46 protein-coding genes (2 of these 46 cut by a window edge) are annotated in these 57,671 nt (G+C 58.5%); 27 read left to right on the top strand and 19 right to left on the bottom strand.

Annotated elements, in window-relative coordinates; all coding sequences use genetic code 11:
• From pilW to AC3ISI_RS23530, 9 genes are all read left to right on the top strand, one after another.
• Positions 1–430: the 3' portion of a type IV pilus biogenesis/stability protein PilW gene (gene pilW, locus AC3ISI_RS23570; RefSeq protein WP_489334048.1), read on the top strand. The gene continues 329 nt to the left of window position 1, outside the view; 430 of the gene's 759 nt are visible here — the last part of the coding sequence; its start codon lies off the left edge, out of view; the stop codon is at positions 428–430.
• A complete protein-coding gene (locus AC3ISI_RS23565; protein ID WP_489334047.1) occupies positions 430–1,446 on the top strand; it encodes a RodZ domain-containing protein in 1,017 nt (338 codons plus the stop codon). The genes pilW and AC3ISI_RS23565 overlap by 1 nt, the downstream gene beginning before the upstream one ends.
• A gap of 3 nt (positions 1,447–1,449) precedes the next feature.
• A complete protein-coding gene (ispG, locus tag AC3ISI_RS23560; RefSeq protein WP_007944259.1) occupies positions 1,450–2,559 on the top strand; it encodes a flavodoxin-dependent (E)-4-hydroxy-3-methylbut-2-enyl-diphosphate synthase in 1,110 nt (369 codons plus the stop codon).
• Positions 2,560–2,596: 37 nt separating this feature from the next.
• Positions 2,597–3,886: a histidine--tRNA ligase gene (gene hisS, locus AC3ISI_RS23555; protein WP_489334046.1), complete on the top strand. Its 1,290-nt coding sequence runs from the start codon at positions 2,597–2,599 to the stop codon at positions 3,884–3,886.
• A gap of 40 nt (positions 3,887–3,926) precedes the next feature.
• The gene (locus AC3ISI_RS23550; RefSeq protein WP_489334045.1) at positions 3,927–4,568 is read left to right on the top strand and encodes a tetratricopeptide repeat protein; all 642 of its coding nucleotides are present in this window, start codon (positions 3,927–3,929) and stop codon (positions 4,566–4,568) included.
• Positions 4,561–5,712 carry an outer membrane protein assembly factor BamB gene (gene bamB / locus AC3ISI_RS23545; protein ID WP_489334044.1) on the top strand — a complete coding sequence of 384 codons (1,152 nt, stop codon included), beginning with the start codon at positions 4,561–4,563 and terminating at the stop codon, positions 5,710–5,712. The genes AC3ISI_RS23550 and bamB overlap by 8 nt, the downstream gene beginning before the upstream one ends.
• Before the next feature lie 234 nt (positions 5,713–5,946).
• Positions 5,947–7,416: a ribosome biogenesis GTPase Der gene (gene der / locus AC3ISI_RS23540; protein WP_150747938.1), complete on the top strand. Its 1,470-nt coding sequence runs from the start codon at positions 5,947–5,949 to the stop codon at positions 7,414–7,416.
• A 145-nt stretch (positions 7,417–7,561) separates the two neighbouring features.
• Positions 7,562–8,710: a pyridoxal phosphate-dependent aminotransferase gene (locus AC3ISI_RS23535; protein WP_489334042.1), complete on the top strand. Its 1,149-nt coding sequence runs from the start codon at positions 7,562–7,564 to the stop codon at positions 8,708–8,710.
• The gene (locus AC3ISI_RS23530; protein ID WP_489334041.1) at positions 8,698–9,489 is read left to right on the top strand and encodes an amidohydrolase; all 792 of its coding nucleotides are present in this window, start codon (positions 8,698–8,700) and stop codon (positions 9,487–9,489) included. The genes AC3ISI_RS23535 and AC3ISI_RS23530 overlap by 13 nt, the downstream gene beginning before the upstream one ends.
• 134 nt (positions 9,490–9,623) lie before the next feature.
• Here AC3ISI_RS23530 and leuA read toward each other — a convergent pair whose 3' ends face one another.
• Entirely contained in the window at positions 9,624–11,303 is a 1,680-nt protein-coding gene (gene leuA, locus AC3ISI_RS23525; RefSeq protein ID WP_489334040.1) for a 2-isopropylmalate synthase, read from the bottom strand.
• Between the two features lie 386 nt (positions 11,304–11,689).
• Here leuA and AC3ISI_RS23520 point away from each other — a divergent pair, with 386 nt between their 5' ends.
• The gene (locus tag AC3ISI_RS23520) at positions 11,690–12,046 is read left to right on the top strand and encodes a hypothetical protein (RefSeq protein ID WP_489334039.1); all 357 of its coding nucleotides are present in this window, start codon (positions 11,690–11,692) and stop codon (positions 12,044–12,046) included.
• Positions 12,047–12,166: 120 nt separating this feature from the next.
• On the opposite strand, the gene AC3ISI_RS23515 is transcribed toward AC3ISI_RS23520, so the two are convergent.
• From AC3ISI_RS23515 to AC3ISI_RS23505, 3 genes are all read right to left on the bottom strand, one after another.
• Positions 12,167–12,988, bottom strand: coding sequence for a peptidoglycan DD-metalloendopeptidase family protein (locus AC3ISI_RS23515; RefSeq protein ID WP_489334038.1), 822 nt, complete (start codon positions 12,986–12,988; stop codon positions 12,167–12,169).
• A gap of 3 nt (positions 12,989–12,991) precedes the next feature.
• Positions 12,992–14,371 (bottom strand): exodeoxyribonuclease VII large subunit, encoded by a 1,380-nt coding sequence (gene xseA, locus AC3ISI_RS23510; RefSeq protein WP_223512169.1) that lies wholly within the window; start codon positions 14,369–14,371, stop codon positions 12,992–12,994.
• A 100-nt stretch (positions 14,372–14,471) separates the two neighbouring features.
• Positions 14,472–15,419 carry a LysR family transcriptional regulator gene (locus AC3ISI_RS23505; RefSeq protein WP_489334037.1) on the bottom strand — a complete coding sequence of 316 codons (948 nt, stop codon included), beginning with the start codon at positions 15,417–15,419 and terminating at the stop codon, positions 14,472–14,474.
• 101 nt (positions 15,420–15,520) lie between these two features.
• Here AC3ISI_RS23505 and AC3ISI_RS23500 point away from each other — a divergent pair, with 101 nt between their 5' ends.
• The 6 genes from AC3ISI_RS23500 to AC3ISI_RS23475 all read left to right on the top strand — a co-directional run bounded on the left by AC3ISI_RS23500 (position 15,521) and on the right by AC3ISI_RS23475 (position 25,066).
• On the top strand, positions 15,521–16,288 hold the full coding sequence (locus tag AC3ISI_RS23500; protein ID WP_489334036.1) for a sulfite exporter TauE/SafE family protein: 768 nt from the start codon (positions 15,521–15,523) through the stop codon (positions 16,286–16,288).
• A gap of 162 nt (positions 16,289–16,450) precedes the next feature.
• The gene (locus tag AC3ISI_RS23495; protein ID WP_223512165.1) at positions 16,451–16,999 is read left to right on the top strand and encodes a sugar ABC transporter ATPase; all 549 of its coding nucleotides are present in this window, start codon (positions 16,451–16,453) and stop codon (positions 16,997–16,999) included.
• Positions 17,000–17,116: 117 nt separating this feature from the next.
• The gene (guaB, locus tag AC3ISI_RS23490; protein WP_489334035.1) at positions 17,117–18,586 is read left to right on the top strand and encodes an IMP dehydrogenase; all 1,470 of its coding nucleotides are present in this window, start codon (positions 17,117–17,119) and stop codon (positions 18,584–18,586) included.
• Between the two features lie 99 nt (positions 18,587–18,685).
• Positions 18,686–20,263 carry a glutamine-hydrolyzing GMP synthase gene (gene guaA, locus AC3ISI_RS23485; protein ID WP_046054681.1) on the top strand — a complete coding sequence of 526 codons (1,578 nt, stop codon included), beginning with the start codon at positions 18,686–18,688 and terminating at the stop codon, positions 20,261–20,263.
• Between the two features lie 686 nt (positions 20,264–20,949).
• Positions 20,950–24,015, top strand: a complete 3,066-nt coding sequence (locus AC3ISI_RS23480) for a multicopper oxidase domain-containing protein (protein ID WP_489334034.1) — start codon at positions 20,950–20,952, stop codon at positions 24,013–24,015.
• 85 nt (positions 24,016–24,100) lie between these two features.
• A complete protein-coding gene (locus AC3ISI_RS23475; RefSeq protein WP_489337776.1) occupies positions 24,101–25,066 on the top strand; it encodes an SCO family protein in 966 nt (321 codons plus the stop codon).
• Here the strand turns inward: AC3ISI_RS23475 and AC3ISI_RS23470 are convergent.
• Positions 25,031–25,273 (bottom strand): DUF6555 family protein, encoded by a 243-nt coding sequence (locus AC3ISI_RS23470; RefSeq protein WP_489334033.1) that lies wholly within the window; start codon positions 25,271–25,273, stop codon positions 25,031–25,033. The genes AC3ISI_RS23475 and AC3ISI_RS23470 overlap by 36 nt on opposite strands.
• A 347-nt stretch (positions 25,274–25,620) precedes the next feature.
• Between AC3ISI_RS23470 and AC3ISI_RS23465 the strand changes: the two genes are divergently transcribed.
• Complete coding sequence (locus tag AC3ISI_RS23465) at positions 25,621–26,997, top strand: multicopper oxidase family protein (RefSeq protein WP_489334032.1); 1,377 nt, start codon at positions 25,621–25,623, stop codon at positions 26,995–26,997.
• On the top strand, positions 26,997–27,494 hold the full coding sequence (gene tadA, locus AC3ISI_RS23460) for a tRNA adenosine(34) deaminase TadA (RefSeq protein WP_489334031.1): 498 nt from the start codon (positions 26,997–26,999) through the stop codon (positions 27,492–27,494). Before AC3ISI_RS23465 ends, tadA begins: the two co-directional genes overlap by 1 nt.
• Positions 27,495–27,650: 156 nt before the next feature.
• On the opposite strand, the gene cmoB is transcribed toward tadA, so the two are convergent.
• The 10 genes from cmoB to AC3ISI_RS23410 form a co-directional block, all read right to left on the bottom strand.
• Positions 27,651–28,607: a tRNA 5-methoxyuridine(34)/uridine 5-oxyacetic acid(34) synthase CmoB gene (cmoB, locus tag AC3ISI_RS23455; protein ID WP_477794700.1), complete on the bottom strand. Its 957-nt coding sequence runs from the start codon at positions 28,605–28,607 to the stop codon at positions 27,651–27,653.
• Complete coding sequence (gene cmoA / locus AC3ISI_RS23450; protein ID WP_452628026.1) at positions 28,604–29,383, bottom strand: carboxy-S-adenosyl-L-methionine synthase CmoA; 780 nt, start codon at positions 29,381–29,383, stop codon at positions 28,604–28,606. The genes cmoB and cmoA overlap by 4 nt, the downstream gene beginning before the upstream one ends.
• A gap of 170 nt (positions 29,384–29,553) precedes the next feature.
• The gene (locus AC3ISI_RS23445) at positions 29,554–30,042 is read right to left on the bottom strand and encodes a hypothetical protein (RefSeq protein WP_489334030.1); all 489 of its coding nucleotides are present in this window, start codon (positions 30,040–30,042) and stop codon (positions 29,554–29,556) included.
• 171 nt (positions 30,043–30,213) lie between these two features.
• The gene (locus tag AC3ISI_RS23440; protein ID WP_489334028.1) at positions 30,214–30,849 is read right to left on the bottom strand and encodes a lysoplasmalogenase; all 636 of its coding nucleotides are present in this window, start codon (positions 30,847–30,849) and stop codon (positions 30,214–30,216) included.
• 2 nt (positions 30,850–30,851) lie between these two features.
• Entirely contained in the window at positions 30,852–31,244 is a 393-nt protein-coding gene (locus AC3ISI_RS23435) for a protease inhibitor I42 family protein (RefSeq protein ID WP_489334026.1), read from the bottom strand.
• Positions 31,245–31,488: 244 nt separating this feature from the next.
• The gene (locus tag AC3ISI_RS23430) at positions 31,489–31,953 is read right to left on the bottom strand and encodes a hypothetical protein (protein WP_489334025.1); all 465 of its coding nucleotides are present in this window, start codon (positions 31,951–31,953) and stop codon (positions 31,489–31,491) included.
• Positions 31,954–32,112: 159 nt separating this feature from the next.
• Positions 32,113–34,530 carry an endopeptidase La gene (lon, locus tag AC3ISI_RS23425; RefSeq protein ID WP_489334024.1) on the bottom strand — a complete coding sequence of 806 codons (2,418 nt, stop codon included), beginning with the start codon at positions 34,528–34,530 and terminating at the stop codon, positions 32,113–32,115.
• Between the two features lie 304 nt (positions 34,531–34,834).
• Positions 34,835–35,212 (bottom strand): DUF6124 family protein, encoded by a 378-nt coding sequence (locus AC3ISI_RS23420; protein ID WP_489334023.1) that lies wholly within the window; start codon positions 35,210–35,212, stop codon positions 34,835–34,837.
• Positions 35,213–35,754: 542 nt separating this feature from the next.
• Entirely contained in the window at positions 35,755–38,163 is a 2,409-nt protein-coding gene (locus tag AC3ISI_RS23415) for a glucose/quinate/shikimate family membrane-bound PQQ-dependent dehydrogenase (protein ID WP_489334022.1), read from the bottom strand.
• A 204-nt stretch (positions 38,164–38,367) separates the two neighbouring features.
• Positions 38,368–39,750, bottom strand: a complete 1,383-nt coding sequence (locus AC3ISI_RS23410; protein WP_489334021.1) for a carbohydrate porin — start codon at positions 39,748–39,750, stop codon at positions 38,368–38,370.
• Between the two features lie 284 nt (positions 39,751–40,034).
• On the opposite strand from AC3ISI_RS23410, the gene AC3ISI_RS23405 reads away from it, so the two are divergent.
• Positions 40,035–40,265 (top strand): VF530 family protein, encoded by a 231-nt coding sequence (locus tag AC3ISI_RS23405; RefSeq protein WP_007944895.1) that lies wholly within the window; start codon positions 40,035–40,037, stop codon positions 40,263–40,265.
• Positions 40,266–40,267: 2 nt separating this feature from the next.
• Positions 40,268–40,924, top strand: a complete 657-nt coding sequence (locus tag AC3ISI_RS23400) for a Pr6Pr family membrane protein (RefSeq protein ID WP_489334020.1) — start codon at positions 40,268–40,270, stop codon at positions 40,922–40,924.
• Positions 40,925–41,020: 96 nt separating this feature from the next.
• Here the strand turns inward: AC3ISI_RS23400 and AC3ISI_RS23395 are convergent, their stop codons facing one another.
• On the bottom strand, positions 41,021–41,806 hold the full coding sequence (locus AC3ISI_RS23395) for a siderophore-interacting protein (protein WP_489334019.1): 786 nt from the start codon (positions 41,804–41,806) through the stop codon (positions 41,021–41,023).
• Complete coding sequence (locus tag AC3ISI_RS23390) at positions 41,803–42,381, bottom strand: PadR family transcriptional regulator (RefSeq protein ID WP_489334018.1); 579 nt, start codon at positions 42,379–42,381, stop codon at positions 41,803–41,805. The genes AC3ISI_RS23395 and AC3ISI_RS23390 overlap by 4 nt, the downstream gene beginning before the upstream one ends.
• Positions 42,382–42,877: 496 nt before the next feature.
• Between AC3ISI_RS23390 and AC3ISI_RS23385 the strand changes: the two genes are divergently transcribed.
• From AC3ISI_RS23385 to AC3ISI_RS23355, 7 genes are all read left to right on the top strand, one after another.
• Positions 42,878–43,366: a CS1 type fimbrial major subunit gene (locus AC3ISI_RS23385; RefSeq protein ID WP_489334016.1), complete on the top strand. Its 489-nt coding sequence runs from the start codon at positions 42,878–42,880 to the stop codon at positions 43,364–43,366.
• A gap of 109 nt (positions 43,367–43,475) precedes the next feature.
• Positions 43,476–45,998 (top strand): TcfC E-set like domain-containing protein, encoded by a 2,523-nt coding sequence (locus AC3ISI_RS23380; RefSeq protein WP_489334015.1) that lies wholly within the window; start codon positions 43,476–43,478, stop codon positions 45,996–45,998.
• A 40-nt stretch (positions 45,999–46,038) separates the two neighbouring features.
• Entirely contained in the window at positions 46,039–46,779 is a 741-nt protein-coding gene (locus AC3ISI_RS23375) for a molecular chaperone (protein ID WP_489334014.1), read from the top strand.
• A gap of 4 nt (positions 46,780–46,783) precedes the next feature.
• Complete coding sequence (locus AC3ISI_RS23370) at positions 46,784–47,284, top strand: CS1 type fimbrial major subunit (RefSeq protein ID WP_489334013.1); 501 nt, start codon at positions 46,784–46,786, stop codon at positions 47,282–47,284.
• A gap of 24 nt (positions 47,285–47,308) precedes the next feature.
• On the top strand, positions 47,309–48,559 hold the full coding sequence (locus AC3ISI_RS23365; RefSeq protein WP_489334012.1) for a hypothetical protein: 1,251 nt from the start codon (positions 47,309–47,311) through the stop codon (positions 48,557–48,559).
• A gap of 53 nt (positions 48,560–48,612) precedes the next feature.
• A complete protein-coding gene (locus AC3ISI_RS23360) occupies positions 48,613–49,863 on the top strand; it encodes a hypothetical protein (protein WP_489334011.1) in 1,251 nt (416 codons plus the stop codon).
• A 38-nt stretch (positions 49,864–49,901) separates the two neighbouring features.
• A complete protein-coding gene (locus AC3ISI_RS23355) occupies positions 49,902–51,119 on the top strand; it encodes a hypothetical protein (RefSeq protein WP_489334010.1) in 1,218 nt (405 codons plus the stop codon).
• Between the two features lie 45 nt (positions 51,120–51,164).
• On the opposite strand, the gene AC3ISI_RS23350 is transcribed toward AC3ISI_RS23355, so the two are convergent.
• The gene (locus AC3ISI_RS23350; RefSeq protein ID WP_489334009.1) at positions 51,165–55,982 is read right to left on the bottom strand and encodes an NEL-type E3 ubiquitin ligase domain-containing protein; all 4,818 of its coding nucleotides are present in this window, start codon (positions 55,980–55,982) and stop codon (positions 51,165–51,167) included.
• Between the two features lie 430 nt (positions 55,983–56,412).
• Positions 56,413–57,671, bottom strand: partial view of a transglycosylase domain-containing protein gene (locus AC3ISI_RS23345; protein WP_489334008.1) — the 3' end only. The gene runs 1,858 nt beyond the window's last position; only the last 1,259 of its 3,117 coding nucleotides appear in the window; the start codon falls outside the window, past its right edge; its stop codon occupies positions 56,413–56,415.

The following is a 57,671-nucleotide window of genomic DNA, read 5'->3' as shown; positions in this document are numbered from 1 at the left end:
CTACGGCAGCTTTCTGTTCGAGGAAAGACGTTACAAAGAGGCGTACGAGCGCTTTGAACAGGCCGCCGCCGATACGCTGTATCCTGAGCGTTCGCGAGTATTCGAGAACCTGGGCATGACCGCATCAAAGCTGGGTGAGCGCGATCTCGCGCAGCAGCAATTGGAAAAAGCCCTGCGTTTGAATCGCCAACAGCCACGTGCATTACTCGAAATGGCTGAGTTGTCCTTCGAAGACAGGCATTATGTGCCCGCGCGTGACTATTACGATCGTTTTAGTCTGCTGGCCGAGCAAAATGCACGTAGTCTATTGCTCGGCGTTCGGCTGGCAACAGTGTTCGATGATCGCGACAAGGCCGCCAGTGCGAGCCTGCAACTAAAACGACTCTATCCCGGTACCCCGGAATATCAGCAATACCTGTCGGAGCAATGATGAAAGCGGCGCATCCCGAAGTTGTAGCAGCGAATCGCGTTAACCCCGGTGAGACTTTGCGCCAGGCCCGCGAAAGCAATGGCTGGTCGCTGGCCGAAGTGGCCCTCAAGCTCAACCTCACTGTCACCTCCTTGAGCAATCTGGAAGCCGGCGCATTCGACAAGCTGCCTGGGCATACCTTTGCTCGCGGTTATATCCGTGCTTACGCCAAATTGCTGGGCATGGACCAGGCCGTTCTTGTCCAGCAGTTCGACCAATCGACGGGCACCGATTCCCACGGCAGCAGCGTGCACAGCCTGGGTCGTATCGAAGAGCCGGTGCGGGTTTCCCATACTATTTTGCGAATTGTCAGCCTGTTGTTGCTGATCGCCGTGATTGGTGGCGGTTTTGTCTGGTGGCAGGATCAAACCTCGCTGCGTACCAAGGACTTGATCGGCCTCACTCCGGAGCACGTTGAAGTGGAAGGCGCCGACGGCACCACCCAGATTCATCCGCTGGACGAGCCGGAAGACCAGGCCGTCGCGCAAGGTCAGGCTGAAAGCGCTACTCCGCTGGCGTTACCGCAAGCTGAAACCTCCTCCGAAGCGCCGGCTGAAGCCGAAGGCGCCGCACCTGCTGTTGTTCCGACAGCGCCGACGCCGGTTACCCCGACACACAACGTCGCTCCAGTTGTTGCAGCACCGGCCGCTCCGGCTCCGGCTGTTCCAGCCGTCCCAGCACCGGTGGTGACCGCTCCGAGCGCTCCCGCTCCAGCCACGACAGCTCCAGTGGCCGGCCAAGGCCAGGTTCAGCTGAAGTTCACCGCAGACTGCTGGGCGCAAGTGACCGATGGCGCTGGCAAGGTATTGTTGAGTGGTCTCAAGCGTAAAGGCGACAGCGTTTCCGTCAGCGGCAAGCCGCCGTTTTCTGTGCGTCTGGGCTTCGCCCGTGGCGCGCAGGTCAGCTACAACGGTCAGGCGGTTGATGTCGCTCCGTTCACCAGTGGCGAGACTGCTCGCCTGAAGTTGGGTCAATAAGTCATGCACGGCGAATCTCCAATCAAACGTCGCGAATCCCGCAAGATCTGGGTCGGTAACGTGCCTGTTGGCGGCGATGCGCCTATCGCTGTGCAGAGCATGACCAACAGCGACACCAATGACGTTGCCGCCACCGTAGCCCAGATCAATCGTCTGGAAGCTGCTGGCGTCGATATCGTGCGCATTTCCGTGCCGGACATGGATGCCGCTGAAGCCTTCGGCAAGATCAAGCAACTGGTCAAAGTGCCCTTGGTCGCTGACATCCACTTCGACTACCGGATTGCATTGCGCGTGGCCGAGTTGGGTGTTGACTGCCTGCGGATCAACCCGGGCAATATCGGTCGTGAAGACCGTGTACGTGCGGTGGTCGATGCGGCCCGTGATCGCGGGATTCCGATCCGCATCGGTGTCAATGCCGGCTCCCTGGAAAAAGACCTGCAAAAGAAGTACGGCGAGCCCACCCCGGCTGCGCTGGTCGAGTCAGCCCTGCGTCACGTCGAGCACCTCGAGCGCCTGAATTTCCAGGACTTCAAGGTCAGCGTGAAGGCCTCCGACGTGTTCATGGCCGTCGAAGCCTACCGCCTGTTGGCCAAGGAAATCGTCCAGCCGCTGCACCTGGGTATCACTGAAGCGGGTGGTTTGCGTTCAGGCACAGTGAAATCCGCCGTGGGCCTCGGTATGCTGCTCGCCGAAGGGATTGGCGATACTATTCGCATCTCGTTGGCGGCTGACCCGGTCGAGGAAGTGAAAGTCGGCTACGACATTCTCAAATCCCTGCATCTGCGTTCCCGTGGCATCAACTTCATCGCCTGCCCGAGCTGCTCGCGGCAGAACTTCGATGTTGTCAAAACCATGAACGAGCTGGAAGGGCGTCTCGAAGACCTGCTGGTGCCGCTGGATGTCGCGGTCATCGGATGCGTGGTCAACGGGCCCGGTGAAGCCAAAGAAGCCCATATCGGCTTGACCGGCGGCACACCAAACCTGATTTACATCGACGGCAAGCCGTCGCAGAAACTGACGAATGACAATCTGGTGGATGAGCTTGAACGCTTGATCCGCCAGAAAGCGGCCGAAAAGGTCGAAGCTGACGCTGCCGTTATTGCGCGTGGCTGAGCCTGACTAACGAGCCGAACGAATTTAAGGATTTATTGTGAGCAAGTCTCTGCAAGCCATTCGCGGCATGAACGATATCCTGCCCGAACAGACTCCCCTGTGGCGTCATTTCGAGGGCACTGTTTCGCGTCTGCTGGATAACTACGGTTACAAGCAGATCCGCATGCCGATCGTCGAGTTCACTGAGCTGTTCAAACGCTCCATCGGTGAAGTGACTGACATCGTCGAAAAAGAGATGTACACCTTCGACGACCGTAACGGTGACTCCCTGACCCTGCGTCCTGAAGGCACGGCCGCCTGCGTGCGTGCAGTGCTTGAGCACGGCATCACTGGCGGTGGCCAGGTGCAGAAACTGTGGTACATCGGCCCGATGTTCCGTCACGAGCGTCCACAGAAAGGCCGTTATCGCCAGTTCCATCAGATCGGTGTCGAGGTGTTCAATCTCGACGGTCCGGACATCGATGCTGAGCTGATCGTGCTGACCTGGCGCCTGTGGGGCGAGCTGGGCATCCGTGATGCGGTCAAGCTCGAACTCAACAGCCTGGGCACTGCCGAGTCGCGCGGTCGTTATCGTGAAGCGCTGGTCGAGTTTCTCTCCGCGCATCTGGACAAGCTGGACGAAGACAGCCAGCGCCGTCTGAAGACCAACCCGTTGCGGGTTCTGGATACCAAGAACGCCGAAACGCAAGCCATCCTGGTAGACGCGCCGAAAATGGCCGACTACCTCGATGATGAGTCCCGCGTGCACTTCGAGGGCCTCAAGGCTCGTCTGGACGCCGCCGGCATTCCTTATGTGATCAACCCGAAGCTGGTTCGCGGGCTGGATTACTACAGCAAGACCGTTTTCGAATGGGTCACCGACAAGTTGGGCGCCCAGGGCACCGTGTGTGCCGGTGGTCGTTACGACGGTCTGGTCGAGCAGATGGGCGGCAAGCCGACCGCAGGCGTTGGTTTCGCCATGGGTATCGAGCGCTTGGTGCTGTTGCTTGAAACCCTGGAGCAGATCCCGGAAGAAATCTCCCGTCAGGTCGACGTCTATCTCTGCGCCTTCGGTGAAGCGGCGGAGCTAGCGGGCCTGGCCCTGAGCGAACGTGTTCGTGATCAATTGCCCAACCTGCGCCTGCAAGTCAATGCCGGCGCCGGCAGCTTCAAAAGCCAATTCAAGAAGGCCGACAAGAGCGGTGCGCTGTATGCGCTGATCCTCGGTGACGATGAGATGGCCCAGCAAGTGGTAGGTTTCAAACCCCTGCGTGGCCAGGGCGAACAACAAAGTATTGCCTGGGATGCGCTTGCTGCACACCTGGCCACCTGCGTCGTGCAGGGTTGAAGCTGTCAAACAGCCGATTTAGCGATTAAGGAGTATTGGGGTGTCGAGTACCGAAGAGGAACATCTGGCGGATTTGAAGGACTGGTGGTCACGCAACGGCAAGCCCTTGGTCACTGGCGGCCTGTTGGCGCTGGTCATCGTGTTCGGCTGGCAAGCCTTTCACAAGTATCAGAGCAATCAGTCGCAAGGCGCCTCGATGCTCTATCAGCAATTGCTCGAAACCACGCTGACGCCTGACGGCAAGCCTGACGCGGCCCGTGTTGCCGACCTGGCCGGCAAGCTCAACAGCGAGTTTGGCGGTAGCGCCTACGCGCAGTACGGCAGCCTGTTCGTGGCGAAAGTCGCGGTCGACAGCGCCAAGCTGGACGACGCAGCCACCGAGCTGAAAGCCATTGTCGCCAAACCGGCCAACCCGGCGCTGGGTGAAATTGCCCGTCAGCGCCTGGCGCAGGTACTGGCCGCGCAGAACAAGGCCGATGAAGCCCTGAAACTGCTCGAAGGCGATACCGACAAAGCATTCCTGGCCACTCGCGAAGAACTCAAAGGCGACCTGCTGGTGCAGTTGGGTCGTACCGACGAAGCGAACAAGGCGTATCAAAAAGCCAAGGCCGCCCTGTCGGATGAAGCAGCGGTCGGTGGCCTGCAAATCAAGCTGGACGATCTGGCCAAAGGGGATGCGTGACGTGATTCGTTGGAAACATGCAGCATTGCTGGCCCTGGCCATTTTGGCCGCGGGTTGCAGCAGCAACAGCAAAAAGGAATTGCCACCTGCCGAGCTGGTCGACTTCAAAGAAGAAGTAGTTCTGCAAAAGCAGTGGAGTCGTTCGATCGGTGACGGTCAGGGCGAATCCTACAACATGCTGGTACCGGCGATTGATGGCGATACCATCTATGCTGGCGACGTCACTGGCGTGGTGATGGCGATGGATCGCAGCAATGGCGACGTCAAGTGGAAGAAAGATCTCGACCTGCCTGTTTCCGGTGCTGTTGGCGTGGGTTACGGCCTGGTCATGATCGGTACGCTCCAAGGCGTAGTCGTTGCCATGGACGCGATCAACGGTGAAGAGAAATGGCGCGCTCGCGTGAACAGTGAAGTTCTCGCACCGCCGGCCACCAACGGTGACGTGGTAGTGGTTCAGACTCAGGACGACCGTCTGATCGGCCTGGATGCCGCGACCGGCAACCAGCGCTGGTTGTATGACAGCACCCCTGCGGTCCTGACGCTGCGCGGCACCAGTGCGCCAATCGTGACCAACCGTTTTGCGGTAGCAGGTCTGTCGACCGGTAAGGTGGTCGCTCTCAATATCTCCAACGGCGTGCCGGTGTGGGAACAACGTGTAGCGATCCCACAGGGTCGTTCGGAGCTGGAACGTGTGGTCGACATCGACGGCGGCTTGCTGCTGTCCGGCGGTACGCTGTACGTCGCCAGCTATCAGGGCCGCGTTGCGGCACTGGACCTGGAAAGCGGTCGTCAGCTCTGGCAGCGTGATGCTTCCAGCTATGCTGGCGTCGCCCAGGGGTTTGGCAACGTTTACGTGAGCCTGGCTTCGGGCACCGTTGAAGGCGTCGACGAACGTTCCACCACCGCGTTGTGGAGCAACGATTCGCTGGCCCGCCGCCAACTGTCGGCTCCGGAAGTGTTCTCCAGCTACGTTGCAGTCGGCGATATGGAAGGCTACCTGCACCTGCTGAGTCAGGTGGACGGTCGTTTCGTCGGCCGCGAAAAGATCGACAGCGACGGCCTGCGTGCCCGTCCGCTGGTGGTGGGTGACACGATTTATGTATATGGCAACAGCGGCAAACTGGAAGCCCTGACCATTAAGTAACAACTATGCTTGGGGTTAACGCCCCAGGCTGCTTCACTTATGGGTATGAATGTGGAACGAGCCTGCTCGCGATGGACGTCAACGATTACGTTTGCGGCCTGAATGAATGCGGTGCCTTTGCGTTTATCGCGAGCAGGCTCGCTCCCACAAAAACAGCCATGGTGATGCCCCGAGCACCAGCCGCTGCCTCGCAGCGGCTTTTGTATTTTCTGAAATAACGAAGTGGAGAGCCGCATGGTTCCCGTAATCGCCCTGGTGGGCCGACCGAACGTCGGCAAGTCCACCTTGTTCAACCGCCTGACCAGGACTCGCGACGCCATCGTCGGCGACTTGTCCGGTCTGACCCGTGATCGCCAATACGGTGAGGCCAAGTGGCAAGGGCGTTCCTACATTCTGGTCGACACCGGCGGTATCTCCGGTGACGAGCATGGTATGGACGAAAAAATGGCCGAGCAGTCGCTGCTGGCCATTGAAGAAGCCGATGTCGTTCTGTTCCTGGTAGATGCCAAGGCTGGCTTCACTGCCGCCGACCAGATGATCGCCGAGCATTTGCGCAAACGTAACAAGCGTTCTTACGTGGTTGCCAACAAGGTCGACAACATCGACCCTGAAATGGCCCGCGCGGAATTCGCCCCGTTGGGCATGGGCCACGCGATCCCTATCGCTGGTGCTCATGGTCGTGGCATCACCCAGATGCTGGAAATCGCCCTGAGCGATTTCCCGAAAGATGACGAAGAGCCGGAAGACGGCGAAGAAGAGATCGTTGCCGAAGGTGAGGAAGCCAAGCGCATTCCTGGCCCAAGCGAAAAAGACGGTATCAAGATCGCCATCATCGGTCGCCCGAACGTCGGCAAGTCGACCCTGGTCAACCGCATGCTCGGTGAAGACCGGGTCATCGTGTATGACCAACCGGGTACGACCCGCGACAGTATCTACATTCCGTTCGAGCGTAACGACGAGAAGTACACGCTGATCGACACCGCTGGTGTGCGCAAGCGCGGCAAGATCCACGAAGAAGTTGAAAAATTCTCCGTGGTCAAAACCCTGCAAGCGATCAAAGACGCCAACGTGGTGATCTTTGTGATGGACGCCCGCGAAGGCGTGGTGGACCACGACCTCAACCTGCTGGGCTTCGCCATTGAGTCGGGTCGCGCGCTGGTTATCGCGATCAACAAGTGGGACGGCATGACGCCGAGCGAGCGTGACTTCGTGAAGGTCGAACTGCAACGTCGACTGTTCTTCGTTGACTACGCCGACATCCACTTCATCTCGGCGCTGCACGGTACCGGCGTGGGCAACCTCTACGCCTCGGTACAGAACTCGTTCAAGTCCGCCGTGACCCGTTGGCCAACCAACCGCCTGACCCAGATTCTGGAAGACGCGGTCGGTGAGCACGCGCCACCAATGGTCAACAACCGTCGTATCAAACTGCGTTACGCCCACTTGGGTGGCGCGAACCCGCCAATTATCGTGATTCACGGTAACCAGATCGAGAAGGTGCCGAAGTCTTACGTTCGTTACCTGGAAAATACTTACCGTCGTGTCTTGAAGCTGGTCGGTACGCCGATCCGCATCGAATTCAAGGGCGGCGAGAACCCGTACGAAGGCAACAAGAACTCGCTCACAGACCGTCAGGTCAACAAGAAGCGTCGCATGATGTCGCACCACAAAAAGGCCGACAAGAAGCGCCGCGATAAGAGATAGACGCAGCTTTAAGTTTCAAGCGGCAAGCTTCAAGTAAAAGCGAAAAGGGTCCTTTGCAGGGCCCTTTTTTGCGTCTGGAGGTTTGACGCTTGACCACTTGCAGCTTGCAGCTAGAAACTTGTAGCTCACCTGCAAGGGGCTACCGATGATCACCAGTAAGCTGCCGAATGTCGGCATCACTATCTTCACTCAGATGTCTCAACTCGCGACGCAGACCGGGGCGATCAACCTGTCCCAGGGTTTTCCCGATTTCGATGCCCCGCAGGCCCTCTGTGATGCGGTTGGCCGGCACATCGCCAATGGCCATAACCAGTATTCGCCGATGACCGGCCTGCCTGCTTTACGCCAGCAAGTGGCGGCGAAAGTCGCTCGCAGTTATGGCGTCAACGTCGATGCCGACCACGAAGTGACCATCACGCCTGGCGCCACCCTGGCGATCTTTTGCGCGATTCAGGCCGTTATCCACAGCGGCGATGAAGTCATCGTGTTCGACCCTTGCTACGACAGTTATGAGCCGTCGGTGGAATTGGCCGGGGGACGTTGCGTGCATGTGCAACTCGGGCTGAATGATTTCTCCATCGACTTTCAGATGCTGGCCGAAGCCATAACGCCGCGCACGCGGATGATTGTTCTCAACTCGCCACACAACCCGAGCGGCGCGTTGATCAGCCGTGCAGAGCTGGATCAGTTGGCGGATTTGATTCGCGGTCGCGACATCTATCTGGTCAGCGATGAAGTCTACGAACACCTGGTGTTCGACGCGGTGCCTCACGTCAGTGTGTTGAATCACGAAGAGTTGTATCAGCGCGCTTTCGTGGTCAGTTCCTTTGGCAAGACTTACCACGTTACAGGTTGGAAAACCGGCTACGTGGTCGCACCGCCGGCACTCACCGCCGAGTTGCGCAAGGTTCATCAATACGTCAGTTTCTGCGGCGTGACACCGCTGCAATTTGCCTTGGCAGACTTCATGGCCGAGCACCCGGAACACGTTGAAGAGTTGCCAGATTTCTATCAAGCCAAGCGGGATCTGTTCTGCGATCTGCTGACGCCGTCGCGATTCAGTTTCACTCGCGTGACCGGCACTTATTTCCAGTTGGTCGATTACTCGCAGATCCGTCCGGACCTCAATGACGTCGAGATGGCGCTGTGGATCACCCGCGAACATGGTGTAGCGAGTATTCCTATCTCGGTGTTCTACCAGACCCCACCCGCAGGCCAGCGCCTGGTGCGCTTGTGTTTTGCCAAACGTGAGGAGACCCTGCGTGAAGCAGCGGTAAAACTATGCGTGATCTGAGTGCACTGCCCAACCTGAATGTAGCGCTGATCCAGACCTCGCTGGCCTGGCACGACCGCAAAGCCAACCTGGAGCATTTCGAGCAGTTGCTGGAGCAGGCTCGCGGAGCGGACCTGATCATCCTGCCGGAGATGTTCACCACCGGTTTCTCCATGGAGTCGCAAACCCTGGCGGAGGCGGAAAACGGTCCGACCAGCAAGTGGTTGCGCGTTCAGGCGGCGAAGCTCGACGCGGTGATCACCGGCAGCATCATTGTCCAGGCCGCTGACGGAAGTCATCGCAATCGCCTGCTGTGGGCGCGTCCGGAAGGGGAGGTTTGGCACTACGACAAACGTCATCTGTTCCGCATGGCTGGCGAGCATAACCACTTCACGCCGGGCGAGCGTCAGGTGCAGTTCGAGCTCAAAGGCTGGCGGGTACGGCCACTGATTTGCTACGACTTGCGCTTCCCGGTCTGGAGCCGCGATGCCCAGGACACCGACTTGCTGCTGTACACCGCCAACTGGCCGGGTGCACGTCGCCAGCACTGGAACCGTTTGCTGCCGGCTCGGGCCATCGAGAACCTCTGCTATGTGGCGGCGGTAAATCGCATTGGCACGGACGGAAAAGGTTTTGCCTACACCGGCGACAGTCAGGTACTGGATTTCCAGGGGGAGACCTTGCTCAGTGCAGGCGAGGCCGATGGGGTGTTTCAGGTGGTATTGAACGCTGCGGATCTACAGGCTTATCGTACGCGGTTTCCGGCGAATCTTGATGCCGATACGTTTGAGTTCACCTGACACTTTTGGTGTTTGATCTATAGCCATCGCGAGCCTGCTCGCGATGGCGGCACATCAGGCAATACAGAAACAGCAGGCAAACAAAAAGGCCCCAAGGTTCGCACCTCGGGGCCTTTTGCGTTGTAGCGAACGGCTTACGCCGCTTTCGCTTCCGGCTGGCTCAGCGAGCGGTTCAGCGCGCTGAACAGGGCCTTGAAGCTAGCGGTGGTGATGTTTTCATCAATACCGACACCATGTACCGCACGTTCACCGTTCACACGCAGTTCAATGTAGGCCGCAGCCTTGGCATTGGTGCCCGCGCCGATGGCGTGTTCGTTGTAGTCCATGATCTCCACCGGGATCGGCAGACCGGCCACCAGGGCTTCCAGCGCACCGTTGCCCTTGCCGCGCCAGTGCAGGTTGGTTTCACCCTGACCTTTGCTGGAGACTTCCACTTCCACGGCGCTGTGACCGTTTTCTTCCTGCAGGCGATGGCTGACCAACGCGTACGGGGTGTTGGCCTGCAAGTACTCGCTGTGCAGCAGTGCGTGGATCTGCTGGGCGGTCATTTCCAGGCCCAGGCGATCGGTTTCACGCTGCACAACCTGGCTGAACTCGATCTGCATGCGGCGTGGCAAGTTGATGCCGTATTCCTGTTCCAGCAGGTAAGCGATACCGCCTTTGCCCGACTGGCTGTTGACGCGAATGACCGCCTCGTAGCTGCGACCGATATCGGCCGGGTCGATTGGCAAGTACGGCACTTCCCACAGCGCATCCGGTTTCTGCTGGGCGAAGCCCTTGCGGATCGCATCCTGGTGAGAGCCGGAGAACGCGGTATGCACCAGGTCGCCGACGTACGGGTGACGTGGGTGCACTTGGATCTGGTTGCACTCTTCGACGACCTTGCGCACGCCGTCGATGTCGGAGAAGTCCAGCTCAGGGTGAACGCCCTGGGTGTAGAGGTTCAGTGCCACGGTCACGAGGTCAACGTTACCGGTACGCTCGCCATTGCCGAACAGGCAGCCTTCGACACGGTCCGCACCGGCCATCAGGCCCAGTTCGGTAGCGGCTACACCGGTGCCACGGTCGTTGTGGGTGTGCAGGCTGATAATCACGCTGTCACGACGGTTGATGTGACGGCCGAACCATTCGATCTGGTCGGCGTATATGTTCGGGGTGGCGCATTCGACGGTCGCAGGCAAGTTGAGGATCATCTTGTGCTCAGGCGTCGGGTTCCAGACCTCGATCACTGCGTCGCAGACTTCTTTGGCGAACTCCAGCTCAGTGGCGCTGAAAGTCTCTGGCGAGTATTCAAAGGTCCACTGGGTTTCAGGCTGCTGAGCGGCGTATTTAACGAACAGCTTGGCCGCGCTGACGGCGATTTCCTTGATCCCGTCCTTGTCCTGATTGAAGACAATCTTGCGGAAAGAAGGGGAGGTCGCGTTGTACAGGTGAACGATGGCTTTTTTCGCCCCGCGCAGGGACTCAAAGGTGCGTTCGATCAAGTCTTCACGACCCTGGGTCAGCACCTGAATGGTGGTGTCGTCCGGGATGTGGTTGCCTTCGATCAGAGTACGCACGAAGTCGAAGTCGGTTTGCGAAGCAGCCGGGAACGAGGCTTCGATTTCTTTTACGCCGACAGACACCAGGGTTTTCCAGAAACGCAATTTCTTGACCGCGTCCATTGGCTCGATCAGCGACTGGTTGCCATCACGAAGGTCGGAGCTGCACCAGATCGGCGCGGCAGTGATGGTCTTCGACGGCCAGGTGCGATCCGGGATGTCGATGGTCGGGAACGCGCGGTATTTCGAAGACGGATCTTTGAGCATGCTCATCGGGGGAATCCTTATTGTGTGGGCCGAAAAAAGGCGGCCTGCCGGTGGATCAAATGTTCTTGGGGAAAAGCGTGGAGCGAGGCATCGCGATTCAGCCCGGCAGTCGTGCGCTGACGAGGCACAGGCTGCGGTGCTGGCGAAGCTGAATGAGGGTGTGAGAGGTTTTCATGCCTTCAACCCTAACCGCGGGGGGGAAGGATGGCAAGCAGTCGAAAAAAATTGAGAGGAATACCCTGAAAGTCGATTTTATCGAGATTTTATTGTTGTAAGTGGATCAGATTGTTTTGATGATTGCGCAAGGTTTGAGCGCTGCGCAATTTGAGGTTTGCGACGATGCGCCGCTGAGCACGGCTATGCTTAAAGCCTGAACAAGGCAGGAGTCGGACATGAACGAGTCGGACTGGAAGCGGTATAGCGCGTTGCGGCCGTTGGCGCATGAGCGGATGTGTATCCGGATCATGGAGGAGGTCGAGCGCGCGGTGCTGGATAAAAGCCTGGCGCCTTATGATCGGATTGAAGCCACGGAAGAGCTGCTTCAGTCCAGGCAAAAGGAGCTGTATTGGGCGTTTGGTGTGTTCAGGTTTTCACGGCATGAGGCTCGGTCGCACTTGCTCGGGTTGTGCGCGCGGGAGTTGATCACGTCGGAAGAGTTGACGGGTTTCTCGGCAGAGACTCAGGAGTGGATAAAACATTGTCTGGCGGACCGGGAGGCCCATGGGATCGAGGATTTGGAGGCTGAGTAGGTGGTGTCTGTTATGCCGCCTTCGCGGGCAAGCCCGCTCCCACAGTGGATTTGTGTACGCCACAGATCAACTGTGGGAGCGGGCTTGCCCGCGAAGAGGCCATCAGCCTTACCGAAAAATTCAGGGTTGAAAAGCCCCGATAAAAATCGCCGGATCCACCCGCGCATCATTCAGGCTGACATTCCAGTGCATATGCGGCCCGGTCGCGCGGCCAGTTGCCCCGACTTTCCCGACCACCCCACCCCGCGCTAGTTGCTGCCCAACCTTCACGTCGATTTTCGACATATGGCAGAACATGCTGATAAAGCCCTGCCCGTGATCGACAAACACCGTGTTGCCGTTGAAGAAGTAGTTGCCGATCAGAATCACCTTACCCGCCGCCGGCGTCTTGATCGGCGTACCGGCAGGCACGGCGAAGTCCAGTCCGGCGTGCGGATTGCGCTCTTCTCCGTTAAAGAAACGGCGAACGCCAAACTTGCTCGACAGCGGCCCGTTGACCGGTTTGTCCAGCAGCAGGTTGCTCGGTGTGTTGGGGCTGAAGCTGCGGTAGGCCTGGATCTGCTCGGCCAGTTCGCCTTCGATGCGCTTGAGGTTGTCGGGATTCGGATTGACCTGCTGCGTATTTTTCAGGGTGATGTGCTGTTCCGGGTACTTTTTGTTGCCGACGGTGAAACTCAGGTTACGACCGCCGCTGCTGAGCTGCTGCGTGCCCGGTTTGACCGTCAACGGCACGCCGACAATCGCCAGCCAGTTGTTCTGTTCCTTGACCACCAACACCGGTTTGCCTTGGTAGCTGGCCTTCGGCGCCTGGGCTGAGGCGCCCAGGTCCACCACGGCCACGCCGCCGGGCACCGGTTTGTTCAACAGGCGAGTGATGTAGCTGTCGGCGTGGGCGTTGAAGGTCAGGCACAGCAACAGCAGCGGAGCTAAAAAACGCGGCATGGATCAATCCAGTAAAGAAAGGGTGACAGGCGTCAGGTGATTGTCTTCGACCCGCACTTGCAGTTCGCCGTTGCCGAGTTTGGCCTTGAGGCGCTGACCGTTGTGGGTTTGTTCGGCGCTGCGGATCGCGTTGCCACGCTCGTCCAGCAAAATGCTGTAGCCACGGGCCAGTGTCGCCAGCGGGCTGACCACTTGTAGCGTCTGCACCTGACTTTGCAGTTGCAGGCGCCGCGACTTGAGGCCTTCGCGGATCGCACGGGGCAGGCGTTCGGCGAGGCTGTCGAGGCGCTGGCGGAGCATCGCCAATTGCCGGCCGGGATGTTGCCCGGCGAGGCGGGTTTCCAGACGAATCAAGCGCTCGCGACGGGTATTGAGGCTGCGTTCAAACGCGCGACGCATGCGCATGTCCAGGTCATCCAGGCGCTGCGCTTGCTGGCGCAGGCGTTCGCCGGGATGACGCAGGCGGCGGGAGATGCCCTCCAGGCGCAGGCGGTCGCGCATCAAACGGTCGCGCATGCGCATCACCAGCCGGCGATGCAGGCTTTCGACCCGACGCACCAGATCGCTGGAATCCGGGGCGAGCAGTTCGGCGGCAGCGGACGGCGTCGGGGCGCGAACGTCGGCCACGAAGTCACTGATCGACACGTCGGTTTCGTGGCCGACGGCGCTGACAATCGGCGTGACGCAGGCATCGACCGCTCGGGCCACCGCTTCTTCGTTGAAGCACCAGAGGTCTTCCAGCGAACCGCCGCCACGGGCCAGGATCAGTGCGTCGAAACCACGGGCGTCCGCCAGTTTCAGCGCGCGGACAATCTGCGCGGTGGCTTCGCGACCTTGCACGGCGGTGGGGATCAGCGTCAGCTGGATCTGCGGAGCACGGCGGCGGAATACGCTGATAATGTCGCGAATCACCGCGCCGGTCGGTGAGCTGATGATGCCGATGCGTTGCGGATGCGCAGGTAACGGTACTTTGCGCTCGGCACTGAACAGGCCTTCGGCGCTGAGCTTTTCCTTCAAGGCATCGAAGGCCAGGCGCAGCGCGCCATCACCGGCCGGTTCCACGGTGTCGAGGATCAGTTGGTAGTCGCCGCGTCCCTCGAATAAAGAAACCTTGCCGCGGACTTTGACCGCCAGGCCATCCTTCAACGCTTGGCGAACCCGCGCCGCATTCTGCCGAAACAGCGCGCAACGCACCTGGGCGCCGCTGTCCTTGAGGGTGAAATACACGTGGCCGGACGCCGGGCGAGCGAGGTTGGAGATTTCGCCTTCGACCCAGATATTGCTGAACACGTCTTCGAGCAACACCCGCGCGCGGCCGTTGAGCTGGCTGACAGTCAGGACTTCACGGTCCAGGCCGAGTCTTGCAAAGGGATCTTTAATCATGGGGCGCAGTTTAAAGGCATTCGGCGACCAATCTCCATGACCCAACGAAAATCCCCTGTAGGTGTGAGCCGGCTCCGGGCGGCGTTCCGACGATAGCGGTTTAGCATTCAATACTGTTGTCGACTGATACACCGCTATCGCGAGCAGGCTCACTCCCACAGGTTTTAGTGAAAGTCTGAAGGAAGTGGTGAATCAGCGGTGTTGGATTCTGGCGATAGGCAAGGGCGACGATGCTCTGGCAGTCGGGATCGGCCAGCGGAAGAAATCGCACCCCGGTGGGGGCAATTTCTTGCATCGACTCAGGCAGCAGGGCGATGCCGAATCCAGCCTGGATCAGTTGCAACTGCGTGGTCTTGCGCGACATCACCCGCGCCGCTTTAGGAAAGAAGCCCTGACGCATGCACAGGTCCGCACATAGATAGCTCAGACCGCCGCGCTGTGGGTGCGGGATAGAGATAAACGCTTCGTCCTTTAATTGCGCGAGATCTACAGGCGCAGACTCATTTTGCGTCAGGCGATGGTCGGCCGGCACCGCCAGCAGCAATCGCTCGGTGAGCAGCGGCACAATTTGAATGCCTTCCCGCTGGCGCAACACCGGCAGACGTAGCAATCCAAGGTCGAGACGACCCTCGGCCAGTTCATCCAGTTGCACTTGCGAGGATAATTTCCCGATATCCAGCGACACGCCCGGATGTTGCTCAAGATAGGCGCTGACATCAACCAGCAAGCGACCACTGATCGGTACTGTGCTGGAGTGGCTCAGGCGCAGAGTGCCGAGCTGGCCATTGCCGACTTCGGTGGCCATGGTGCAGGCCTTGCTCAGTTCATTGAGCAGATTTCTCGCTCGCGGCAAGAATGCTTCGCCCGCTGCGGTAAGTCGGGGCTGGCGTGCGGTGCGTTCGAACAGCGGTGTTTGCAGTCGAGTTTCCATGTCCTTGATCTGCCGGCTCAACGCCGATTGAGCAATGAACAAACGCTCGGCCGCAGCGCTGAAACTGCCGCACTCGGCGATTTCCACGAAGTAACGCAATTGGCGGGTTGAAAGCACAAGGCATGCCTTTTAGAGATGGGTTGGTGGCTTTGAAGATATTAGTCGCAACGCTTGGCTGTGGCTAAAGTCATCACTGGTATTTAAGGAAAACACCGCAAATGAGCGTGCTGGAGTTATTGCATCAATGGCCATTCGACACAACGGATTGGCTGGTTATCGGGCTGGGCATCGCCCTGGCCTATATCGTGTTCGGTATCGCCGGCTTCGGCACGGCGCTGGTGGCGGGACCGATTCTGATTCTGTTCATGCCGTTATCGAAGATCGTGCCATTGCTGGTGCTGCTGGATTTTGTCGCGGCGTTCGGCAATTTGCTGCCCTCGCGGCGCGATGTGGCGAAACCCGAGTTGCTGCGATTGCTGCCTTGCATGGCGGTGGGTTGTACGTTGGGGGTGATCTTTCTGCTGAACCTGAAATCCGATGTGTTGCTGCTGTTGATGGGGCTGTTTATCAGCGCCTATGCGGTTTACAGCCTGTGGGTCAAAGCCCGTCCGACGCAGTTATCCGCCAGTTGGGCGGTGCCGATGGGTACCGTGGGCGGGATGTTCGGGGCGTTGTTTGGCAGCGGCGGCTTTTTATACGCGATCTATTTGAACAGTCGCCTGCCCAAAGAGGCGGCCCGCGCGACGCAGAGTGCGCTGATCAGTTGCAGCACAGTGGTGCGCTTGAGCCTGTTTGCCGTCGCAGGTGTGTATGCCGAGCTACCCTTGTTGGTGTTGGCGCTGTGTTTGCTGCCGGCCATGGCCTTGGGGTTGTGGATCGGGCGGCGGTTGACCATGAGATTATCGCGCGAGGCGTTTGTGCGGCTGGTGACCTGGTTGGTGCTGGCCAGCGGGATTGCCTTGATCGGGCGGTACTTGAGTACTTGACCTGAGAGTGTCAGGGATTAAGCTGCCGCCCGAAAATCCGGTGGGAGCGAGCCTGCTCGCGATAGCGGTGGGGCAGGCAACATCAATGTTGGCTGCAATGGCCTCATCGCGAGCAGGCTCGCTCCCACAGGTTGGGTTATTTAGTATTGATAGGCCTGTGCCATGAATTCACAAAGCATCATCGTCCCGAAAATCTCCACGTTGCCAGTCCACGAACCCCGGGCTCGTGCGGTGGTGCGGTGGCTGGTGCGCAAGAACATCGTCCAGGAAGAACTGACCACCTGTGGCCGCACCGGCAATCGCATGGCCCACGCCATCGCCGACGGTGCCCGCGCGGTGGTGCTGCATCCGCAAGCGCTGCCGTTTGGCGAGCCGATCAATGGCCTGGAGATCGTTACCAAGCGCTGCATCTATACGCCGGCCAAAGGTTTCCTTGAAGAGGCGGGATGCGCCGAGTGCCGCAAGGAAGTCGGCGAAGCACTGTTCGAAAGCCTGGAAGACTGGATGCCGGGACGCACCGACAATTTCACCTGCCCTGAATGCGGGCATGAAGATGACATCAACGGCTTTCTTTTCTTGCAGGAATGCGGTTTTTCCAACTTGGGATTTATCTTCAACAACTGGGCAGAAGCCGGGTTCAAACAGAGCTTTATTGATGAATTCGCCGATTGGCTGGATCAGCCGGTCAGTTGGGTGAAAGTCGAGTTGTAGGCCGCGACAATCCCCGTATATCAGCGATGCTAATAATAGACAGAGTTTTACATTGAACCCGAGGGGGTGTCTGACTATAATGGCGCGCTTCCATTTTCCCGCTCGGGAGCCCCCGCGATGCTGCGTATCAGCCAAGAAGCTCTGACATTCGACGACATTCTCCTAGTGCCTGGTTATTCCGAGGTGCTTCCTAACGAAGTCAGTCTCAAGACCCGCCTAACCCGTGGCATCGAGCTGAATATTCCTCTGGTTTCTGCCGCCATGGACACCGTCACTGAAGCCCGTCTGGCAATCGCCATGGCTCAGGAAGGTGGCATCGGTATTATCCACAAGAACATGACCATCGAGCAGCAAGCTGCCGAAGTGCGCAAGGTCAAGCGTTACGAAGCCGGCGTGGTCAAGGACCCGATCACGATCGAGGCTGATGCCACGGTTCGTGAACTGTTCGAACTGACCCGCATGCACAACATCTCCGGCGTTCCGGTGCTGCACGATGGCGACCTGGTCGGCATCGTCACTTCCCGTGACGTGCGTTTCGAGAACCGTATGGACGCCTCCGTCCGTGAAGTGATGACGCCTAAAGAGCGTCTGGTCACGGTCAAGGAAGGCGCCGACAAAAACGACGTTCGCGAGCTGTTGCACAAACACCGCATCGAACGCGTACTGATCGTTGACGATAAATTTGCCCTCAAAGGCATGATGACCGTCAACGACATTGAAAAAGCCAAGGCTTACCCGCTGGCCAGCAAGGACGATCAAGGTCGTCTGCGTGTGGGCGCTGCGGTCGGTACCGGTAAAGACACCGGAGATCGCGTCGCAGCCCTGGTCAACGCCGGCGTTGACGTGGTGGTGGTCGACACCGCTCACGGTCACTCCAAAGGCGTGATCGACCGCGTTCGCTGGGTCAAACAGAATTACCCTGACGTGCAGGTCATCGGCGGCAACATCGCCACCGGCGCTGCCGCCTTGGCCTTGGCCGAAGCAGGCGCTGATGCGGTCAAGGTCGGTATCGGCCCTGGCTCGATCTGCACCACCCGTATCGTTGCCGGTGTCGGCGTCCCGCAAATCAGTGCCATCGCCAACGTCGCCGCTGCCCTTGAAGGCACTGGCGTTCCGTTGATCGCCGACGGCGGCATCCGTTTCTCCGGTGACCTGTCCAAGGCCATCGTAGCCGGTGCTTCCTGCGTAATGATGGGCTCGATGTTCGCCGGTACTGAAGAAGCACCGGGTGAGATCGAGCTGTACCAGGGTCGTTCGTACAAGGCTTACCGTGGCATGGGCTCGCTGGGCGCCATGTCCCAGGCTCAAGGTTCTTCCGACCGTTACTTCCAGGATTCCTCGGCAGGCGCCGAGAAACTGGTTCCGGAAGGTATCGAAGGGCGTGTTCCTTACAAGGGCACCCTGAGCGCCATCATCCATCAATTGATGGGCGGCCTGCGTTCCTCGATGGGTTACACCGGCAGTGCCGACATCGAAGAAATGCGCACCAAGCCTGAGTTCGTGCGGATCACCGGCGCAGGTATGGCCGAGTCCCACGTTCACGACGTGCAGATCACCAAGGAAGCGCCGAACTACCGCGTAGGTTAAGGCTTCCAGCAAAAAGTTAAGCAACCGGGGCTGTTCGATTCAGCCCCGAGTTGTTTCTGAATCACGACTGTTTCTGAATGACTTAGACGAGACTGAATCATGGCCCTCGATATTCACGCTCACCGCATCCTGATCCTCGACTTCGGTTCCCAGTACACCCAACTGATTGCTCGCCGCGTGCGTGAAATCGGCGTGTACTGCGAACTGCACCCGTTCGACATGGACGAAGATGCGATCCGCGAATTCGCTCCTAAAGGCGTTATCCTCGCCGGCGGCCCAGAGTCGGTGCATGAAGCCAACAGCCCACGCTGCCCGCAAGCCGTGTTCGACCTGGGCGTGCCGGTCTTCGGTATCTGCTACGGCATGCAGACCATGGCTGAACAGCTGGGTGGCAAGGTTGAAGGTTCCGAGCTTCGTGAGTTCGGTTACGCCCGTGTCGACGTGGTCGGCAAGAGCCGCCTGCTCGACGGCATCGAAGACCACATCGACGCCGATGGCCTGTTCGGTCTCGACGTGTGGATGAGCCACGGTGACAAAGTCACCAAGATGCCTCAGGAATTCCACATCCTCGCCAGCACCCCGAGCTGCCCGATTGCCGGCATGTTCGACGACGCTCGCGGTTACTACGGCGTGCAGTTTCACCCGGAAGTGACCCACACCAAGCAGGGCGGTCGCATCCTGTCGCGCTTCATCCTCGACATCTGCGGCTGCGAAGCCCTGTGGACGCCTTCGAAAATTGCTGAAGACGCCATCGCCAACATTCGCGCCCAGGTCGGCACCGACAACGTCCTGCTTGGCCTGTCCGGCGGCGTTGACTCCTCGGTGGTTGCCGCACTGCTGCACAAAGCCATTGGCGACCAACTGACCTGCGTCTTCGTTGACAACGGCCTGTTGCGTCTGCACGAAGGCGAGCAAGTGATGGCCATGTTCGCCGAGAACATGGGCGTCAAGGTGATCCGCGCCAACGCTGAAGATCAGTTCCTGAACAACCTGGCCGGCGAGTCCGACCCGGAAAAGAAACGCAAGATCATCGGCCGTACCTTCATCGACGTCTTCGATGCCCAGTCGAACAAACTGGACAACATCAAGTACCTCGCTCAAGGCACCATCTATCCGGACGTGATCGAGTCGGCTGGCGCCAAAAGCGGCAAAGCTCATGTGATCAAGTCGCACCACAACGTGGGCGGCCTGCCGGAAGAAATGAACCTCAAACTGGTTGAACCCCTGCGCGAGCTGTTCAAGGACGAAGTCCGTCGTCTGGGCCTGGAACTGGGCCTGCCGTACGACATGGTCTACCGTCACCCGTTCCCGGGCCCGGGCCTGGGCGTGCGTATCCTCGGTGAAGTGAAGAAGGAATACGCCGACCTGCTGCGTCGTGCCGACCACATCTTCATCGAAGAACTGCGCAAGGCCGACTGGTACCACAAGGTCAGCCAGGCCTTCGTGGTGTTCCAGCCAGTGAAATCGGTTGGCGTGGTAGGCGATGGCCGTCGTTACGCCTGGGTGGTTGCCCTGCGTGCCGTGGAAACCATCGACTTCATGACCGCGCGTTGGGCTCACCTGCCTTACGAACTGCTGGAAACCGTCAGCGGCCGCATCATCAATGAAATCGAAGGCATTTCCCGCGTCACCTACGACGTGTCGAGCAAGCCGCCAGCGACGATCGAGTGGGAGTGATTGGACGTCCGGCACTGACCGGCACCCATTAGCAATGAACACCCTGAAGCCCGCGTAATTGCGGGCTTTCGGCTTTTTGGGCCTGGCAATTTCTGGCGATGTCGGCGGTCAGCCGACTAGCGCAATCCTGCAGCGTGCCGAACCCAGGATGCCCCACCGATTCTCCAGAGTACGGAGTGGGCAAAAACCAGAAAGTGTTCCGGCGCATCGTGCGACGCATGTATGAGGATATTACTGGACGGCGGGCGCGACACTCCCTGAGTTTTGGGCGATTGATAGGTCGCCGTGAGTCACTCGCGTGGATTTTAAAATATAGTCGGTTGACGCCTGGTAGCTGGTCACTGTCCGCGTTAAGTGCTAACGCAAGGCGCCCTGCACGTGGAGCTTCCCCACCCGTTTGCGGGCTACTTCACCCCCATTTTCGGAAAGTCCCCCACCACTGACTCTCTGCGACGCCTCTTCAGCAGGCTGATTTGAAGAACTGATGGCACGTAGTTCATGGCCTCAAGCCATTATTTTTGCCGTCGTTTCGCAGGTTTCTCCTTCTGGCAAGCGAATTGCTCTAGCGCTCTCATCTGCTAGCAACACAGCCTTGCCGTCCGGGTGTAAGCAGCAACGCGATGCATTCGCCCCAAGAGCGGAATGGATCGTAATGAGTCTATGTATACGAGTCCAAGGTATCTGCCATGAAACAGCCTGCTCGGTTGAAACGGAATCCACGGCACGGAAAAATGCTTCTGCAGGGCGCCTCTGCAGTACTGGTCACACTGGGGTTGGGCCTGTCGTCCGTCGGTGCGGCACCCATCGACAACGAAGATCAGCCACCTCCCACCGACCCTTCTGCCTATACCGATCCACCGACCAATTCGGGCGCTGCACTGAACAATCTGTTGACGCTGCCCGAGGCCAACGAGGGTGCGCTCGACATGCCCAACGGTGTGCCCGGAAGCAGGGCCACCAACCGGGTGGAGAACGTTTTGCCACCGGCGGCCCAAACCAGTTTCAACTTCCCCACCAATGGCAAACCCAGCCCGATGTTCGGCGCTCAGCCGTTCACCCAGCCGGTGTTGCTGTTCGAGGAGTTCGGCCCGACCAAGCTTGATCCAACGCAGCCGCCATCGACTGTTCCATTTCCGCCTCCAACCTTGGGGCCGGGGCCTGCGCAAGACCCCACCAATGTTGCGCGCAGTGGCCCTTCACCCGAGGCGCTGGATGCCTTTATGCGCCAGCCCGGGTTGACGCCGTACCCGACGCAGTTCGCGAACTCTCTGGACCGCAACCCTTGGCAGCGGCAGATTGAGGAATTCCTCAACCGCAGGGTCAGCTCCTCGGCCGAGGGGCGGCCACCAGGAAAAGGCTGGTCCCACCAGCGCTGGAACGAGTTCTACCCGCAAATCGCCTACAAGACGGTGCAGACCGGCGCGCAGACCAACAGTGGTTATCGCGACAGCCTGCAGTTGCATGACTGGCAACACGGCGAGTGGGGCCCTGGCGGGCTGTATCACGACCCCAATGGCGACCAGGCGAATCCCGGTACCAATAAAGGGATAGGGGTGCGCATTCACCCGAACATGCCGATTCAGGAACATAACTCGGTATGGACCTTCGACGGCACCCTGCCGCCCAAACTGTTGATGGTTCGCTATGGTCAGCCGGTGTTGATGCGTCACTACAACGGCTTGCCCATTGACCCGTCGGCGAACAAGGGCTTCGGCCTGCACACCATCAGCACCCACGAGCACAACGGGCACAACCCGGCTGAAAGTGACGGCTTTGCCAACGCCTTCTTCTTCCCGGGGCAGTACTACGACTACCGTTGGCCGATGCAACTGGCCGGTTACGACACCATCAACACCGATGCGAAGGATCCCAAGGCCGCATTCCCTTGCGCGCCGGGTGAAACGCTCTGGGTCAACGACAGCTCCCCTGGCCTCAAGACCTGTGATCACGGCACCATCAAGATTCGTGGCGACTGGCGCGAAACCATGAGCACGCACTGGTTCCACGACCACATGCTCGATTTCACTGCCCAGAACGTCTACAAGGGCAACGCGGCAATGATGAACTACTACAGCGCCCTGGACCGCGGTAACGAGGAAATCGACGACGGCGTCAACCTGCGTTTCCCCAGTGGTACGGAACAGGCTTGGGGCAACCGTGCCTATGATGTCAACCTGCTGGTGGCCGACAAGGCCTGGGACGATAAGGGGCAGCTGTGGTTTAACCCCTTCAACACCGACGGTTTCCTGGGCGACCAGATGGTCGTCAACTGGGCGTATAAACCGTACATGGATGTGCGCGCCCGCAGCTATCGCTTCCGCATTCTGAACGGTTCGGTCTCGCGCTACATCAAGCTGGCGCTGGTGCGCGAAATCAAAGGCAATGGTGGCGAGTTCCCCGGCCCGAAAAGCTCGGGTGTGTCCTACGCCCGTGTTCCTTTCCACATGATCGCCAACGACGGCAACATCATGGAACACGCCGTGCCGTTCGACGGCACCATGGATCTGGATGCTGACGGCGACCTGAATAACCACAACGCCATCCTGCCGACCCAGGGGATTGCCGAACGGTTCGACATCATCGTCAACTTCGCAAAAAACGGGATCAAGCCGGGTGACAAGATCTTCTTCGTCAACCTTAAGGAGCACGAAAGCGGCAAAGGACCCAAGGGCGATATTCCGCTGGCCGATGTCCTGTCCGAGAAGTACCTGGCAGTCCTCAAGCAAACCAGCAAAGGCCCGCAATGGGACAAGGGTGACCCGGTTGTCGGCAAATTCATGCAGTTTAACGTCAAGCCGTACAGTGGCGTGGACAAGAGCATGGACCCGACCGCCTATGAACCTGCCAAGCCCGGCAAGCCCGAAGGCAAAATCATGATCCCGCTGAAGCTGCACCGTGAAAACGCTGCCGACATGGCAGTGATCAACAAGGCGCGCCACCGCACTTTTATCTTTGGCCGCTCCGATGGTACCGATACTACGCCGTGGACCATCAAAAGCGACGGTGGGCTGGGCTTCAACATGGATCCGCGCAGGCTTTCGGCGGCACCTCAGTTGGCCAATGGGCCTACTGATGCCGGCTATAAAGGCATCGGTACCCTTGAAGTCTGGAAAATCCAGAATGGCGGCAATGGCTGGAGCCATCCTGTGCATGTGCACTTCGAGGAGGGAATCATTCTCAGCCGGGGCGGCAAGGCGCCGCCGGAATGGGAAAAAGGGGCGCGGAAGGACGTCTACCGGATCGGCAGTGATGCCGACGCCACAGACACGGTCGAGATGGCCATTAACTTCCGTGAGTTTGCCGGTAGCTACATGGAGCACTGTCACAACACCCAGCACGAAGACAACTCCATGCTGTTGCGCTGGGATATCGAGCACCCCGGGCAGTTCCAGCTAATGCCTACGCCATTGCCGACATGGGACGGTGTGGGGTACGTGAGCTCGGCGGCGCTGCCTACCTATCACAGCGGTGACGGTATCGGGACACAGAGTGGTGGTAGCAGCGGTGGCAGTGGGAGTAGCGGTGGTAGCACTGCCAGCCCTGCCAGCCCTGGCAACACAGTCACCAGCGGCAGCGGCAGCGGCAGTGGTAGTGGTGAAAGTGAAAGTGGTGGCAGCAGTGGTAAAGGTGGCAGCAGCGGTGGTAGCACTACCAGCCCTGACAACACAGTCACCAGTGGCAGTGGCAGTGGCAGTGGCAGTGGCAAAGGTGGCAGTAGCGGTGGCAGCAGCAGTGGTAAAGGCAAAAGCTAGCGCTATCCAATCCGAAACGATGCACGGGAGCTAAGGAGTCGATGTCATGGATATTTGCCGGACGGCGTATGCACTGTTGCTACTGATGCTGGCCGCCTGTGGAGGGGTGGCCACCGCTGCAGATTCGGCGACTCCCTGGGGCGGCGACTTCTTTCCCAACACCGAACTGGTGGCCCAGGACGGGCACAAGGTGCGGTTTTTCGACGACATGATCAAGGGCAAGGTGGTGGTGATCAATTTTATCTTCACCTCCTGTACCGACTCCTGTCCGCTGGAAACGGCACGCCTGCGCCAGGTCCAGCAACAGCTGGGTGATCGGGTCGGACGCGATGTGTTCTTCTACTCGATCAGCATCGACCCGCAAACCGATACGCCAGAGGTCCTGAAGAAGTACGCCGAAAAATTCAAGGTCGCGCCTGGCTGGTTGTTCCTGACCGGCCAGAAGGCCGATATCACTGAGTTGCGTCAGAAGCTCGGGATGTTTATCGAAGGAGTCGATAACGGCAGGACCAAAGACCATAACCTGAGTCTGATTATCGGCAATCAGAGCACGGGGCGCTGGATGAAGGCTTCGCCCTTTGAAAACCCCTACATCCTGGCGGATCAGTTGGGCAACAGTCTGCAGAACTGGAAACTGGCCAGCTCCCATACCAATGATTATGCCGATGCACCAGAGATCCGTACGCCGAGCCTTGGCGAGCAGATCTATCGGACCCGCTGTTCTTCCTGTCATACGCTGGGAATGGAGGAGGGCGGCGTTGTGCCAATGCACAGCATCGGTCCGGATCTGCTCGGGGTGACCCGTGCACGCGATCCCCTGTGGCTGGGTCGCTGGCTGCGCGAGCCGGATAAAATGCTGGAAGAAAAGGACCCCTTGGCCACGCAATTGTTTGGCCAGTACAACCAGGTGGCAATGCCGAACCTGCGGTTGGCTGAAAACGATGTCGCCGCGGTGCTGGCCTTCCTGGAGTCGGAAAGCGACCGGCAGCAGCCCAAGACAGCCGATCAAACCGCTTCAGAGCATGCGGAGCACGTCCATCACGTGGAATAACCTGCATCTATCACCACACCCTGCATCGCAGAGGGTCCAATGCCAGGTTTCACTGTCATTCATCACTTCGGTGCGAATAATGAATATGCGACCGGGGAATAGCACCTCATTGGCACCGGTGAGTGCGTGCAGTTCCTCTATCGCTTGGATGGCCTGCTCGATGATGCCCTTTTGCTCCATGCCGCAGAAAAACGCCATCCACTCCATGGGAATGATCCCGGTCTGACTGAGCGTCCGTAACACCTCAAAGGCCCCGTGAACGCGAGTTCACGGGGCTTTTTTTTTGTGGTGCGCCAAGCATGGCGCGTAGCCATCAATGTCCAGGGCGCAGACACGCAGCTCGTCCTGGGTCGGTGCTTGCGACTGCAGCATGCCCAGGCTGATGGGCCACCTGACATTGCTCGCGACCGGACCTTGTACGAAAAAGGGCTCAAGGATCACGGTAATCTGCAGCCATCCGCCGCGCCACCCTTACTGTTTCTCAACCGCAGGTGTATCGTATTCGCCTTTTGCCGGCCCTGTGCCTGCCGCTTATACGTGAGGTAGTTGAGTTCATGTCCTTTACCCGTCGCCAAATCCTCGGTGGCCTGGTCGGTCTTGTTGTCGTTGGTGTCGGAGCGGGGGGCGCGTCGCGTTACTGGCTGGGCAAGATGGCCGACGCAGATGCCGGCCACGACTATGAGCTGATTGCCGCACCGCTGGACGTCGAACTGGTGGCCGGGCACAAGACCGAGGCCTGGGCATTCGGCCCCTCAGCGCCGGGCACCGAGCTGCGCGCCCGTCAGGGCAACTGGCTGCGGGTGCGCTTCGTCAATCACCTGCCGGTCGCGACCACCATTCACTGGCACGGTATCCGTCTGCCATTGGAAATGGACGGCGTACCCTACGTTTCGCAATTGCCGGTATTGCCGGGTGAATACTTCGACTACAAATTCCGCGTGCCTGATGCTGGCAGCTACTGGTATCACCCGCACGTGAACAGCAGCGAAGAACTCGGTCGCGGGCTGGTGGGTCCGCTGATCATCGAAGAGCGTGAGCCGACCGGTTTCAAGTACGAGAAAACACTGAGCCTCAAGAGCTGGCACGTCGATGAAGAAGGCGCTTTCGTCGCCTTCAGCATTCCTCGTGAAGCCGCGCGCGGCGGTACGGCGGGACGTTTGTCGACCATCAATGGCGTCTCGCAAGCGGTGATCGACTTGCCCGCCGGGCAGATCACTCGAGTGCGCGTGCTTAACCTCGATAACACCCTGACCTATCGACTCAACATCCCTGGTGTCGAAGCGCAGATTTATGCGATCGATGGCAACCCGATCGAACCGCGCCCGCTGGGCAAGGAATACTGGCTCGGCCCTGGCATGCGTATTTGCCTGGCAATCAAGGCGCCGCCGGCCGGCGAGGAGTTGTCCCTGCGCAACGGCCCGGTTCGCCTTGGTACTTTGCGTTCAGTGGCAAACACCGATGCACCGACCGAGTGGCCGCCCGCGCTACCCGCTAACCCGATCGCCGAGCCGGACCTGGCCAATGCCGAGAAACTCAACTTCAATTTCGAGTGGGTCGGCTCGGTGTCGGTGAACGTCGACAACGGCAAACCCCCAAGCCTGTGGCAAATCAACGGCAAGGCGTGGGACATCACGGACAAGACCTGCGCCGACCGCCCGATTGCCAAGCTTGAGAAGGGCAAGAGCTACATTTTTGAATTGAAGAACATGACCCAGTATCAGCACCCGGTTCACCTGCATGGCATGAGCTTCAAGGTCATTGCCTCGAACCGGCACAAGATCATTCCGTACTTCACCGACACTTACCTGTTGGGCAAGAACGAGCGGGCGCAGGTGGCATTGGTGGCGGATAACCCGGGCATCTGGATGTTCCATTGCCATGTGATCGATCACATGGAAACCGGCCTCATGGCCGCCATCGAGGTGGCGTGATGCGCCAGATTCGTCCCGCCGCCATCATCGACCGCAGCCGTGATCGCGACTTCATGCGCGAAGCCCTGGCCCTGGCGGCTCAAGGAACCGCGCTCGGCGAAGTGCCCGTGGGCGCGGTGCTGGTGCAGGACGGCGAAATCATTGGTCGCGGCTTCAATTGTCCGATCAGCGGCAACGACCCGAGTGCTCATGCCGAGATGGTCGCGATCCGCGCCGCGGCGTTGGCGGCCAGCAATTATCGCCTGCCGGGCAGCACGCTCTACGTGACGCTGGAGCCGTGCAGCATGTGCGCAGGTTTGATCGTGCATTCGCGGATTGCGCGGGTGGTGTATGGAGCGCTGGAGCCCAAGGCCGGGATTGTGCAGAGTCAGGGGCAGTTCTTCACCCAGGGCTTTTTGAATCACCGGGTGTTGTTTGAAGGCGGGGTGTTGGCGGAAGAATGCGGGGCAGTGCTCAGCGAGTTCTTCAAGGCCCGAAGAGCCAAGCCAACAGACTGAGCCGCACCGAATTCTTAATTTGTGAACCCGATCAATGTGGGAGCTGGCTTGCCTGCGATGACGGGCTGACAGTCGACATCTTTGCTGTCTGACACTCCGCTATCGCAGGCAAGCCAGCTCCCACATTTGATCTTTGGTGCTGCTGCAATCTTCGGTTTATTTGCGAGCCACGATCACCGCGCGCATCGGCGCCGGCAGCCCTTCAATCGTCTTGCTGTGATCGTCCGGATCAAGGAAGTCGCTCAACGACTGATACTTCATCCACTCCGTCCCGCGCTGTTCTTCGACCGTAGTCACGCTCACGTCTACGCAACGCACGTCTGTAAACCCGGCACGGCGCAACCACAGTTCCAGCGCCGGCACCGACGGCAGGAACCACACATTGCGCATCTGTGCGTAACGGTCTTCCGGCACCAGCACCTGTTGCTGATCGCCTTCGATCACCAACGTCTCGAGCACCAGTTCACCGCCCTTGACCAGGCAATCTTTCAGCGCCAGCAAATGTTCGATCGGCGAGCGGCGATGGTAGAACACGCCCATGGAAAACACCGTATCAAAGCCTTCCAGCTCCGGCGGCAGGTCTTCGAACGGGAATGGCAGGTGCCAGGCGTTGGGTTCGGACAGGTAACGCTGCACTGCCTGGAACTGGCAGAAGAACAGCCAGTTCGGGTCAACGCCGATCACGCTGTCGGCACCGGCGCCGAGCATGCGCCACATGTAATAGCCATTGCCGCAACCGACGTCGAGGATGCGTTTGCCCTTCAGATCCAGATGCGGGGCGACGCGCGACCATTTCCAGTCCGAACGCCATTCGGTGTCGACATGCACACCAAACAGGTCAAACGGCCCTTTGCGCCATGGCGATAAACCCATCAGGGCGGTACGCATCTGCGCGCGGGTTTCGTCGTCGCAATCGGTGTCCAGCATCAAGCCATTGAGCAAGTCGACGTCACTCGGCTGGATCTTTGGCAGTGCATCCAGCGCACTCTGCCAGCGCTCAAGGTCGCCATGACCCTTTTCCATTTTCTTGTCGAGTTGCGCTTGCAGGGTGTTGGCCCAATCGGCCAGCGGTGTGCCGGCCAGACGGCGGGCGAGGGGGGACAGATCAATCATGGCAAGGCAATCAACGAGGCAAAGTTAAGACACTGGAACCACGGCACGACTTTCGAGAACCCGGCGGCCAACAGGCGTTCGCGGTGTTCTTCGAGGCTGTCGGGCTTCATGACGTTTTCGATGGCGCTGCGCTTCTGGGCAATTTCCAGTTCGCTGTAGCCGTTGGCGCGTTTGAAGGCGACATGCAGGTCGGTGAGCAGCGCGTGTTCTTCGAGGTCGTTGAAGCGCAGCTTCTCTGACAGGATCAGCGCGCCACCGGGCAACAACGACTGGCGGATGCGTGAGAGCAACGCCGTGCGCTGGTCCGGGGCGATGAATTGCAGGGTGAAGTTCAACGCCACCACCGAGGCCGGCTGAAACTCAAGGGCGAGGATGTCGCCTTCGATCACTTCCACCGGCAGCAACTCCTGGAACATCGAGTCCTGACCATTGAGGTATTCGCGGCAGCGTTCGACCATCGCCGCCGAGTTATCCACAGCGATGACGCGGCAACCGTCGGTGCGCACGTGCCGGCGCAAAGCCTGAGTCACAGCGCCCAAGGACGAACCGAGGTCGTAGAGCACGCTGTTGGGCTGGGCGAATTGCGCGGCGAGCACGCCGAGGTTTTCCACGATGGTCGGATAACCTGGCACCGAGCGCTTGATCATGTCCGGGAACACCCGCACTACGTCCTCGTTAAAGGCGAAGTCAGGCACCTGGGCCAAAGGCTGGGCGAAAAGGCGATCGGGTTCTTTGCTCACGGCGGTTCCAGCGGCGTTGGTGGAAAAGGCCGGCATTTTAGCCAAATTGACGGGGGGATGCGCGGGTTGTCTGATAAACCGTGAGGGATGCCTGGCGGGGGTTCTTACCAGCGAGGTCTGAGAGCTGTAGTTGGAGAGGGAGCACGGAATGAAAAACGAATGGCCAAGTCCCGAATCAGGGGCTTGGCCATTCGGAATTTTAAGTGTTAAGGCTGTTGTTCCATCAACACAATAAAGGTGGATTCGCCGACGATCTTGAGCTCTTTATTCCTCTCGTTTACGCCTTTAAAGTCAAACTTTATTTTGTAATGGAGCTCTTTCGTAGAGTTCTCGATTACCTCTACGGTGAACGAGCCGCGGATAGCTTTATATTGGTAGGAGGTAGTAAAGCCCGGGATAACTCCGAATTCAAAATAGTATGCGCTTTCAAACGGAAAGTCTTGATCGGTGACTGAGTATGTTCCGGATTTAATGTTTTTGTCGAAGATCAGTACCAGACCCTTTTTGCATGCATGTGAGATGTCTTCGGTGTTCGCACGAGTGATAAGTGCAATCAGGTCACTGTTAGTGTCGGCTTCGAATTCTACGATTTGGCTCTCAAGATTTACTCGACGGGAAACAGTGGCTCGTGTTTCAGCACTGACGGTGATGATCGGATCAGCAGGGCCCCGTTTGTTGCCTTTGAAAAAACTCATAATGTCCTTCCTTGCGTGAGTGGTGTAGTTGCGTAGAACCACGTGAACAATAAGTTCGCAAGGTGGAACAGATCTACTGTCAAACCTGACAGGTCGTTAGACTCTTGGGCTATTACTTCGTATTTTCTTATGCGGGTGCTGAACCCGCATTTGTTCAGGATCTGATATTCATCAATGATTGTTTTTCGAAAATGCCGAAGCCGTGATCCCCCATTGCCCCAGCCAGTAACTAAGAATGATTACATAGGGCGCTGCATCGAATGGCGCGACAAAACGGCTGATGCCAATCACGCTGTCGGAAAACACAAACGCCACCGCACCTGCTGCCGCGAGCAGCGCCGAGCGATTGGGGACTTCAGTGCCCAATCGAGCCAATGCCCGCCAGAGCATTGCAGTGATGGCCAAGCCGTAAACAATCACCGGGATCAGCAATGGGCCGAGGCCATGGGAAATCAAAATCCCCAGCAACACAGCGCCGACCCCCAACGCAATCACCAATGGCAACACCGCCAACCGCCGGCAATCGCTCAAATAGGCTTTGAGATAGGCCAGGTGCGCGACCAGAAATGCGCCAAGGCCAAACACAAACAGATCCCCCGGCCACGCCAGTAAAACATCGCCGAGCAGCGAGAAAATCAGGCCCAGGCTAATCCAGCGTCGATAGTCGCTGGGCGGCGCATCATGCAGCCAACCGAGCAAGGCCAGCACTGGCATCGGTTTTACCAGCAGGCAGAGCAACGTTGCATGCAGGCTCACGCCATATAGAAAGGTCACGGCGCCCATTAGCGCCAGAATGAGCCAGCCCACGATCAGTTAACCGAGATCGCGCAATCGAAAGTTTCCACCGGCAACACCTCCGGGGCCCAAGGTTGTTGTGAGGTTAGACGCAAGCGCCCGGTGCCGGCGGTGAACGCCTGAAAGCGCCAGGTCGAGAGGCCGGCGCTGCCGACGATTCCGGCGTCTTCCGGGTTGCTATATACCTCTGGGCTGAGCGCATGCAACACACCACCGGCCGAATCCTGAATCGCCCAGCGGTAACCCGTACTCGGGTTGCTGGGCAGGGTCAGGATCAGGTTTTGCCCGCTGTTCAGTTTCACCGGGCATTGGCTTTGTTTTACCACGGTCACGTTCTGTTTCGGTTGCGTGGCGCAGGCGGCCAGCAAGGACAGGGCGAGGAGAACAAACAGGCGGAAGGGGGACATAAGGTCAGAGGCTCCGGCATTCACGACGAACGGCGAGCATAACTGAAGATGAGACAAAGTGTGACGATGACGCAGAGTCGTTGTCAGTGCCGACGCCTTCGTCGGAACGCCGCCCGGAGCAAGCCTGCTCCCACAAGGATTGCGGCGCTCAACGCCTTAACTGATCGGCATTAGGGCTTGCCCGCGAAGGCTATGGTGCAGGCGCTACATGGCTGTTAGGGCGCCCGTGAACGTGCAGCCAGGTCTAATTCGCAGTGGTGTAAGTCAAGTAACTTCGGAAGTTTCCGGAGAGCTGGATTTTTTCACCAGTTGTCAAGGGCTCCAAGGTTAGTTTGAAGTCTGTAACAAGGTAGCCAATTTGATCAGGCTGAGTGCCTACAAGGTATAAATTTACTGAGCCTTCGACGGCTTTGTAATGTTGAAGAGTTTGAATATCCAATTCATTGTTGAGCGCTTCATGGAAATTTGCTGCGAGGAAAGGGCTACCTGGTTTGAGCGAGTGAGTGCCATTGGTAATGTCTTCGCGGAACGTAAAAGATAGGTGCTTTTCGCTAGGACGTTTTTCGTTTTGATAAAAGCCAATCGTCCTTTCGTCAGCGATTAAAAGACGATGCTTCACATCAGCTGAGTTGAAGTTAATCCGGCCGCCGGTGCACGTAATCATGCCGTCTTCGGTGAAGAGGGTGTTGGTGTTTTTATCGGTTGTCATGAGGTAAATCCCTCTCGATGGTTGATGATTTTCGAGAGGGAAGTGTGTTGCTCGATTCAATGTGTAGGTAACTGTCAGGTATGACAGCTATCTAGAATTATTTGCAATAAGAAAGTTGTTCGCCAGCACTCTACAGCGCATGTGTGCTGGCGACTCCCGTCAAAACAATATCTTCGCCACATCTGCAAAACGCTTGGCGAAATGCACGGTAATCCCTTCCTTCAGATAGTCCGGCAGTTCCTCAAAACTGCCACGGTTAGGTTCAGGCAAGATCAATTCAAAGATTTTCTGCCGCCGCGCCGCAATCACCTTCTCACGCACCCCGCCAATCGGCAGGACATGCCCGGTCAGCGTCAGTTCGCCGGTCATGGCCACGCCTTTTTTCGGCGGTTGGTTGCGTGCAAGCGAGAGCAGGGCGCTGGCCATGGTCACGCCGGCGCTCGGGCCGTCTTTGGGGGTGGCGCCTTCTGGGACGTGCAGGTGGACGAAGGCTTCGTCGAAGAACTTCGGATCACCGCCAAACGACTTCAGGTTGGAGCTGACGTAGCTGTAGGCGATTTCTGCCGACTCTTTCATCACATCGCCCAACTGCCCGGTGAGTTTGAAGCCTCGGTTCAGCGTGTGGATTCGCGTCGCTTCAATCGGCAAGGTCGCGCCGCCCATGCTGGTCCAGGCTAGACCGGTGATAACCCCCGTGCCGGACAGCACTTGCTCGTTGCGGAATACCGGATGACCGAGTGAGGCTTCGAGGTCTTTGGGCCCGAGTTTGATCACCGCTTTCGGTTCGTCGATCAACTTCACCACGGCTTTGCGCACCAGTTTGCCCAGTTGTTTTTCCAACTGACGTACGCCGGCTTCACGGGCATAACCGTCGATCAAGGCTTTGAGCGCGCTGTCGCTGATGCTCAGGCTGCCTTTGGACACGCCGGCCTTTTCCAGTTGCTTGGGCCACAGGTGGCGCTTGGCGATGGCGATTTTTTCTTCGGTGATGTAACCCGACAGGCGAATCACTTCCATCCGGTCGAGCAACGGGCCGGGGATCGAGTCCAGGGTGTTGGCGGTGCACACGAACAGCACTTTCGACAGGTCCAGACGCAGGTCCAGGTAGTGGTCGAGGAATTCGACGTTCTGTTCCGGGTCGAGGGTTTCAAGGAGCGCCGAGGCTGGATCGCCCTGGTAGCTTTGGCCCATCTTGTCGATCTCGTCGAGCATGATCACCGGGTTCATCACTTCGACGTCTTTCAACGCCTGTACGAGTTTGCCCGGTTGCGCGCCGATGTAAGTGCGGCGATGGCCCTTGATCTCGGCTTCGTCGCGCATGCCACCGAGGCTGAAGCGATAGAAAGGCCGGCCTAGGGATTCGGCGATAGATTTGCCGACGCTGGTTTTACCCACGCCCGGCGGGCCGACCAGCAAAACGATGGAGCCGCTGATCTCGCCTTTGTAAGCGCCGACTGCAAGGAATTCGAGGATGCGGTCCTTGATGTCGTCGAGGCCGGCGTGGTGTTTGTCCAGTACCTTGCGCGCGTGCTTGAGGTCGAGTTTGTCCTCGCCGTAAACGCCCCACGGCACCGACGTCGCCCAGTCGAGGTAGTTGCGGGTGACCGCGTACTCCGGCGAACCAGTTTCGAGGATCGACAGTTTGTTCATTTCCTCTTCGATGCGTTTCTGCGCCTGCGCCGAGAGCACTTTGCCGGTCAGGCGCTGCTCGAACTGCTCAATGTCGGCGCTGCGGTCGTCCTTGGTCAGGCCCAGCTCCTGCTGAATGACCTTGAGTTGTTCCTTGAGGAAAAACTCGCGCTGATGCTCGCCGATTTTGCGATTAACTTCGGCGGAAATCTCTTTTTGCAGGCGCGCAACTTCTACTTCCTTGCGCAGCATCGGCAGGACTTTTTCCATGCGCTTGAGCATGGGCACGCAGTCGAGGACTTCTTGCAGTTCGCTGCCGGTGGCCGAGGTCAGGGCGGCGGCGAAGTCGGTCAGCGGCGACGGATCGTTGGGGCTGAAGCGGTTGAGATAGTTTTTCAGCTCTTCGCTGTACAGCGGGTTGAGCGGCAGCAGTTCCTTGATCGCGTTGATCAACGCCATGCCGTAGGCCTTGACCTCGTCGGTCGGCTCGGTCGGCTGGTGTGGGTATTCGACTTCCACCAGGTACGGCGGGCGATGGTGCTTGAGCCAGGTTTTGATACGCACCCGGGTCAGGCCTTGGGCAACGAATTGCAATTTGCCGTTTTCACGACTGGCGTGGTGGACCTTGACCAGTGTGCCGTACTCGGGGAGTGCGCCGGTGTTGAAGTGGCGCGGGTCTTCCTGGGGCGCGTCCATGTAGAACAGGGCCAGGGCGTGGTGATCGGCTTTGCTGACCAGGTCCAGTGTTTCGGCCCACGGTTCTTCGTTGACGATGACCGGCAGCACTTGGGCCGGGAAGAACGGGCGGTTGTGGATCGGGATGATGTAGACCTTGTCCGGCAGGTTCTGGCCGGGCAGGGCGAGGCCTTTGCCGGTGGAGTGGTGGTCGGTGTTGTCGGCTTCGTCGTATTCGCTCTGGGCTTCGGGAAGCTCTTGCTGGTCGCTCATGGGGCACCTGCGCAATTGGGTATGGGTGTTAGATGGGGCAGGTGGGGGCTGGTTTCAATGGTTCGGGATGTTTCCGGGTGTGTGTTCAGGGTTTGGACAGGTGAGCGTGTAGGCCTGTCCAGTGTAGATGCACCGAGCTGGCTTGGCGGCCTGATAGTCGACCAATCACTACCAGATACACCCAATCCAACTGTGGGAGCGAGCCTGCTCGCGTATGCTATTTATCATTCAACATCAAAGTTGTCTGACATACCGCTTTCGCGAGCAGGCTCACTCCCACAGGGGACTGGTTTCTGCCGGGGGATTAGCGGTGTGGAGCGGGTTTGGGCTGTTCGAGGTTGTCCATCATCCGGTTCGCCGCCAGTTCGGCGAGCATGACGATTTGCTGGATTGCCATCGCGGTGTTGCGATGCGGGCCTTCAAGGTAGGCGGCAAAATCGCCGGCCATTACGCTGGCCTGGGCCAGGGATTCACAGGTGTGGGCCAGCAGGTCTTCGTCTTTGAGGTCCGGTGCGAGGAGGAACATGGTGCTGGGTTTTCGGGTGGGCGGTGATTTCAGGACTGCGGGGTTGAGGTAGTGATTCAACGCGCGTTCGGCGGCATCGTTGAGCTTTTTCGAATCGATGGATTCGTAGGGGGAAACGTCGTCGGTTTCCGGGGGATTTGGTGTTTCTTTGATCATGGTGAAGCTCCAAGTAAGTAAGGGAGCTGCCACTAATCGCCGCGAAGCGATGGAAGGTGGCAGCTGTGCACGGGTTCGCGGACCGAGCTACTTGGAAACCCGGCATACCCGAAGGTATCCCGCGCACAGCCACCATGAAATCAATCGACAAACTACGAAGGAGAGTCGGTTGAGGGCGGTGATTATGCACCAAGTAAGCTAATTCGGGCCGCGAAGTCCGGTCGCTGAATTTGCAGCGACGGGGACAGCCTATCTCCCGGCCTTCTGACACGACAACCGTCAGCGCTTGTCAGAAACCGCCGCCAGAACGGCTGCAGTTGTAGGACGCGCTCCAGATTTCTCAGGCCAATCTGGGCCAAATGTGGGAGCGAGCCTGCTCGCGAAGGCTGTTTAACATTCAACATGAATGGTGGCTGGCACACCGCTTTCGCGAGCAGGCTCGCTCCCACAGGGGATAAGTGGTGTGGTGGAGAATCCAGCAGTCACAAAAAAAAAGGCGACCCCCTCACAGGAGTCGCCTTTGCTTTAACTGCCGCTAAACCTTACTCGGACAGTTTGTACGCCATCACATAGTCGCCTTGCTTGGTGCCCAGCGACCCGTGACCGCCCGCAACAACCAGCACGTATTGCTTGCCGTCCTTGCCGGTGTAGGTCATCGGTGTGGTTTGCGCGCCGGCCGGCAGGCGGCCTTCCCACAGTTGCTTGCCGTTTTTCACGTCGTAGGCGCGCAGGTATTGGTCGAGGGTGCCGCTGAGGAACGCGACGCCGCCAGCGGTGGTGAAGGTGCCGCCCAGACTTGGTACGCCCATGCTCAACGGGATCGGAACCGGTGAGCTGTCGCGCACGGTGCCGTTCTTGTGCATCCAGATTTTTTCATGGGTGGTCAGGTCGACCGCGGCCACGTAGCCCCACGCCGGTGCCTGGCATGGCAGGCCCATTGGCGACAGCAGGGGTTCGAGGACTACGCCGTACGGCGCGCCTTTGTTTGGCTGGACGCCTTCGGTTTCGCTTTTGCGCGGGCCTTGGGCGGCGATTTCAGAGGCCGGGATCAGCCTCGATTTAAAGGCCATCCAGTCCGGGTTCACGAAAAGGATCTGACGCACCGGATCCACCGAGACACCGCCCCAGTCGAACACGCCGAAGTTACCTGGATAAACGATCGAACCTTGCAGTGATGGCGGGGTGAACGGGCCGTCGTAACGCAGGGATTTGAAGGTGATCCGGCAGACCAGTTGGTCGAACGGTGTCACACCCCACATGTCGCGTTCTTTCAACGGCGGTGGCATGAAGTTGAGGTCGGACTTGGGTTGAGTCGGCGAGGTGTGATCACCGGCAACAGCGCCCTGTGGCACCGGCACTTCGTTGATTGGCACGATGGCTTTGCCGGTGCTGCGGTCCAGCACGTAGATGCTGCCTTGCTTGGTGGACGCAAGCACTGCCGGCTTCACGCCGTCAGCAGTTTTCAGGTCCATCAGGGTTGGCTGGCCGCCGACGTCCATGTCCCACAGGTCATGGTGGGTGAACTGGAAGTGCCAGCGCACTTTACCGGTGGCGATGTCCAGCGCGGTCAGGCCGGCGGCGTGCAGTTCCGATTCAGGGGTGCGAGCACCACCGAACTGGTCCGGGGTCTGGTTGCCCATCGGCAGGTAGAGCATGCCGAGCTTTTCATCGACGGCGAACATGGACCACATGTTCGGCGAGTTGCGGGTGTAGGTCTGGCCTTCGGCAATCGGCGTGGTGTCGTCCGGCTTGCCGCTGTCCCAATTCCACACCAGTTTGCCGGTGTGCACGTCGAACGCGCGGATTACGCCGCTGGGTTCGTCGGTGGAGACGTTGTCGGTGACGTGGCCGCCAATCACCACCAGGTCCTTGGTGACCGCTGGAGGCGAGGTGGAGTAGTAACCGCCGGCGGTGAAGCTGCCGATGTTGGCGCGCAGGTCAACCTGGCCCTTGTCGCCGAAGTCTTCGCACATTTTGCCGGTGTCGGCGTTGAGGGCGATCAGACGGGTGTCGGCGGTCGGCAGGAAGATCCGGCGTGGGCAGGCATTGGTCGTGGCGGCGCTAGCGCTTCCGGTCGGGCTCTGCTCGGAGGCGTAGACGGCATCATCGTGATACGACACGCCACGGCAGGTCATGTGCGCCCAACCCTTGAAGTTCGCCGCGTTTTGCGTGGAGAGCTTAGGGTCGAAACGCCAGATTTCCTTGCCTGTGTCCGGATCGAGCGCGATCACCTGGCTGTGCGGCGTGCACACGTAGAGCATGCCGTTGACTTTCAGCGGGGTGTTTTCAGCGGTGGTCTCGCCCGGATCGTTCGGGCCCGGCAGGTCGCCGGTGCGGAAAGTCCACGCCGGGACCAGTTTGTGAGCGTTTTGCGGAGTGATCTGTGCCAGGGGGGAGTAACGATCGCCGTGGGCGCTGCGGCCGTAGGAGTTCCAGTCACCGTCGGACATGGCCGGGGCGGTGTTGGTCATGCCCGGCACGCTGTCGCGGTCCAGTTGGCCTTTGATTTCACCGGGGTTGGTGAATTGGCTGGCCAAAGCCGCCACGCCGGCCAGTACCACGGCCACGCTCAGGGCGCCGGTGCCCAGCGGTGCAGCGCCTTCGCGCAGTAGCGGACGGCGGAACCACGGCAACAGCATGACCAGGCCCAGCGCAAACAACATCGCCAGGCGCGGCACCAGTTGCCACCAATCGAGGCCGACTTCCCACAGTGCCCAAACAGTGCTGGCGAACAGCACCAGTGCGTACAGGCCCAGCGCAGCACGGCGGGCCAGTATCAGCAGCACGCCGGTCAGCGTCAGGCCGATACCGGCCAGCAAGTAATACAGCGAGCCGCCGAGCATGCTCAGCTTGATCCCGCCTGCCAGCATGGCCAGGCCCATTAGCAGAAGCAGGATGCCGAGCAGGGTCGGCAACAGACGGCTTCGACTCAAAGCACCATCAGTGCTCATAGTGTGGTTCTCCGTGACGTTTCAAGTAGTCCCGCGCAAGTTCACTGTAGATGACGATCTGGCGTGGGCATGGTTCAGTTGAAATCTGTTCGGTTGATGCATTCCCTTGTGGGAGCGAGCCTGCTCGCGAAAGCGGAGGTTCAGTCAACATTGATGTCAAGGCTGACAGCCTCTTCGCGAGCAGGCTTGCTCCCACAGGGGGGGTTAGAAGGATGAAGTGATCTTGATCCCGCCAATCAGCGCGTCATCGACCTGGTCCACGCCACCAGGGTGGCGGATGTATTGCAGGTTCGGGCGCACGGTCAGCCAGTTCGTCACGCGCACGCCGTAATAGAGTTCGGCGCTGTATTCGGTGTCTTGCGGCGGCAAAAAGGCCGGGTTGTCGTAGTCGAAGACGGCATGGGCCTGATTGGTCGCCTCGGCGTTTTTGCGATACGCCGGGTTGACGTGAACCCGGGCGAGGGCGAAACCGATGTCGTCTTTGGCGCGCGCATCGAACCAGCCTTTGTAGACCACGCCGGCCTGGACGTAGTTATCGATGGCGTTGGTCTTTTTGTCGTGCATCGTGGCGTTGGCAAACACGTTTAAACCACGGGAGTGATCGCTGGCGATGCTGGTCACTTGCTGCTGAATAACCAGCCACTCGCCATGCTTGCTCGATGCACTGCGATACGCCTCGCCACTCAGGGCGGCGGGCTGGCCATTGCTGTCCTTGTACACATCGCTGGCATTGGCGCTGCTGTAGTAATAGCCGACGCGGTATTCGCCTGGCAGGTCATGAACCTTGGGCGACCACACCAGTTCCACCGGCAAAATCGCGCCCTGGGTGCCGCTGCCGCTCAGCTTGAAGCCGTTGCCGCGATCCAGGTTCGATGGGTTTTGCTCATAGGCACCGACCTGCGCATACAACTCCGGTGTCAGGTGATATTTGACGCGCATAGCCCACTGGCTGACGGGCCAGTTGTACCAGATGCCGCCGACCCAGTTACCGACCTGAGAGCCACAGAACGCCAGATTCTGAAAGTCGCATGGGAAGCTGTTGAAGTCTTCGCCTTCACCGAAGCGACCGACCTTGATGTCGAGTTGCTGATCGAAGAATTTCTGCTGATACCACATCTGCGTCAGGCGCCAGGTCTGCCCGCGCCCCCAGACTTCCTGAGCCGAGGTAAAGCCGCCAACACGCGGATCGTTGATCCGGTCGTTGCTGATGTTGTTGCCGTTGCGCTCGGTAATGGTCAGCTGAAATTCGGCGTCGTCCCAATCGAGGATTTTCTGCAAGTCCAGGTGCGTGCCTAAGGCGAACTGATCGCTGTAACGCGCGGTACGGTCATGGTCGTAGCCGCCGTGCAGATTGCTGCCCGTTTCGCCGGTGTAATCGACGTTGAAGTCGTAGCCTTTTTCCGCGAGGTCGGTACGCGTACCGTTCCAGTCGCCGAGCATCCAAGGTGAACTGCTATCGAAGGCGGGGGCCGCATGGGTGCAGGTGGCGAGGCCCAGAGTGGTGAACCCACCGATCAGGTTCAGGGCTTTTCGGCTGGCATTAGCTGTGAAGACAGCGCTGTCTCGCGAAGTTGGAAAGTAAGGCATAGAGAAGAAATTCGGGGTCTTTTTCTAGGAAATAAACGGATTTCAGCAGGCGTGAAGCAATGTGCGGAAGCGTTTCAGCTTGGCGGGCGCAAGGATAATGTTCTGTTACAAATAGAGAAAGGGCTTTTACTGACATGGATCATTTCAGATTCGGTAACAGTACCGGGCGGCAGTCTCATCAAGGTCACCTACAGTAAGAGTTAGCGCACAGAGCGCTTCCACCCGATCACACCCTCGGCTAAGGTGCGCGGCTTCCCACTCCTTACATCGCTCGAAGGCCCTGCATGACCGAACAGAACAACAACCCGCTGCACGGCGTGACGCTGGAACAGATCCTCAACGCCCTGGTTGAACATTACGAATGGTCGGGGCTGGCCGAGCGCATTGATATCCGCTGCTTCAAGAGCGACCCGAGCATCAAGTCGAGCCTGACGTTCCTGCGTAAAACCCCATGGGCCCGGGAGAAGGTCGAGCGCTTGTACGTCAAATTGATGCGCACCAAGCGACCGGTCTGAACATGCCGGGCTCGGCTGCGAGGCGTCGTTTTGTTGCCGTTGCGGCGCTACTGGGCTGGATGGGACTGGCTATTCAGCTGTACCTGATTCTCTATTCACGCTGGAGTCTGGAAGCCAGTCTGATTGGTGGGCTGGTGAGCTTTTTCAGCTATTTCACAGTGCTGAGCAACACGCTGGTGGCGACGGTACTGACCTGTGATTGGACATCCCGCGAGTCAGCGGCGCGACGCTGGTTTTTACGGCCGTGGGTCAGCAGCGCGATAGCCGTGAGCATCACCGTGGTGGGGTTGGCGTACAGCGTGTTGCTGCGACATTTATGGCATCCCGAAGGCTGGCAATTTCTGGCTGATGAATTGATGCACGACATCGTGCCGCTGCTGTTTCTGGCCTATTGGTGGGTGTGTGTGCCCAAAGGCACGTTACGGCTGCGGCACATTGGCCTGTGGGTCATTTATCCGCTGGTGTACTTCGCGTATGTGTTGTGGCGCGGGCATGTGCTGGCGGTTTATCCCTATCCGTTCATTGATGTCGACAAGTTGGGTTATCCACAGGTGTTTGTGAATGCGGGGGGATTGTTGGCGGGGTTTATTCTCATTGCTCTTGTGTTTATCGGGCTGGATCAGTGGCTTGGACGTCGTGTAAATACTTCAGGTTTGTAGCGGCTGAACTATCGCCATTGCGAGCAGGCTCGCTCCCACATTAGACCGCGATCAACCGTTGGAGCGAGCCTGCTCGCGAAGGAGCCTTGGAGCCTGTCACTCCTCCTCGCTGTCATCCAGCCGCCAATAGCCAACGGCTTTGACGAACTGCTCATTCAGGCCATGCTCATCGAGCAATACCCGACGGATCTGCCGTGACACCTTGCTCTCGGTCGCCACCCACGCATACAGATTGCCGCTGGGCACTTGCAGTTGCTTGACGGTGGTCAGCAGATTGTCCTTGCCGCCTTCGCGCAGTACCCAGATCACATCGACCTGTGCGGCGCTTTCCAGGCGCTGCTGTTCGGCGCCGTTCTCCACTTCCACAATCACCCGCGCACGACGATTTGCCGCCAGTCCTTCAAGTCGACGGGCGATGGCGGGCAGGGCAGTTTCGTCGCCGATCAGTAGGTAGCTGTCGAACATGTCCGGCACGATCATCGAGCCACGTGGCCCGCCGATGTGCAGGAACTGACCGGGCTTGGCCTGCTCGGCCCAGGTCGAGGCCGGGCCGTCACCGTGCAGCACGAAATCGATGTCCAGTTCCAAGGTGTCGAGGTCATAACGACGTGGCGTGTAATCGCGCATCGCCGGCATCGGCCCGTTGTCTTTGCCGGCACCCAATACCAAGGTTTCCAGCGCCGCGTGTTCCGCCGCATTCTGCGGGAACAGCAGTTTGACGTGGTCGTCCGTGCCAAGGCTGACAAAGCCGGCCAGTTCCGGCCCGCCCAGGGTAATCCGGCGCATACGTGGCGTCAGCTCGACCACGCGCAGCACTTCCAGACGACGGCGTTTGATCTCATGCATGACACGGTGGATGGATTGCACGATCACTTCAGTCATTCGGCTTTCTCCTGAACGGGTGGAACGGCAGGGCCGTCGACAATGGCTTTGGCAGTGTTGTTGAGCAGGTCGCGCACCCGCAGGATTTCTTCCGGGCTCCAGCGGCCGTGGTGCATCTGCAAGGCGTGACGCAAGTTGTGCACGGCTTCGTGGATCTCGGCCGGGCGGTCATGGCCGCGCAGCGAGCGCTTGCTGACTTCGATGCGCATCCGCACGCCGTCCAGCGCAATGGCTTGTTCGGTCAGTGATAAGCGTCCAGCGTCCGTAACGCTGTAGCGTTTTTTGCCGGCCTCGGCGTCACCCAGAATCATTTCGCTTTCTTCCAGAAAGGTGAGAGTCGGGTAAATCACACCGGGGCTGGGGCTGTAGGCGCTGTCGAACATGCTTTCGATCTGGCGTATCAGGTCATAGCCGTGGCAGGGCTGCTCGGCGATCAGCGCCAACAGCAGCAATTTCAGGTCGCCGGGGGCGAACACCCGTGGGCCGCGGCCGCCGCGTTCTCGGCCGGGGGCTGGGCGTTTTTCGAAGCCGTCGCGGTTGTCGCCGTGTTCTCGATGGGAATGATGGTCTCTCATTTTGTGTCTTCTCTCGTCATGTTTAGATACAACTTAAGATGTATCTTAAGGCGAAAGCAAGGTGGCTTGACGAACGGTCGAGGGTCGAGGAGGGCCTGAAGGTCATCAGCCCGCGAGGATTGGACGGATAAGAACGTCACTCTTTTAGAGTAATAAAACTAATTCTATAAGTTCCTCTACTTATCACGGGGCTTTGAGTGTGTTAGTAGTATTGATCTTACGGAAAGTTGATGGCTTATCGTCTGTGTGTCTTTTCGGCTAGAACTGTGTGTAGTATTTATCTGAGGGCTATACAGCGCAATTAGTGTTTTTCTGTCTTTTTTCCTGTTGTTCGAAGGCTATTGTTACTACATGTTCTTCGGAAGTTACGTACTTACTTTCTTGGGCGATTGGCCGATCATTCTCTGGCGTCGAAAGTTGAGCCAGAACGTGATGAAACGTACTGGCTTGTTCAGACTTTTTCGGCCCAATCCTTTGAAAAAACAGGTACTCAACAATGTTCAATAAGTTTGCTATCGCCGTCCCGATGACCCTCTTGGTACTCAGCACTTCCATGGCATTCGCTGCGGAAGAAGCACGCACATCCATCAATATCATCGCCTCTATCCCAACCAAGGTTTTCCACGCTCAACCGGTGGATCCCGATTTTGGTAAAAATGAAAAAATGAACTACGACATTCTCGCTGGAACCTTGAGTTCGGTGCGTGCGACCTACGATATTCGCCACACTAATGGTTCGGTCGGTGCCTATGTCGAAGGTGGTCCGCAACCTCTGTTCAACGGCAACAACAACATCCCGCTGACCTACGCCTTCAACGGCGTAACCTTGTCTGGCGCCTCTCAAGAAGTGGTCGGCGATAGCGAGTCCAACGGGGGCATGCGGGCTGATCTGGTGATTGTCGCTGCCAAGCCGACCGGCTCCCAGACCGGTCTTTACACGGCCAATCCGGTCGTGGTCTTCGATGCCATGCCGCGCATCCCGTAATACGGTTATGAATTAAGGCTGGTCCTTATTTGATAACTCTTACCGGTTGGCGGGTAACTTCTGCCCGTCGATCGGGTTTTAACGCACTTTTTTTCAGAGTATCCCGTTCATGTTCCCGATGACTCCCATCGCGACGGCGCTTGCCCTTTTTTTCTGCGCAACCGCAATCGCCGCGCCAGCGGATAACGGCACTACACCTCGAAGTCTGCTGGCGCAGGCCAAGGGGTTGCCGACCGAGTTCGAAGAGCACTTCTTTGACGTGCCATTGGCCGTGCGTGTGGAACTTGACCAACAATTTCTCGGTGAGGCGATGGTGGTGTTATCCCGCGACGATCGCATCACCTTAGTTGATTTCACTGATGTCAGTGACAGCACGATCAAGCCCAGCGAACGCGACACCTGGTCAACCTGGCTGAAACAAGGTGTGGCGCTGGGCAGTTGCGAGGCCAAGTGCCCAGAGCAGCTTCTGGCGGTGCATTACAGTCTGGAAAACTCGCTGCTGTCGATCGTCACGCAAAACGCCGAGCGTGACGAGCAAGCGCAGCGTTATTACTCGTTGCCCGAAGGTGGCAGTACCGGTTTGATCGTGCGCAACCAGTTGAACCTCAATGGCGGCCAGGGCCAGGACCTCGGTGGCCGTTACGGCCTGGAAGCCAGCAGCAGCCTGGGTAATTGGACCCAAGCGGTCAATGTTCAGTGGTCCCGACTGGGTGGCCTGGATAACACGCTCTACCACGCTGTGAATGAGCTATTTACCCAGCGCGAACTGGAAGGCAACTTTTTGCGATTGGGTCTTTTCACGCCCTCGTCCGAAGGCCTGACTCGCCAGCCAAATACCTTTGGCACCAGCCCCGACACGGCGCTGGGCGTGATGTATGGAAGCTCGGACAGTCTGGCCTTGAATAACCCGAAGCCGGCGGTTTATCCGATTTATGTCACCGCCAATCGCCAGGGTTCGGTGGAGATCTACCGCGACGGATTGATGATCAATACCCAAGCGGTCCCCGCCGGTTTGCAAACCCTCGACACGCGTCCGCTGCCGGGTGGCATCTATGAAGTGGAAGTGCGTCTGATCGAAGACGGCCAAATCACCTCCAGCACCCAGGAACTGATCTACAAGCCGAACAACTGGCGTAACCATGACGAACGCTGGCGCTACAACCTCTTCGCCGGCCGTGAATCGAAAGTGCTCAGCAACTGGGACCAACAGGACGATGGCGACATGACCACTGGCGCCGCGTTCAACTACCTGCTGCATCCTCGGGTGATCCTCGGCCTGAGCGCTCGTCAGGTGCGCGACAACTTGCAATACGGCACGTCGGTCGATTGGTCGATCGTCAATAACGCCAGCCTGTACGCCAACGTCTACCAGACCGAAGACTACGGCACCGGCCTCGATGTACAAGGGCTCTACTCCTATGGCAGCGGCAGCCTCGTCGCCAGCTATAACCGCAGCTGGCTCGACACCACAAAGCTGTATGACACCCTGCCCGATGGCACGAGGGTGCGCCAGCCCAACGTGTTTATCGGGCAGACCAGCAACTCTTCGCTGTCGATCAACCATCGACTGACCAGCAAAAGCTCGGTCAATGCGCGCGTATCCCACAGTGAGGGCAACACCAATGGCACGGGTGTGGATCTGGGGTGGACCCAGCGCACCCTGCTGTTCGGCAGCGATGCCAACTGGCGACTGTCCCTGTTCGATCGGCCGGGCAGTATCAGCTCGGATGACGAGCGCAACCGTGGTGTCGATCTGAGCGTCAACATTGCCTTGGGCGGCCCCGGTGAACAGCTCTCCGGCAGCATCGGCTCACGCACCGCGCGCGAGGGCGGTCGGGATAACAATGCCTCGATTTCCTACCGCAAGGACCTGCAGGATCACTTGCTGCAAAGTGTCTCGGCCACGGTTCTCACCGACACCTACGGCGTGGGGTTGAACGCGATGGGAACGATGCAGACGGACCTGGTCAACGGCGACGGATTTGTCCAGCGCTCGTCCTTCAACAACGACTTCACCGGTGGCCTGAACCTCGACAGCACCGTGGCCGTTGGCGGCCAGAAAATGGTCGTCACCAGCCAGTACCACCGCAACGGTGCGGGCATGATTATCGATGTTGAATCGGACATCACAGACATCGCCTTGCGCGCCGACGATTTGAGCGGCAGCAGCACGGTACTCAAACCCGGTCGCAATTTTGTGCCGATCACCGCCTACAAAAGCAGTTCGGTCAGCTTCGATTTCGAGGGCAACCATGTGCCCGCCGCGACCATTCAGCCGGCCCGCTCCAGCTATCACCTGAACAAGGGCGGCGTGGGTTATCGCCAGATCAAGGTCATGCGCACGCTCACCGTTCTCGGTCGCCTGATCGACCCCCAAGGCAACCCGCTCAAGGGCCACCACATCATCAACCACGCCAGTCGCGGCGTGAGTGAAGTGGACGGTTTCTTCTCGATGGAAATGAACGCCGGCTCACCCACCCTGGAAGTGCGCCACGGTGATCAATTGCTGTGTCAATTCCGCCTCGATCCGAGCAGTGGACGCACTGAAAACAACGTGTTGATGATCGGTGATTTGCGCTGCACGCCGGACACCTTGGCGGATGCAACTTTTATGGCTCGAACGGCGGGTTGATGGCCCGGCAGAACGTGATTAATCAACGAGGTAAGGGACGATGAAACGTCTGTTGGCAGTATTTGGATTGTGTCTGTTTACCCAGGCAACGCAGGCAACACCGAGCATCAATATCGGCACCGTGTACGACTATCTGGATGGCGACAAAAGTACTTTTTTAAAACGGGTTTTCAATGGCGGCGACAGCACGGCATTTGTGAAGGTCAACATTCTCGAGATCCTTTATGACGCCGACGGAAAATCGCAGGAAGTGCCGCTCAAGACCAGCACGGATGGCAGCGCCCGTGATGGCTTGATGGCCAGCCCGGCTCGACTGATCGTCCCGGCCAATGGCATGCAGGGCACGCGATTGTTGTTCATGGGGGAGCGCGACAAAGAGCGCTATTTCCGCGTGCGTTTTGTACCGGTGGTGCCCGAGAAAGAAGATGAGTTCGCCGTCTCCAGCGAAGAGCGCGAGGACTACAAGAAAACCCTCTCCGCCGGGGTCAATGTCCTGGCGGGTTACGGCGCGGTTTTTTTCGTACGGCCCAAGCAGACACGCTTTGACAGCGCGATCGAAAACGGCGCTGGCACTTACCGGATCCGCAACAACGGCAACTCGGTCGTGGTGATCGATGAGTTCAAGGATTGCTCGGTGAAAAACGAGCAGGACTGCCAGCCGACCACCAAACACCACATTCTCGCCGGCCGTACGTTTACCTTCGAAAAGCAGGCCGGCCGCCACTACCAGTTCACGCTGATGGAAGGCGAAAGCAGCAAAAAACTCGACGTGAAGGGTTGATGCCATGACCAGGAAACTGATCTTCGGATTGTTGGCGGTGGTTGTTTCGTGTGCGAGTCATCCGGTCTTTGCCGCACGGGAAGTGCATCAGTTCGAAGTGTTCGTCACGATTCCGACCCAGGCGTTCTACGTGATTCCCTCGGACCCGACCTGGATTCATCGCGAGCAGCAACTGCCCTGGAACTTGAGCGCGTCGACGCTGGGCGGTTTGCGCAAGGATTTCGACGTGAAGAACGAAGCCGGTTCGATCGAGGCAAGGCTTGAAGGCCGGCCTTATCTGTCCAACGGTACCCCGGCCGATGACATTGGTTTGCGTGTGCTGTTCAACGGCACGTTGTTGAACGAACTGGAGAGCCTCGAAGTGGTGTCCCTGAGCGACGCCGCCCCCGGCAAACGCGTGTTGCTGGAAATCGTCCCGATGCCGCCGGCCGATGGGGTTTATAAGCCCGGCAATTATTTTGGCAACGTCAACATGATCTTCAACGCGGTCATGCCAGGTGCTTGATAGCGACTCTACGAGGCTAAAGGGATGAAGCGTTTTCAAGTGTTCCGGCAATGTGCAGGAACGTTTTTTCTATTTTCGATGTGGCTGTCATCGGCCTGGGCGGTGGAGGTGTCGATTCAGGCCTCGTTCAAACCGGATTCGGCGAACCCGCAGCGCAATAAATTCACCAACGACACACCGCCCGGTGGTTACTGCGCCAACTACCCTCAAGAATGCATAGCCAACGAAATGTTCAGCCTGCGGGTGCCGATTCAATTTGAATCCAGTGGACCGATCGTTGCCAATCATGGAGATCCACGCAAGGGGGCGATGATAAAGGTACCGGCCCAGTCGCGGGATCTGACGGTGACCCATGAAACAACGGGAAAAACGGAAACCGTCAAGGTTCGTATTGCCGGCATTGGCTCCCACTACGTGACTGACGACGTGATCAGCCTGGTGGGTGGCGGGACCGACTATCGGCTGGCGCACAATCAGTTATGGGGCAACAGTTGGGTGTATGCACCGTCCCCATGTCTTTACAGCGGTGTGGGTCTATTCACTTCGACGACCTATGCTTTTTTCTGGAAAACGCCGATTCAGGGCGCGTGTGAAAAACAGGCGAAGTTCAATGTTCCATGGCTGCGCTACAGCTATCTCGACTTTGCCTACGAACTCGTGACCCCAAACCCGTTGGGCATGTCTTCGGGCAAGTACCGTGGCAATCTGGTCTATCACATCGGTCCTCATATGGACTTCGACATGGGCGACATCATGCTGCCCACCAGTTCGACCCTGACGTTGAACTTCGCTCTGGAGGTTCAGCACACCCTCAAAGTGGATGTACCCCCGGGGGGGAACCGCGTTGAACTGGTACCCCAAGACGGTTGGCAGTCGTGGTTGACGCAAGGGCGCAAACCGACTCGCCTGCTGCGCGACCAGCCGTTCAACCTGTCCGCCAGTTCGCGCTTCAAAATGCAGCTCGAATGCGAACACACGCAGGATGGACAGCGTTGTTCTGTGCGAGAACCTGTCAGCGGTCACACCGTTCCCTTGAATGTCAGCGTCAGCCTTCCCCATGGCTTGAGCGATGCCAATGGGCAAGCGGTCAGTCGTCGGCCGCTACGGCTTGACGGCAGTGGCACAGAGTTGTTTCAGCCGGGCATTTACGTGGATCGCAAGCCGGGAACGCTGCACTTCGAGATTCCTGCCACTGAGGTGGGCGAGATGATTCGCCCAGGCGTATCTCGCCAATACTCGGGCAACGTGACGGTTGTCTGGGATTCGGATGTTTAGCGGCTCACTGAACGCTGCCCGCTGCTTGATATCGATTTTAGGAGGCTAAAGGGATGAAGCGTTTTCAAGTGTTCCGGCAATGTGCAGGAACGTTTTTTCTATTTTCGATGTGGCTGTCATCGGCCTGGGCGGAGGAGGTGTCGATTCAGGCCTCGTTCAAACCGGATTCGGCGAACCCGCAGCGCAATAAATTCCAAAACGATACGCCCCTCAGCGGTTATTGCGAGTACTACCCGCAAGTCTGCAAGAACTCTGACACGTTCAGTCTGCGGGTACCGATTGGTTTCGACTCCAATGGTCCGATCACGGCCAACCATGACGATCCACGCAAGGGCGCAATGATCAGAGTTCCCGCGCAATGGCGAGAGTTGACAGTCATCCATGAAACGACTGGTGAACCGGAGACCGTGAAGGTTCGAATTGCCGGTATGGGCTCCAACTATGAAACCGAAGACGTGATTGAACTGGTGGGCGGTGCCGTGGATTATCGTACAGCTCACAATAAACTGTGGGGCTTGGGTTGGCTCTATGCGCCGCTGCCGTGCACCGGTAGTGGGATGGGGTTTTTGGGGGCTCGTAGCTATGCCTTTTTTTGGCTGACCCCAACTGAGGGCTCGTGTGAAAAACAGGCAAAGTTCGATGTGCCCTGGCTGCGCTACAACTACCTGGATTTTGCCTATGAATTGAGCACCCCCAATCCGTTGGGCATGTCGTCGGGAAAGTATGTTGGAAATGTGACCTATTCCGTCGGGCCAGGGATGGACTTCGACATGGGCGACATCATGCTGCCCACCAGTTCGACCCTGACGTTGAACTTCGCCCTGGAGGTTCAGCACACCCTCAAAGTGGAAATACCGCCGGGGGGCAACCGCGTGGAACTGGTGCCCCAAGGCGGTTGGCAGTCGTGGTTGACGCAAGGGCGCAAACCGACACGTCTGCTGCGCGACCAGACGTTCAACCTGTCCGCCAGTTCGCGCTTCAAAATGCAGCTCGAATGCCAACACACGCAGGATGGGCAGAATTGTTCTGTGCGAGAACCTGTCAGCGGTCACACCGTTCCCTTGAATGTCAGCGTCAGCCTTCCCCATGGCTTGAGCGATGCCAATGGGCAAGCGGTCAGTCGTCGGCCGCTACGGCTTGACGGCAGTGGCACAGAGTTGTTTCAGCCAGGCATTTACGTGGATCGCAAGCCGGGAACGCTGCACTTCGAGATTCCTGCCACTGAGGTGGGCGAGATGATTCGCCCAGGCGTATCTCGCCAATACTCGGGCAACGTGACGGTTATCTGGGATTCGGATGTTTAGAAACCTGCGTTTTACGCCGTAACAGGGAGTTATGAAGGATGAATAGGGCAAGGACGGCGAGTTGCTTGAGTGCGCTGGCATTGGCGAGCGCATTTGCTGCATCGGCAAACGCGGTAACCGTGGAAATGACGGCGGTATTCCGGCCAGATCCGGCACACCCCATGCGCAATGCATTCGAAAATAAGACACCTCAAGGTGGGTATTGCGGGGATCACCCGGAATATTGCGAGCACGGCGTGTTCAGCATCGCCTTGCCCATTCGCTTCAGGTCGGTCGCGCCTGTTCAGGCGATGCATGACGAACGTCAGGGCCCGATGTTTCGGGTGCCTTCGTACTGGAAGGACATCACTGTGCTCCATGAAGAGACCGGCGAAGCCGAGACGGTCAGGATGCGGGTCAACGGTATCGGTGCGGCGTACACAATCACCAGCCCGCTGCCCGAAGGTGTCTGGCAAAGTACGTGGGTTTACGCGCCTGCACCTTGTCAATTTGGTGGCGTGGGCTATGGGAGTGCCCTGTACTACGCGTTCTTCTGGAGAGTGCCGGCGGATGCTGGCGTGTGCTCGAAACAGGCACAAAAGACGATTTCCGACGCCCACGCGTTTGCGTATGAGAACACCGGGTTTTCCTATGAACTGATCACGCCCAACCCACTCAAGATGTCCGCGGGTACCTACAGGGGCGTATCGAGTTACACCGTTGGGCCAAACCGGGACTTCGACATGGGCGATGTCATGTTGCCTGACGACGATTTGATCACCCTGAACTTCACGCTGTTTGTCGAACACACATTGCGAGTCGAGATTGCGCCGGGAGGCAATCTCGTCGAACTGGTTCCGCAAGGTGGCTGGCAGGCCTGGTTGACGCAAGGGCGCAAACCGACGCGGTTGTTCCGTGATCAGACGTTCAACCTTTCAGCCTCGAGTCGTTTCAAGATGAACCTTGAGTGCCAGTACGTCCTTGGCAATACCTGCGGGGTGCGGGAGCCTGCAACGGGACATTCAGTGCCGCTCAACGTCAGTGTCACGCTGCCCAATGGTTTGACCGATGCCGCGAACCAGCCAGTCAGTCGCCGCCCGTTGTTGCTCGATGGCAGTGGCACGCACTGGTTTCAGCCTGGCTTTTATGTGGACAGAAAGCCCGGGACGCTGCATTTCGAAGTGGCCCGGGATCAGGTCGAGGAAATGCTCAAACCCGGCGTTGCCCGAAGTTACTCGGGCGCTGTCACGGTCATCTGGGATTCGGAGGTGGGCTGATGCCAATCCCTCAATGCAGGCGACGAGACTGGCATCGGCACGAACCTATCTCGACGGATCGGCCTTTTGCAGGGCCTCACGGGTCAAGCGTCGGCTTAACGCCTTTTCGTCATAGCCAATCTCGTTGAGCAATCGCTCGTACACGGCGTCGGTCATCTCGGCGTCGGTGAACACCACGCTGTGGTCCACGGGAAGTTGATCGGCAAGATCCTGCAATTGCCGCCGCAACGGAGCCCGATGCAGTTCAGACCATCGGGCGGACTGTACCCAGGCGCGTTGCGCATCGCGCAACTGATCCAGCAATTCGGGTTTGCCCCGGTAGCTTCGAGCGTTACGGCTGTAGGCGTCGGGGTGGGTTTCGCGCAGGTATTTTTCCCAGAAGGGCTGCTCGATCATTTCATTGACCAGCCCATCGCCGGCCTCCATCGAGATCACGGTGTCGAACGCCGTATCGAGGTGTTTGGCGCTCACACCGGCCGTGCGTTCATAGAGCATCGTACTGGATTGCCAAGGCAAACCCAGGCGGTGGGCCAGGCCGGTTTCGTAGGCCAGGTACACCTCGACTTCATCGGGACTGCCCGCTCGGATGCGCACATCGGCAGCGGCGATGTCATCCACCCGCCCCAGGCGCGCGGCACCTTTTGCCAGGGTCACCAGCCTGCCTTCCAGAATCTCGTTCGATGTCGAGAGGGCATAGGCTTCGGTGGTAAGGACCTTGATCCCCATGTTGTTGAACAACTGGGCTCCGGCATCGGCGCAGGTGGTGGGTGCGGAGGTCATCTGGAACAGCTCGGTGCGCAACTCGGCGTCCAGATCCATGGCCTCGATCATGCGCCAGACACGTTCGCTGAGGTGGTCGCGCAGTGCGCCACCCGCGCGGTAGTCGGCCGTCTGCTTGAGTTTCTCGATCAAGGCGAAGAAGTCATTGGAGCCTGGCTCGCCCATCAGGTCGTGCCAGGCCTCTTTCCTGAACGTACCCAGCCCGGCGACGACTTGACTCCACCAGCGTGAATCATCCGACATCGGCCAGGCGTCGATCGCATTCTCGGCAGCACGGCGGTAGAAAATCTCGGGGCTCAGGCCCACCGACTTTCGATAATCCTCATAAGCAATACGGTTTGCATCGGAGAGCCGGTTGGCGAACAAACGCGTGCGGGCCACGATGCGTGCCTCTTCGGAGCCCGGAACGACTACCGGCAGCTCCGTGAGCGGGTTCTCCATCAGGTCGAGGAAAAAACCTCGTGGGCGGCGTTTCTTGAATAGCCCCTCAGGCCAGCGTGTCGCCCCGGTGTTGCTCAGGCTGAGGATTATCAGTTTGGGCATGCGCTCGACGTTGGGCAGCAGGCCCAGTGTCGGGTTTTCATCGAGCCTGAGTACTTCCAGGCGGGTCAGGTTTCTCAGGCTTTCGACGGCATCAGGTGTCAGGGTGATGTAGTTGTCCGTCAGGCGCAGGGTGCGCAGAAAATGCATCTTGTCGATGCCAGCCGGCAGGTGAGCCAGCCGGCAGTCTCTGGCACTGAGCTGCTCAAGCTGAGGGAAGTCTTCCAGCAGGCTGCCTGCTCTGGGGTTGAAGGTTGCACGGTCCATGTTCAACGTGGTGACCTGATCCAGCAGGTGCTGGATATCGGGCAGTTTGTCCCACCACAGATCAAGGTTGATCACATTGAACTCTGCCGACAGGTCTAGCGCATATCCACCTTCGAGGCTGGCGCTGCGATCACCGAAGACCACCGACCTTCGTTCAAAACACTGCAACAGGCGTTCGGCAATAAAGCTCCCGCCGTTGTGCTGGTAGCTCAACCATTCGCGGTCAACCCCACCATCACCTGTGTCGTCATAGGGCGCAGGTTTCCAGCTTTCCAGGGTCTGGCGCAGCTTTTCAAGCTCATCCTCCAGCGCTTTCATGACCTGGACCGGCTCCTCTTTGGCATGCAAGGATCGAGCGAAGGTTTCCACTTGGCGTTCGTTCAGGTTGGGGTAGAGATTGCGAACCCTGTCCTCCAGTGTCGACGCGGGTTTGGAAAACAGCGGCCCCCGCAACAGGGTGATGGTTTCCGGGGGCAGGACGGGCAAATTCGGTGGCTCGGCGAGCAGCTCCCGACGCACGCTGGGCATTTCGGTCTTGGCCATGATCCACTGCTTGAAGAAAAGGCCTTGGCCGGGCCGGTAACCCAGTGCCTGACGCTTGTTCGCGGGCACGACGTGGAGAACCGATTCCATAAAATCGTCGGCCTCATGCAGTTTATGGTTGGCCCCATCACGCACTTCGTATTGGCCGGATTCCTCGCGGATCAGCAGACGCACGGTCGGCGCGTCCTCGGCGCCGACGCTGCATCGCAGGGGGCCGTCGAAGCTACCTTCGCGCACTTCAATGCGCAGCTCGGCGAAAGTATCGCTGTGCAATCGCAAGGTATTGAGCACCAGCCTTTCGGTATCTGGCCCCCACTGTGCGTCAGCATAAAAACCCTCATAGGCGTGGCTGAGCCGTGCTTCGAAGGCGGCTTCGCGGGCCAGGCTTTTCAAGCGCAGCGGCAGTTGTTTTTTTGACAGACGTTCCAGTTCGGCGCCACGGGCCTCGCCCAGGAGCGTTTCGTCCATAGAAACCGGCAGTTCCGGTACTGTTTGACGCAGCACATCGATACGCGGGTTATCCGAGGTTTGCCCGGCCTGGTAAAGCTGATTGAAGATGTCGGTCCTGAGCTCGCCGGCTTCATCACCCAGTCGATTGCGCAGGGCCTGCACGCGATCACCCTTGGCGACCCGAGGACCGAGCAACGCGTCAAGCTCGGCGTCGCTGAAAAAATCGACGACGCTTTGCGCCAATTGGCCGCTCATGACGTGGGAGAGACTGGTGGCGAGGGTCTGTTCGTCGCTGGCCTGGTCATTGCCATACTGGCGAAAGCGCCCGGTCAGCTCAGTGTTTTCGTAAACCTTCAGTGCCTTCTCTGCGGGCCAGCCGTCCAGATAAGTCACCAGTGGCTCGAACCAGTAAGGGGTCGGTTCGAGGGGCTGCCCGGCACGGATTTGCCCGATTGATATGTCGATCTGCCGGTCAATCTTCAATCGCTGCAGGCTGTCGGCAAACAGCGGCGGCGGTGGCGCGTTGTCGATGTACATCCGGCGCAACGCATCGTCGTCGGTACCGCTGGCGATGCGCGCTTGCTCAAGTTCAGCATCGCTGAAACCGTCCACGTCATGGCCAAGACGGCGCAACAGAGTCGGGCCTTCCCAGTCCTGCGGTCGTTCGCCTTCGTGGGTCCAGGCACCCAGGCCATTGGTCTTCAATTCGGGTAAATAGGCATCGGCGCGGTGAGGATGCTTGATACGGTAGCGCCCCTGCTTTACCGGGTGTTGAACGGCGTAATGTTTACCCTCCAACGGCAATACACTTTGCCCCTTGTGCGAATGCAGACCTCGCTCATCAGGTTGCGAGCCGTTCGGCAACGAGAGATCTGGCTGTTCATAGGGTTTGAGGTCGGGATGCCACAGCCGGGACTGACCGTTGGGCAGCCTCACCGGTTTCATGCCTTCGACCAGCGGCGAAAGCCTCAGGTGCGCGAATTTGCCAAGCTCTACACCTGCCGCAAGAGCCGCCAGTTGAATGATGTTGGTCACCACGTCGACGATATGCCCGGCGGCTTCGGTCCATAACCCTTCGGCCATGTCGACGATGGATTCGACCACGTCACAGGTGATCTGGTAGGCGGTGTACACCATCATCAACTCACCCAGGTAGGGCACGAACGGCGTGATGACCATCAGTGCGACGTTGAAGATGTCCGAGACAATTTTCTTGAAGTTATCCCACCAGGCCCAGCGGGCATTGCTGTCGGCATCGGCAGTGGACACAGCGATGTGTCTGGCGTCGTTGAGAATCTTGTTCAGTTTTTGCTGATAGAGATGCGTCCACAGATTGTCGTTGATCAGCTCGGTACGAAAATGCAGGCGAGGGTGAGCCACCGGCTCTTCGCGCCAGGGTGGACGCTGATCCAGTGGCTCTTTTTTGTGCCAGCGTACTTCGGTAAGGTTCTGCTGGAGTTCGGCGAAAAACAGCCCGCGTTGCTGATGAGGGACGAATTGACTGAAGTATTGGCGGTAGGTCATACCGCTGGATCCGATCAGTTTGTTTTCCCGCAACTGGCGTATGAGTTCGTTCAAAAAGTCGGGGAGCGAGGGGTACGACTTCAGCGGATGCTCGGGGTCTTGCGGGACATAGGCAATCACTGGCTCGGTCTGCCATGTCCGATCCAGATCCGGGGCGATCAGGACGATGCCGGTCAACGCCGTGTCCAGCATCGACAGTTGGTGAAAGCGCAGGTGCTTGCCTTTTAGTTTGAGGTTGCGTCCACCCTCAAGCATCGCCACCACGACGTCACGGGTATAGGGCCCGATGTCGCCGGTCATCACCGCCAGCTGGGCTGCCGCTTTGAAAGCGGCTTTCTGACTGTTGACGACTTTTTTGTTTAAGAGTGTTTTGGCCACGGCATCTTCGGACAACAACACACTTTCAAGGTACTGGGTGTAACGGGCGCCGATATCCAGGTTGCGACACAGCGCCTGGAACTGAGCGATGGACATCTTGCGTTTGATTGGTTTGATGTCGAACAGCCCACGTTCATCGGGTTGGCTGATGAAATCCGAATCGGCTTCGCAGCTTTCAGAGTGTGCGAAGTTGTGCAGTGCTGCGTCCAGCAGAGAAACAGTTCGAGTGACAACACCTTTTGAAATGTCTATGGCATACCAGGGCTGTTGCTTGGGTAAATAAAGATGCAGGAATGTTGTTTTGACGTCGTCCTCGACGCCATAGTGTTGCTTGAGTGCGGCACTCAATAAGGGTTCGGCAAATTCATAAACATTCTGCAACTTATCGAGCTGCCGGTCGATGCTGTTATGTTCGGTCCACAGTTTCAGGTTGGCATCTTGTAACTGGCTGTGATCGTGTTGTGAGGCGGTTGTTATCCAGGTCGCGGGGCCTATTGGCGCGGCGCTTAGTTCCCTGGCTCTTTTGAGTGATGAACTTTTGAACACGAGTGGGATGCGGCTCTTGATAAACGCGTAGTGGTGGCCACTGTCGCCAAGTGTGTCCGGCTCTTGAACTGCGGTTATACGTCCATGTATGTCAGACATTGTTCTAATAAACCTTGAGCGTTAATAGGAGCCTCCAGCCTACCTTTCATCGCTCAAAGTTAAAGTTTGAATAACTGCTGTTAAGTCAGAGTTGCTCCTTGGAAAAATATTGAAATTATCAATCTCGAAAACAATTATGTACCACCTGCGCACACGACCAGTTGTGTTAACGCCGGACCACTTCAATCGGCAGGCAACCGGTGTTGCTGGCGGGTTGCAGGTACGGCGTCAGAATCGGCGCCATGCCCTTGAGCACTTGCACCGGCAGTGCTGAAGTGAACGTAAACGTTTCGGCCGAGCGCCCCGGCACGAAGGCGGTGAGGGTGCCGAAATGGTGATCGCCGATGTAGAACACGAAAGTCGCCGTGCGATTGAGGGATTTCGAGCTGATGACCCGCCCGCCGGAACCAATGGATGCAATGCGGTTGTCACCGGTGCCGGTCTTGCCGCCCATGGCTAACGGCTTGCCATTGGGGAGGGTAAAACTGCCGGAAACACGTTTCGCTGTACCGGCATCCACCACTTGCGAAAGGGCTTCGCGCATCGCCGCGGCGACTTCTGAGGGCATCACTCGTTTACCGACGTCCGGATCATTGATCAATTTGGTTTCATACGGTGTGTTCGCCGCGAAATGCAGTGTGTCGATGCGCAGAGTCGGCATGCGTACGCCATCGTTGAGAATGGTGCCGATCAACTCACCCAACGCCGCCGGGCGGTCACCGGAGCTGCCAATGGCGGTGGCCAGCGACGGTACCAGATGGTCAAACGGATAGCCGACTTGCTGCCAGCGCTGGTGAATGTCGAGGAACGCTTCGATTTCGAGCATGGTGCGGATGCGGCTGTCACGGGCGCCCTTGTGCTTGCTTTTGAACAGCCAGCTATAGACTTCCTGACGTTCGAACTGGCTGGCTTTTACGATCTGGCCCCACTTGGCATCAGGGTTGTTCAACAGGTAGCCCATCAGCCACAGGTCCAGTGGGTGGACCTTGGCGATGAAGCCCTGATCCGGCAGGTCGTAGGCACCGGGGCTGTAGCTTTCATAGAGCCGCTGGAGGTGTTCGTCGGTGACTTTTTCAGTGACCTTGGCGCCTTTGAGGTGCGAGCGCACGAACGTATTGAAGCTTTCCTGACTGGCCTGCGGCAGCAGATAACGGTGAATCGCCGCCAAGCGAATCGGGGTCGGGTGCAGGCTGTCGAGGAAGGTGTCGAGCCGCTCTTGGGTATCCTTGTTTTTGTACTTCTTCCAGAACTTCAACAGGAACGAGGTGCCTTCGCGGTCGGCAAAACCGGCCAGGTATTCCTGGCGCCGAGGGTCGCGGTCGTCCTTGAGCAGTTCGGCGCTGCTGTTGGGGCCGGAGTACGTGGCGTAACGCACCAGGTCGCGCATCAGCCGAATGAACGGCAGGTTGATGGATTCGCGCAGGG

It is taken from the genome of Pseudomonas sp. GL_139_B (genome assembly GCF_057834475.1).
The sequence above is the reverse complement of the archived record's forward strand: the minus strand, read 5'-3'. Positions and strand labels throughout refer to the sequence as shown.

What these genes read in the sequence shown, in the direction of transcription:
- AC3ISI_RS23565 (WP_489334047.1), top strand. Translation starts at nt 430, where the DNA reads ATGAAAGCGGCGCATCCCGAAGTTGTAGCAGCGAATCGCGTTAACCCC.
- ispG (WP_007944259.1), top strand. Translation starts at nt 1,450, where the DNA reads ATGCACGGCGAATCTCCAATCAAACGTCGCGAATCCCGCAAGATCTGG.
- bamB (WP_489334044.1), top strand. Translation starts at nt 4,561, where the DNA reads ATGCGTGACGTGATTCGTTGGAAACATGCAGCATTGCTGGCCCTGGCC.
- der (WP_150747938.1), top strand. Translation starts at nt 5,947, where the DNA reads ATGGTTCCCGTAATCGCCCTGGTGGGCCGACCGAACGTCGGCAAGTCC.
- AC3ISI_RS23535 (WP_489334042.1), top strand. Translation starts at nt 7,562, where the DNA reads ATGATCACCAGTAAGCTGCCGAATGTCGGCATCACTATCTTCACTCAG.
- AC3ISI_RS23530 (WP_489334041.1), top strand. Translation starts at nt 8,698, where the DNA reads ATGCGTGATCTGAGTGCACTGCCCAACCTGAATGTAGCGCTGATCCAG.
- leuA (WP_489334040.1), bottom strand. Translation starts at nt 11,303, where the DNA reads ATGAGCATGCTCAAAGATCCGTCTTCGAAATACCGCGCGTTCCCGACC.
- AC3ISI_RS23520 (WP_489334039.1), top strand. Translation starts at nt 11,690, where the DNA reads ATGAACGAGTCGGACTGGAAGCGGTATAGCGCGTTGCGGCCGTTGGCG.
- AC3ISI_RS23515 (WP_489334038.1), bottom strand. Translation starts at nt 12,988, where the DNA reads ATGCCGCGTTTTTTAGCTCCGCTGCTGTTGCTGTGCCTGACCTTCAAC.
- xseA (WP_223512169.1), bottom strand. Translation starts at nt 14,371, where the DNA reads ATGATTAAAGATCCCTTTGCAAGACTCGGCCTGGACCGTGAAGTCCTG.
- AC3ISI_RS23500 (WP_489334036.1), top strand. Translation starts at nt 15,521, where the DNA reads ATGAGCGTGCTGGAGTTATTGCATCAATGGCCATTCGACACAACGGAT.
- AC3ISI_RS23495 (WP_223512165.1), top strand. Translation starts at nt 16,451, where the DNA reads ATGAATTCACAAAGCATCATCGTCCCGAAAATCTCCACGTTGCCAGTC.
- guaB (WP_489334035.1), top strand. Translation starts at nt 17,117, where the DNA reads ATGCTGCGTATCAGCCAAGAAGCTCTGACATTCGACGACATTCTCCTA.
- guaA (WP_046054681.1), top strand. Translation starts at nt 18,686, where the DNA reads ATGGCCCTCGATATTCACGCTCACCGCATCCTGATCCTCGACTTCGGT.
- AC3ISI_RS23480 (WP_489334034.1), top strand. Translation starts at nt 20,950, where the DNA reads ATGAAACAGCCTGCTCGGTTGAAACGGAATCCACGGCACGGAAAAATG.
- AC3ISI_RS23475 (WP_489337776.1), top strand. Translation starts at nt 24,101, where the DNA reads ATGCTGGCCGCCTGTGGAGGGGTGGCCACCGCTGCAGATTCGGCGACT.
- AC3ISI_RS23470 (WP_489334033.1), bottom strand. Translation starts at nt 25,273, where the DNA reads ATGGAGTGGATGGCGTTTTTCTGCGGCATGGAGCAAAAGGGCATCATC.
- AC3ISI_RS23465 (WP_489334032.1), top strand. Translation starts at nt 25,621, where the DNA reads ATGTCCTTTACCCGTCGCCAAATCCTCGGTGGCCTGGTCGGTCTTGTT.
- tadA (WP_489334031.1), top strand. Translation starts at nt 26,997, where the DNA reads ATGCGCCAGATTCGTCCCGCCGCCATCATCGACCGCAGCCGTGATCGC.
- cmoB (WP_477794700.1), bottom strand. Translation starts at nt 28,607, where the DNA reads ATGATTGATCTGTCCCCCCTCGCCCGCCGTCTGGCCGGCACACCGCTG.
- cmoA (WP_452628026.1), bottom strand. Translation starts at nt 29,383, where the DNA reads ATGCCGGCCTTTTCCACCAACGCCGCTGGAACCGCCGTGAGCAAAGAA.
- AC3ISI_RS23445 (WP_489334030.1), bottom strand. Translation starts at nt 30,042, where the DNA reads ATGAGTTTTTTCAAAGGCAACAAACGGGGCCCTGCTGATCCGATCATC.
- AC3ISI_RS23435 (WP_489334026.1), bottom strand. Translation starts at nt 31,244, where the DNA reads ATGTCCCCCTTCCGCCTGTTTGTTCTCCTCGCCCTGTCCTTGCTGGCC.
- AC3ISI_RS23430 (WP_489334025.1), bottom strand. Translation starts at nt 31,953, where the DNA reads ATGACAACCGATAAAAACACCAACACCCTCTTCACCGAAGACGGCATG.
- lon (WP_489334024.1), bottom strand. Translation starts at nt 34,530, where the DNA reads ATGAGCGACCAGCAAGAGCTTCCCGAAGCCCAGAGCGAATACGACGAA.
- AC3ISI_RS23420 (WP_489334023.1), bottom strand. Translation starts at nt 35,212, where the DNA reads ATGATCAAAGAAACACCAAATCCCCCGGAAACCGACGACGTTTCCCCC.
- AC3ISI_RS23415 (WP_489334022.1), bottom strand. Translation starts at nt 38,163, where the DNA reads ATGAGCACTGATGGTGCTTTGAGTCGAAGCCGTCTGTTGCCGACCCTG.
- AC3ISI_RS23410 (WP_489334021.1), bottom strand. Translation starts at nt 39,750, where the DNA reads ATGCCTTACTTTCCAACTTCGCGAGACAGCGCTGTCTTCACAGCTAAT.
- AC3ISI_RS23405 (WP_007944895.1), top strand. Translation starts at nt 40,035, where the DNA reads ATGACCGAACAGAACAACAACCCGCTGCACGGCGTGACGCTGGAACAG.
- AC3ISI_RS23400 (WP_489334020.1), top strand. Translation starts at nt 40,268, where the DNA reads ATGCCGGGCTCGGCTGCGAGGCGTCGTTTTGTTGCCGTTGCGGCGCTA.
- AC3ISI_RS23395 (WP_489334019.1), bottom strand. Translation starts at nt 41,806, where the DNA reads ATGACTGAAGTGATCGTGCAATCCATCCACCGTGTCATGCATGAGATC.
- AC3ISI_RS23390 (WP_489334018.1), bottom strand. Translation starts at nt 42,381, where the DNA reads ATGAGAGACCATCATTCCCATCGAGAACACGGCGACAACCGCGACGGC.
- AC3ISI_RS23385 (WP_489334016.1), top strand. Translation starts at nt 42,878, where the DNA reads ATGTTCAATAAGTTTGCTATCGCCGTCCCGATGACCCTCTTGGTACTC.
- AC3ISI_RS23380 (WP_489334015.1), top strand. Translation starts at nt 43,476, where the DNA reads ATGTTCCCGATGACTCCCATCGCGACGGCGCTTGCCCTTTTTTTCTGC.
- AC3ISI_RS23375 (WP_489334014.1), top strand. Translation starts at nt 46,039, where the DNA reads ATGAAACGTCTGTTGGCAGTATTTGGATTGTGTCTGTTTACCCAGGCA.
- AC3ISI_RS23370 (WP_489334013.1), top strand. Translation starts at nt 46,784, where the DNA reads ATGACCAGGAAACTGATCTTCGGATTGTTGGCGGTGGTTGTTTCGTGT.
- AC3ISI_RS23365 (WP_489334012.1), top strand. Translation starts at nt 47,309, where the DNA reads ATGAAGCGTTTTCAAGTGTTCCGGCAATGTGCAGGAACGTTTTTTCTA.
- AC3ISI_RS23360 (WP_489334011.1), top strand. Translation starts at nt 48,613, where the DNA reads ATGAAGCGTTTTCAAGTGTTCCGGCAATGTGCAGGAACGTTTTTTCTA.
- AC3ISI_RS23355 (WP_489334010.1), top strand. Translation starts at nt 49,902, where the DNA reads ATGAATAGGGCAAGGACGGCGAGTTGCTTGAGTGCGCTGGCATTGGCG.